40 protein-coding genes and 1 pseudogene are annotated in these 42,320 nt (G+C 67.3%); 21 read left to right on the top strand and 20 right to left on the bottom strand.

All coding sequences use genetic code 11. The features are described 5' to 3' along the window. Positions 1-1,166, top strand: a 1,166-nt coding sequence (locus L0H79_RS03375; RefSeq protein WP_301483135.1) for a Glu/Leu/Phe/Val dehydrogenase dimerization domain-containing protein, incomplete at its 5' end; no start/stop codon positions are given. Between the two features lie 62 nt (positions 1,167-1,228). Here L0H79_RS03375 and L0H79_RS03370 read toward each other — a convergent pair. Together L0H79_RS03370 and L0H79_RS03365 are read right to left on the bottom strand one after the other, a co-directional pair. Continuing rightward, a complete protein-coding gene (locus L0H79_RS03370) occupies positions 1,229-2,398 on the bottom strand; it encodes an acyl-CoA dehydrogenase family protein (RefSeq protein WP_301483134.1) in 1,170 nt (389 codons plus the stop codon). Positions 2,399-2,459: 61 nt separating this feature from the next. Continuing rightward, positions 2,460-3,251: a TIGR03084 family metal-binding protein gene (locus tag L0H79_RS03365; RefSeq protein ID WP_301483133.1), complete on the bottom strand. Its 792-nt coding sequence runs from the start codon at positions 3,249-3,251 to the stop codon at positions 2,460-2,462. A gap of 137 nt (positions 3,252-3,388) precedes the next feature. Here L0H79_RS03365 and L0H79_RS03360 point away from each other — a divergent pair, with 137 nt between their 5' ends. The 5 genes from L0H79_RS03360 to L0H79_RS22140 all read left to right on the top strand — a co-directional run bounded on the left by L0H79_RS03360 (position 3,389) and on the right by L0H79_RS22140 (position 7,607). Then, complete coding sequence (locus tag L0H79_RS03360; RefSeq protein ID WP_301483132.1) at positions 3,389-4,948, top strand: long-chain fatty acid--CoA ligase; 1,560 nt, start codon at positions 3,389-3,391, stop codon at positions 4,946-4,948. 125 nt (positions 4,949-5,073) lie between these two features. Then, on the top strand, positions 5,074-5,400 hold the full coding sequence (locus L0H79_RS03355; RefSeq protein WP_301483136.1) for a YciI family protein: 327 nt from the start codon (positions 5,074-5,076) through the stop codon (positions 5,398-5,400). Further along, complete coding sequence (locus L0H79_RS03350) at positions 5,397-6,776, top strand: RNA polymerase sigma factor (protein ID WP_301483131.1); 1,380 nt, start codon at positions 5,397-5,399, stop codon at positions 6,774-6,776. Before L0H79_RS03355 ends, L0H79_RS03350 begins: the two co-directional genes overlap by 4 nt. Positions 6,777-6,870: 94 nt before the next feature. Further along, positions 6,871-7,164, top strand: coding sequence for a nucleotidyltransferase family protein (locus L0H79_RS03345; RefSeq protein WP_301483130.1), 294 nt, complete (start codon positions 6,871-6,873; stop codon positions 7,162-7,164). Beyond that, a complete protein-coding gene (locus L0H79_RS22140; protein ID WP_367652426.1) occupies positions 7,161-7,607 on the top strand; it encodes a DUF86 domain-containing protein in 447 nt (148 codons plus the stop codon). Before L0H79_RS03345 ends, L0H79_RS22140 begins: the two co-directional genes overlap by 4 nt. A gap of 199 nt (positions 7,608-7,806) precedes the next feature. Here the strand turns inward: L0H79_RS22140 and L0H79_RS03340 are convergent, their stop codons facing one another. The 7 genes from L0H79_RS03340 to L0H79_RS03310 all read right to left on the bottom strand — a co-directional run bounded on the left by L0H79_RS03340 (position 7,807) and on the right by L0H79_RS03310 (position 15,485). After that, complete coding sequence (locus L0H79_RS03340) at positions 7,807-8,136, bottom strand: DUF5615 family PIN-like protein (protein ID WP_301483129.1); 330 nt, start codon at positions 8,134-8,136, stop codon at positions 7,807-7,809. A gap of 5 nt (positions 8,137-8,141) precedes the next feature. Next, the gene (locus L0H79_RS03335) at positions 8,142-8,366 is read right to left on the bottom strand and encodes a DUF433 domain-containing protein (RefSeq protein WP_301483128.1); all 225 of its coding nucleotides are present in this window, start codon (positions 8,364-8,366) and stop codon (positions 8,142-8,144) included. A gap of 234 nt (positions 8,367-8,600) precedes the next feature. Next, positions 8,601-9,206: a TetR/AcrR family transcriptional regulator gene (locus L0H79_RS03330; protein WP_301483127.1), complete on the bottom strand. Its 606-nt coding sequence runs from the start codon at positions 9,204-9,206 to the stop codon at positions 8,601-8,603. 37 nt (positions 9,207-9,243) lie between these two features. Further along, a complete protein-coding gene (locus tag L0H79_RS03325) occupies positions 9,244-10,035 on the bottom strand; it encodes an enoyl-CoA hydratase family protein (RefSeq protein ID WP_301483126.1) in 792 nt (263 codons plus the stop codon). Then, positions 10,032-12,107: a biotin carboxylase N-terminal domain-containing protein gene (locus tag L0H79_RS03320; protein ID WP_301483125.1), complete on the bottom strand. Its 2,076-nt coding sequence runs from the start codon at positions 12,105-12,107 to the stop codon at positions 10,032-10,034. The genes L0H79_RS03325 and L0H79_RS03320 overlap by 4 nt, the downstream gene beginning before the upstream one ends. Positions 12,108-12,114: 7 nt before the next feature. Further along, positions 12,115-13,713: an acyl-CoA carboxylase subunit beta gene (locus L0H79_RS03315; protein ID WP_301483124.1), complete on the bottom strand. Its 1,599-nt coding sequence runs from the start codon at positions 13,711-13,713 to the stop codon at positions 12,115-12,117. After that, positions 13,710-15,485, bottom strand: a complete 1,776-nt coding sequence (locus L0H79_RS03310; protein ID WP_301483123.1) for an acyclic terpene utilization AtuA family protein — start codon at positions 15,483-15,485, stop codon at positions 13,710-13,712. The genes L0H79_RS03315 and L0H79_RS03310 overlap by 4 nt, the downstream gene beginning before the upstream one ends. A 79-nt stretch (positions 15,486-15,564) precedes the next feature. Between L0H79_RS03310 and L0H79_RS03305 the strand changes: the two genes are divergently transcribed. The 3 genes from L0H79_RS03305 to L0H79_RS03295 all read left to right on the top strand — a co-directional run bounded on the left by L0H79_RS03305 (position 15,565) and on the right by L0H79_RS03295 (position 19,287). Continuing rightward, positions 15,565-16,710: an acyl-CoA dehydrogenase family protein gene (locus L0H79_RS03305; RefSeq protein WP_301483122.1), complete on the top strand. Its 1,146-nt coding sequence runs from the start codon at positions 15,565-15,567 to the stop codon at positions 16,708-16,710. Positions 16,711-16,742: 32 nt separating this feature from the next. Then, positions 16,743-17,585 carry an NAD(P)-dependent oxidoreductase gene (locus L0H79_RS03300; RefSeq protein WP_301483121.1) on the top strand — a complete coding sequence of 281 codons (843 nt, stop codon included), beginning with the start codon at positions 16,743-16,745 and terminating at the stop codon, positions 17,583-17,585. 88 nt (positions 17,586-17,673) lie between these two features. Then, complete coding sequence (locus L0H79_RS03295; RefSeq protein ID WP_301483120.1) at positions 17,674-19,287, top strand: class I adenylate-forming enzyme family protein; 1,614 nt, start codon at positions 17,674-17,676, stop codon at positions 19,285-19,287. Between the two features lie 122 nt (positions 19,288-19,409). Here L0H79_RS03295 and L0H79_RS03290 read toward each other — a convergent pair whose 3' ends face one another. From L0H79_RS03290 to L0H79_RS03280, 3 genes are all read right to left on the bottom strand, one after another. Next, positions 19,410-20,774, bottom strand: a complete 1,365-nt coding sequence (locus tag L0H79_RS03290; RefSeq protein ID WP_301483119.1) for an NAD-dependent succinate-semialdehyde dehydrogenase — start codon at positions 20,772-20,774, stop codon at positions 19,410-19,412. A 3-nt stretch (positions 20,775-20,777) separates the two neighbouring features. Continuing rightward, positions 20,778-21,074 (bottom strand): DUF2249 domain-containing protein, encoded by a 297-nt coding sequence (locus L0H79_RS03285; RefSeq protein WP_301483118.1) that lies wholly within the window; start codon positions 21,072-21,074, stop codon positions 20,778-20,780. A 73-nt stretch (positions 21,075-21,147) separates the two neighbouring features. After that, a complete protein-coding gene (locus L0H79_RS03280) occupies positions 21,148-21,594 on the bottom strand; it encodes an Lrp/AsnC family transcriptional regulator (protein WP_301483117.1) in 447 nt (148 codons plus the stop codon). 122 nt (positions 21,595-21,716) lie between these two features. Here L0H79_RS03280 and L0H79_RS03275 point away from each other — a divergent pair, with 122 nt between their 5' ends. After that, complete coding sequence (locus L0H79_RS03275; protein WP_301483116.1) at positions 21,717-23,111, top strand: tryptophanase; 1,395 nt, start codon at positions 21,717-21,719, stop codon at positions 23,109-23,111. A gap of 110 nt (positions 23,112-23,221) precedes the next feature. On the opposite strand, the gene L0H79_RS03270 is transcribed toward L0H79_RS03275, so the two are convergent. Together L0H79_RS03270 and L0H79_RS03265 are read right to left on the bottom strand one after the other, a co-directional pair. Further along, complete coding sequence (locus L0H79_RS03270; RefSeq protein WP_301483115.1) at positions 23,222-23,458, bottom strand: DUF2249 domain-containing protein; 237 nt, start codon at positions 23,456-23,458, stop codon at positions 23,222-23,224. Between the two features lie 2 nt (positions 23,459-23,460). After that, positions 23,461-23,715 carry a hypothetical protein gene (locus tag L0H79_RS03265; protein ID WP_301483114.1) on the bottom strand — a complete coding sequence of 85 codons (255 nt, stop codon included), beginning with the start codon at positions 23,713-23,715 and terminating at the stop codon, positions 23,461-23,463. 112 nt (positions 23,716-23,827) lie between these two features. Between L0H79_RS03265 and L0H79_RS03260 the strand changes: the two genes are divergently transcribed. Beyond that, on the top strand, positions 23,828-25,240 hold the full coding sequence (locus L0H79_RS03260) for an NAD(P)/FAD-dependent oxidoreductase (RefSeq protein WP_301483113.1): 1,413 nt from the start codon (positions 23,828-23,830) through the stop codon (positions 25,238-25,240). Between the two features lie 62 nt (positions 25,241-25,302). Here the strand turns inward: L0H79_RS03260 and L0H79_RS03255 are convergent, their stop codons facing one another. Continuing rightward, positions 25,303-25,950, bottom strand: coding sequence for a TetR/AcrR family transcriptional regulator (locus L0H79_RS03255; RefSeq protein WP_301483112.1), 648 nt, complete (start codon positions 25,948-25,950; stop codon positions 25,303-25,305). A gap of 54 nt (positions 25,951-26,004) precedes the next feature. Here L0H79_RS03255 and L0H79_RS03250 point away from each other — a divergent pair, with 54 nt between their 5' ends. Beyond that, positions 26,005-26,754, top strand: coding sequence for a hypothetical protein (locus L0H79_RS03250; RefSeq protein WP_301483111.1), 750 nt, complete (start codon positions 26,005-26,007; stop codon positions 26,752-26,754). Between the two features lie 112 nt (positions 26,755-26,866). On the opposite strand, the gene L0H79_RS03245 is transcribed toward L0H79_RS03250, so the two are convergent. Next, a complete protein-coding gene (locus L0H79_RS03245; RefSeq protein WP_301483110.1) occupies positions 26,867-27,385 on the bottom strand; it encodes a MarR family winged helix-turn-helix transcriptional regulator in 519 nt (172 codons plus the stop codon). A gap of 531 nt (positions 27,386-27,916) precedes the next feature. Continuing rightward, positions 27,917-28,090 (bottom strand): hypothetical protein, encoded by a 174-nt coding sequence (locus L0H79_RS03240; protein WP_301483109.1) that lies wholly within the window; start codon positions 28,088-28,090, stop codon positions 27,917-27,919. A 134-nt stretch (positions 28,091-28,224) separates the two neighbouring features. Between L0H79_RS03240 and L0H79_RS03235 the strand changes: the two genes are divergently transcribed. Continuing rightward, on the top strand, positions 28,225-28,500 hold the full coding sequence (locus L0H79_RS03235) for a hypothetical protein (protein ID WP_301483108.1): 276 nt from the start codon (positions 28,225-28,227) through the stop codon (positions 28,498-28,500). A 213-nt stretch (positions 28,501-28,713) separates the two neighbouring features. Here the strand turns inward: L0H79_RS03235 and L0H79_RS03230 are convergent, their stop codons facing one another. Next, positions 28,714-29,352, bottom strand: a complete 639-nt coding sequence (locus L0H79_RS03230; protein WP_301483107.1) for an acetyltransferase — start codon at positions 29,350-29,352, stop codon at positions 28,714-28,716. 271 nt (positions 29,353-29,623) lie between these two features. On the opposite strand from L0H79_RS03230, the gene L0H79_RS03225 reads away from it, so the two are divergent. From L0H79_RS03225 to L0H79_RS03195, 8 genes and pseudogenes are all read left to right on the top strand, one after another. Next, on the top strand, positions 29,624-31,420 hold the full coding sequence (locus L0H79_RS03225) for a nucleoside-diphosphate sugar epimerase/dehydratase (protein WP_301483106.1): 1,797 nt from the start codon (positions 29,624-29,626) through the stop codon (positions 31,418-31,420). Then, a complete protein-coding gene (locus L0H79_RS03220; RefSeq protein WP_301483105.1) occupies positions 31,417-32,376 on the top strand; it encodes a hypothetical protein in 960 nt (319 codons plus the stop codon). Before L0H79_RS03225 ends, L0H79_RS03220 begins: the two co-directional genes overlap by 4 nt. Next, a pseudogene (locus tag L0H79_RS22135) lies at positions 32,369-32,932 on the top strand (NAD-dependent epimerase/dehydratase family protein); the annotation flags it as partial. The gene L0H79_RS03220 and the pseudogene L0H79_RS22135, both read left to right, overlap by 8 nt. Positions 32,933-33,430: 498 nt before the next feature. Further along, positions 33,431-34,558: a glycosyltransferase gene (locus L0H79_RS03215; protein ID WP_301483104.1), complete on the top strand. Its 1,128-nt coding sequence runs from the start codon at positions 33,431-33,433 to the stop codon at positions 34,556-34,558. A 284-nt stretch (positions 34,559-34,842) separates the two neighbouring features. Then, positions 34,843-35,598 (top strand): glycosyltransferase, encoded by a 756-nt coding sequence (locus L0H79_RS03210; RefSeq protein WP_301483103.1) that lies wholly within the window; start codon positions 34,843-34,845, stop codon positions 35,596-35,598. Positions 35,599-35,669: 71 nt separating this feature from the next. Continuing rightward, positions 35,670-36,857 carry a lipopolysaccharide biosynthesis protein gene (locus L0H79_RS03205; RefSeq protein ID WP_301483102.1) on the top strand — a complete coding sequence of 396 codons (1,188 nt, stop codon included), beginning with the start codon at positions 35,670-35,672 and terminating at the stop codon, positions 36,855-36,857. A 947-nt stretch (positions 36,858-37,804) separates the two neighbouring features. Continuing rightward, positions 37,805-38,254, top strand: a complete 450-nt coding sequence (locus L0H79_RS03200) for a hypothetical protein (protein WP_301483101.1) — start codon at positions 37,805-37,807, stop codon at positions 38,252-38,254. Positions 38,255-38,324: 70 nt separating this feature from the next. Then, complete coding sequence (locus L0H79_RS03195) at positions 38,325-38,915, top strand: methyltransferase domain-containing protein (RefSeq protein WP_301483100.1); 591 nt, start codon at positions 38,325-38,327, stop codon at positions 38,913-38,915. Positions 38,916-39,012: 97 nt separating this feature from the next. Here L0H79_RS03195 and L0H79_RS03190 read toward each other — a convergent pair whose 3' ends face one another. Continuing rightward, positions 39,013-40,281, bottom strand: a complete 1,269-nt coding sequence (locus tag L0H79_RS03190) for a nucleotide sugar dehydrogenase (RefSeq protein WP_301483099.1) — start codon at positions 40,279-40,281, stop codon at positions 39,013-39,015. Further along, positions 40,278-41,204, bottom strand: coding sequence for an NAD-dependent epimerase/dehydratase family protein (locus L0H79_RS03185; RefSeq protein ID WP_301483098.1), 927 nt, complete (start codon positions 41,202-41,204; stop codon positions 40,278-40,280). Before L0H79_RS03185 ends, L0H79_RS03190 begins: the two co-directional genes overlap by 4 nt. Positions 41,205-42,320 lie beyond the last annotated feature (1,116 nt).

The following is a 42,320-nucleotide window of genomic DNA, read 5'->3' as shown; positions in this document are numbered from 1 at the left end:
TGCTCGAGATCACCTGGACCGACCCGGTCACGGGACGAAAGGGCTTTGTCGTGATCGACACCCTCGTGCGTGGCCTGGCCAGCGGAGGGCTGCGGCTGCGGGAGGGCTGCACCCTCGAGGAGGTGCGCGGGCTGGCCCGAGGGATGACTCGCAAGGAGTCCATCGTCTACGACCCCGCCGACAAGTACGTCCCACTCGGAGGCGGCAAGGGCGGGATCGACGTGGACCCCGCCGACCCGGAGGCCACGAACGTGCTGCGGAGGTTCCTCGCTGCAGTGCTGCCCGTGGTGCGGGCCCAGTGGAACACCGGTGAGGACTTCGGGCTGCGCCAGGAGACGATCGAGCAGGTCGCCGCCGAGCTCGGCCTGCCCTCGACCGTCGAGGCCGTCTTCGCGACGATCCCCGACGCGTCCGGGTCCCGGGCGGCGCTCGCCGCGGCCTTCGGGACGATGGTCGGTGGCATCAGCCTGGGCGACCTCGTCGGGGGCTATGGCGTCGCACAGGCAGGACTTGCCGCGGCCGCACGGCTCGGCAAGACGCCCGGGGAGACGACGGCGGTGGTCCAGGGGTTCGGCTCCATCGGCGGGGCGGCGGCTCGCTACCTCGCCGAGGCGGGCGTTCGGGTCGTGGCCGTGGCGGACCGGGAAGGCCTGATCCGCAACGACGCCGGTCTCGACATCGAGGCGCTGCTGGCCGCTCGGGACGGTCTCGGCGTCATCGACCGCGCTGCCCTGCGCGACTCCGACACGGTCGGCGACCGCGACGAGTGGCTCACCGTGCCGTGCGACCTGCTCGTGCCCGCGGCGATGTCCTATGTCATCGAGGAGGGCGACGTCCCCAGGATCAACGCCGGTGCCGTCATCGAGGGCGCCAACATGCCGACCCTCCCTGCGGCCGAGGCTGCGCTCACCCAGCGCGGGATCCCCGTCGTGCCGGACTTCCTCGCCAATGTCATGACCAACGCCTGGTGGTGGTGGATCGTCTTCCAGGACATCGAGCCCAATGCCGAGTCGTCCTTCGCCAAGATCCGCACCGTCATGCAGCGGCTCGTCGACACCCTCACTGCCGACGCCGAGCAGTCCGGTCGCACCCTTCGCGAGGCGGCCCTCGACCTCGTCGACCGCAACTCGGAGGTCCTTGCCGAGCGGGCTGGCGTCACAGCGTGATCCCCGTGCGGAGGTGATCATCGCGGCGGCAGGTGGTCATGTGCCTGGGTGCTGCCGCACGGTCAGGTCGTGAGGCCGAGCCGCCGCCCGGCGAGCTGGTAGAGGATCTCGATGGTGCCGCCCCCGATGCCGATGATGCGCATGTCGCGGTACTGCCGCTCGACCTCGCTCTCGGTCATGTAGCCCATGCCCCCGAAGAGCTGGACGGCCTCGTGCGCCACCCACTGCCCGGTCTCGGCTGCGGTGTTCTTCGCGAAGCACACCTGTGGGACGAGGGCGGCGACCGGTTCGCCGTCCTCGAAGCGGTCCACGACAGCCCGGGTGTACGTGCGGGCCACGTCGATCCGTCCGGCCATCCGGGCCAGGGTGCCCTGTACGCCCTGCCGGGCAATCAGCGGCTCCCCGAAGGTCTCCCGCTGCCGGCACCACCGGGCGGTGAGGTCGAGGCAGCGCTGCGCCTGTGAGTATGCCTGGGCGGCAAGGCTGATCCGCTCGGAGAGGAACGCCGTGCCGATCAGGGCGAAGCCGGCGTTCTCGGGACCGACGAGGTGGCTCGCCGGGACCCGTACGTCGGTGAACGACAGCTCTGCCGTGTCGGACGAGCGCCACCCCATCTTGTCGAGCTTGCGCGACACCTCGAAGCCGGGCATCCCACGCTCGATCACGATGAGGGAGATCCCCCTCGCGCCGGGCAGCTCCGGGCCGCCGGTGCGCGCTGCCGTCGTCACGAAGTCGGCGCGGCACCCCGAGGTGATGAACGTCTTGGCCCCGTTGACGACGTAGTGAGCGCCATCGCGGCGTGCCGTCGTGCGCAGTCCACCGACGTCGGACCCGGCGCCCGGCTCGGTGATCGCCAGCGACCCGATGGCCTCGCCGGCCAATGCCGGGCGGACCCATCGGTCGATCTGGGCCCGGTCACCGGCTGCGACGATGTGGGGGCAGGCGATGCCGGAGGTGAAGAGCGAGGCGTTGACACCAGCCGCACCGCCGGTCTCATGAAACGCCTCGATGACCGTCACGACCTCGCGCAGGCCGGCGCCACCGCCCCCGGCCTGCTCCGGGAAGCCGACGCCGAGCAGCCCCAGCGCGCCGGCCTTGCGGGACAGGTCGCGAGGCAGTTCGCCGATGCGTTCCCAGTCGTCCTGGTTGGGGAGTACCTCGCGCCGGACGAACTGGGTCGTCGTCGCGCGCAACGCCTGCAGCTCCGTTGTCTCCCAGTGCCGATGGCTCATGACTCGTCACACGTCCTTCCGTCGCGGCGGGTCGCGCCGGCCCCTTGCATGTTGTCGATGCTCACGCTCGGTTCCTTGCCCGAACAGCCTTCTTGGGTTCCCCCGCGAAGACCTGTGCGAACGTGAGCCAGCGCGTAGCCTCGCCCTGCGTGAACAGGTCGGTGTCGGGGGCCTCGCGGCGCTGCGCGACGACCAGACAGAACTCCTCGGCGCTGCCGCGCACCCGGTCCGGAGCATCCTGCGGCCCCCACGTCCACGCCTCACCACCTGGGCCGGTGAGCTCGACCCGGAACGGCCCAGCGGGCGGCTCGAGGCCGTTGATCCGGTACCCGAAGTCGCGAGTGCGCACGCCGAGGTGGCAGATGTCGCGGAGCCGGTCGGTCGGAGCCCGACGGACTCCCAGGGCGTCGGCGACGTCCTGGCCGTGGGCCCACGCCTCCATCAGCCGGGCCGTCGCCATCGAGCGAGGGCTCATCGGAGGCCCGAACCACGGCACCGGCGTGCTCGGGTCGGCCGCGCGGAGCGCCGAAGCCAGCGCCTCACGTCCGGCTCGCCACCGAGCCAGCACAGCGGCATACGGGGGTATGGCGCCGGCCGCCGCCCCCCGGTCCACGTAGCCGATCGGGTCTGCCGCGGTTGCCTGGACGGCGGCTGCGAACGCCTCGGTATCGACCAGCGCGAGGAGTGCCACCTCGTCCGTCCACGCCAGGTGCGCGACCTGGTGCGCGACCGTCCACCCCACTGCGGGTGTGTCACGGCCCCAGTCCTCGGCCGGGAGCCCGGCCACGAGACGATCAAGATCCGCGCACTCGTCGAGGAACGACTGCACGGTCGCAGCCACAGCATCGCTCATGACATGGCAGCGTGGCACAGAAGCAGCAAAACAAGCAAGTCTGCTTGTTTTCTGATGGGTTGGCGTCTGCGGCCCTGCCAAGGGTTACCGTCCTTCCAAGGGGTTCAGGGCGTGGCCACCGACCATTGGGAGACGACATGGACCACGGATACGGCAACTGGGTGACGGTCCAATCCGTCCGCAACGGGGATCGGGCGGCCCTGATCGACGCGACGAGCGGGGCGGTGACGACATACCGGGACCTCGACGCCAGCACCAACCGGCTCGCGGATGCCCTGAGCCGCAAGGGGGTCCGCCGCGGTGACCGGGTCGCGATGCTGACGCTGAACAGCCCGCAGATGATGGAGATCTATCTCGCGGCTGCCAAGCTCGGAGCGATCGGGGTGCCGGTGAACTTCCGGCTCTCGCCACGCGAGGTCGCCTACGTGCTCGGTGACTCCGGTGCCATCGTCCTCTTCTCGTCGAGCAACCTCGCCGCGACGGTCGAGGCAGCCCTGACCGAGAGCCCCTCGGTGCGCCACCACATCGCCATCCCGACCGCGGCCGAGCGGGCCGCCGGCGACGGTGGCGACTACGAGGCCCTCCTTGCCACCGGCTCCCCGGAGCGAGTCGTGCGCGACGTCGCCGAGACGGACGTCTGCGTGATCATGTACACCTCGGGCACGACCGGCCTGCCCAAGGGCGCGATGCTGACCCACCGCAACTTCTTCTACAACGCGATCAACTGCTTCGGGTTCGGCTCGGGGATCGGGCGCGACGACGTCACGGTCTCGGCTGCGCCGCTCTTCCACATCGGTGCGCTCGGGGTGCACACCCTGCCGTTCCTCTACATCGGTGCGTGCACCGTCATCACCGAGACCTTCACCCCCGGCGGCTGGCTCGAGGCGGCCGAGAAGTACCGGATCACCAAGGCGTTCAACGTCCCGGCCATGTGGGCGGCCATCGCGCAGGCACTGCCCGGCAGCGGGCGTGACCTGTCATCGCTCACCTTCGCCGTGGCCGGTGGTGCTCCCTGCCCGATCCCGGTCATCCGGGCGCTGCAGGGCCAGGGTATGGCGTTCACCGAAGGCTTCGGTCTGACGGAGACCTCCCCGATCGCGGCGTGTCTCGCTCCGGAGGACGTGCTCGAGCATGCCGGCTCGATCGGTCGCCCGGTCAACCACAACGAGTTCCGGATCCTCGACGAGGAGGACCACGACGTCCCGGTCGGAGCGGTCGGCGAGCTGTGCATCCAGGGCCCGAACGTGTTCGTCGGCTACTGGGACCGCCCCGGCGAGACCGCGCAGGCGCTGCGCGGTGGCTGGTTCCACACCGGCGACATGGCCCGCGTCGACGACGATGGCTTCTACACCCTCGTCGACCGCAAGAAGGACATGGTCATCACCGGCGGCGAGAACGTCTATCCCATCGAGGTGGAGAAGGTCCTCTACGAGCACCCCGACGTCACCGAGGTCGCCGTCATCGGCGTCCCGGACGAGCAGTGGGGCGAGCACGTGACCGCGGTCGTCGTCGTCAGGTCCGAGTCCACGTTGACGCCCGAAGGGCTGCGGGAGTGGACCCGGGAGCGGGTCGCTCATTTCAAGGCGCCTCGGGAGGTCCACTTCATCGACGAGCTGCCGCGCACCGCCACCGGCAAGATCCTCAAGCGCCGGCTGCGCGAGACCTTCAGTGGGACATCCAGCCAGGTCACGCGCTGAACCACAACACGGTGCACGGTCCCGAGGATCGTGCCCGGCGCGTTGTCGGATCGGGGCCGAACCGTTCGTGGATGGGGTAGGAGGCGCCCACGAGGGGCGTGTCCTGAGCTGAGGAGATGACCGAGATGCAGTACCTGGTTTCCGTGATCGACGACACGGCCGGCTCCGCCACATCGGACGAGGCCGCGGCGATCGACGTGTTCAACGAGCGGCTGCAGTCCGAGGGTCACTGGGTCTTCGCGGGCGGCCTCGGGTCGCCCAGCACGGCCACGGTGATCGACAACCGCGGTGATGGTGAGGCGGTGCTCACCGACGGGCCGTTCGTCGAGTCGAAGGAGCACCTTGCCGGCTTCTGGATCATCGAGGCGGCCGACCTCGACGTGGCGCTGCGGCTCGCTGCCGAGGGGTCGGGGGCGTGCAACCGCAAGGTCGAGGTGCGCCCGTTCCTGTGAGCAGGCAGAGCATCCTCGACGTCAGGGAGGCGATCAACGAGGCCCACCAGGTGGAGTGGGCGCGGCTGGTCGCCGCCCTGGCCAAGCGGTTCGGTGACCTCGACGTCGCCGAGGAAGCGGCGGCCGAGGCGTTCGCGACTGCGGCGGCGCGGTGGCCGGTGGACGGCATACCGCCCAACCCCGGTGCCTGGCTGACGACCACCGCGGGCCGCAAGGCCATCGACCGGATCCGGCGCGAGCACAGACGAGACGACAAGGAGCGGGAGGCCCAGCTCTTGTCCGGCAACAACCCACCGGAGCCCCTCGGCGTCATCGACGACGACCGGCTTCGGCTCGTCTTCACCTGCGCCCACCCGGCGCTCGCGACGGAGGCACGGGTGGCTCTCACGCTGCGCATGGTCGCCGGGCTGACCGTGCCCGAGATCGCTCGGGCGTTCCTGGTGCGGGAGACCGCCATGGCGCAGCGGATCACCCGCGCGAAGGCCAAGATCAAGGCGGCGCGCATCCCATATCGGGTGCCGGCCGCCGAGGATCTGCCCACCCGTGTCTCCGGCGTGCTGGCCGTCCTCTTCCTCGTCTTCAACGAGGGCTACCTGGCCACCGGCCTCGGCACCGGTCCCGTCCGTCCCGACCTGACCGGCGAGGCGATCCGGCTCACTCGCCTGGTCCGTGCCCTCCTGCCGCAGGACGGCGAGGTGGCCGGACTGCTTGCGCTGATGCTGCTCACCGAGGCCCGCCGTGTCGCCCGGGTCTCGGCGACTGGCGAGCTGGTCCCTCTCGGCGAGCAGGACCGGGGGGCCTGGGACCCGGCTCTGGTCAGCGAGGGTCATCGGTTGGTGCGTCAGCGCCTGTCCTCGGGAGTACCTCCGGGCCGCTACCAGATCCTGGCCGCGATCAACGCCGTGCACACCTCCGCCCGCGATGCTGGCGACACCGACTGGTCGCAGGTCGTCGCCCTCTACGACCAGCTGGTCCGCCTGGATCCGTCGCCGGTCGTCGCCCTCAACCGGGCCGTCGCTCTGGCCGAGCTCGACGGCCCGGACGTCGCAATGGCCCTGGTGGACGGTCTCGAGGACCAGCTGGCCGGCTATCACGCTTTCCACGCGGCCCGAGCGGACCTGCTGCGCCGGGTGGGCCGCAGTCAGGAGTCGCGCCGGGCCTACGACAGGGCGATCGAGCTGGCGGGCAACACCGCCGAGGTGGCCTACCTGACCCGTCGCCGCGACCAGATGGTTCTCGATCCGCAGACCCCAGAGGCCGACAACCACGAGTACCGCGGCAGAGGTGATAGCCGCGGCGACCAGAGCGAGCATAGGCCCGGGACGAACAGCACTGCGTCCAGCTCCGCGTCCGGCGCGCCGAGACCACAGGTATGACGCTCGCGCACGTGCGGGGGGCCGGGCCCGATTCCGGGTCCTGGGCTCGGCCCGATCCGATCCAGCCGCATCACGCCTCCGATACGATCGGTCGGTGGTCGCCGTGGAAGCTGACCTGCCCCGTTTGCGCGAGGTGTGCGAGCGCTATGGCGTCGCCTCCTTGGAGGTGTTCGGCTCGGTCGCGCGTGGCGAGAATGGACCCGACAGTGACCTTGACCTGCTCTACGTCCTGAGGCCGGGGGTGCGCCTCGGCTTCACGCTGTTCGACCTCGAAGACGAGCTGTCCGCCCTCTTCGGCCGCCCGGTCGATCTGGTCGCGCGCAACTCGATCAACAGGTACATCCGGGAGCGAGTGCTCTCCGATGCCAAGACTCTCTATGCGGCGTGAGCTTCTCCTGCTGCGTGAGAAGCGTCGACGCAGGCGCGCCGATCCGTGATCTCGTCGGCAGTCGAAGTGCCGAGCGGGTTGAAGCCGACGGCATCCGACGTCCGGCCCTCCTGTGGCACTTCACCGACGTCCTCGGTGAAGCCGCGAGCCAAGTGCCCTCGCAGGTGCAGGAGTCCCATCCTGAGATTGCTTGGCGCGCGGCCGCGCGCCTGCGCAATCGAATCGTCCACGGCTACTGGGACATGATGTCGAGACGCTGGTCACCGCGGGGACCGACGATGTACCGCGTAGGTTCGCGCAGCTTGAGGGAGTCATCGCCTCGCTCCAGGCATTCGACGAGGCTGACGAGTCCGGCTCCCCAGGCTGAGAACTCGATCGGCGTGGACAGCCCCGGTCGTACTTGTCGCCGCTACTGGGAGGAATCGGCACGGGGCACGGGCTGAGGAATGGTCGGCCAGACGCCGGCGACGAGACGGTCAAGAAGTGGACGCCGTGGTGGTCGAAGCCGCTGCGGGTTCTCCGCGATCTCCGCGATCCGCACCGCCATGCGGCGTTGGGGGTGGACCTTCACGCGGCGGTATGACGCTGGCACGGGACGCGCGGCGGCGGGGCGAAGCGGTTGTTCGCGGGCGCTCGGTTGGCTCAACGTAGTTCGATGAGCCGATTGCCCGCCTCGATCAGCGAAACGACATCATCGATCAGCGGCTCGAACCAAGCCAGCAGCGCGGTGCGTCGCGTGTTGCCGACACGCACCCACACGACCGTGGGAGCGTCACCGCCGAGGGCTGCCATGTTGCCGAAATCCTCGTCCTTGGTCACGATGGCCGCTCCATGTTCGAGGGCATAGCGCCACAAGTCCCGATCGGGTGACTCACCCAATCCGATGGCATTGACATGCTCGGCGACGTGGGCTCGGTCGTTCAGTAGCCGCGCAAGTGCTGGCGGCAGTTGGGCGTCGATCAGGAAGCGCACCGCGTCTACGAAGCGATCACGACAGCGTGGTCGGCCTGGGCTGCCGCGTATGCGAGACAAGCCTTGATGTCGTCCGCAGAGAGGTAGGGGTAGTCCTCCAGGATCTCCCCCTCACTGGCGCCGGAAGCGAGCAGGGAGAGGACATCGGCGACACGCATCCGAGTGCCACGGACAGCAGGACGGCCGTGGACCACTTCCGGGTCTATGGTGATGCGCTCCAGCAAGGACATGGCTTCAGATTACCGAAGACGCAGGATGCACATCCTCGAACGCGGCGGTGTTCAGGGCCCCGCTCTCGACCTACGTCATAGTGGGCGGAGAGAAGCTCTCGCAGACGGCGTGCGCGGCCTGTCACGCAAATCGGCCGGATCACGTCGACGTGGCCGGGCAGGCACATCCGGGGTCGGGGGGCTCCAGCGGGAGTGCACCTGTGAGTGGAGGGGTGTTGAGCGGCATACGGGCTGCTATTCGGTCAGGCCGAGACCTTCCGAGAGTTGCTGTGCCCAGGCGCCGACGACGCGGCGGCGCCGCCGTGAGTCGTCGGTGAGGAGATCGGCCAGCGCGAGACCGCGGATCATGTCCAGCGTCGCTTGGATCAGGGTGCGGACGTGCGGATCGGTGTCGTCCACCCCGAGCAGCCTGATCGTCATGGCGTGGACGCCGCTGCCGAACTTGCGCTCCAGGGGGACGATCCGGTCGCGCAGCACCTCGTCGGCGGCTGCCGCCGTCCACACCTGCAGGGCGGCCCCGAACAGCGTTCCGACATAGACCTCGATGATCGTGTGCAGCACGTGGGCGACCCGCTCGGTACCGGTGAGATCGGGAACGGTGACCGTCCTGACGAGCTCTGAGCGCTTCTCGAACATGAAGTCCAGGGCCGCGACGATGAGGTCCTCGCGGGTCGGGAAGTGGTGCTGCAGCGCGCCGCGGCTCGTGCCCGCGTCAGCGGCGATGACCGCGACCGACGAGGCCTCCCACCCGCGGGAGGCGAGCGACTGCACGGTGGCTTCGAGGATCCGTTGCCGAGTGAGGCGGCTGCGGTCCTGTTTCGGCTCCGTCACGGTGCTCATGAGCGCTGTTCGTGGGTAGGTGCGGCCGGAGGCGGACTCAGCTCGTCCAGCGTGGCGGGCGCCGTTCGAGGAAGGCCGCCATCCCCTCGCGGGCCTCTTCGCTCGCGAAGAGCCTTGAGGACTGGTCGGCGAGCCGGTCGCGGTCGGCCGCGAACGCCTCGAGCAGGTGGTGGTTGAGCAGTGCCTTGGACTCCCGCAGGCCCTGCGGGGAGCAGGCGGCGAAGGACGCGACGAACCCGACGACGGAGGCCTCGACCTCGTCCGAGCTGTCGACGGCCCGAGAGACGAGCCCGATCTGAGCCGCGCGGGCTGCGTCGAACTTGTCGCCGGTCAGGAAGAACTCCGCGGCAGCCCGGCTCGTCAAGCGGGGTACCACCGTCAGGGAGATGACCGAGGGGGCCAGCCCGAGCCGGGACTCGGTCAGGGCGAACGTCGACCTGGGGCCGGCGACGACGACGTCGCAGGCCGACACGAGTCCCATGCCGCCGGCGCGGACATGCCCGTCGATGCGTCCGATGACCGGCTTGCCCAGGGCGACGATCGCCTGGAGCAGGTCGATGAGCTGGTCGGCGCGGGCTCGAGCCGGGTCGCCGGCCGGTCCGCTCGACGCCTCGGTGAGGTCGGCCCCGGCGCAGAAGGTGCCTCCCGTGTGGGTGAGGATGACGGTGCGCACGGAGCCGTCGGACTCGGCCGCCGTGAGCGCGTCGCGCAGGTCTCGGACGAGCTGGTCCGACAGGGCGTTTCGGTTGTGCGGCGAGTCGAGGGCGATCCGGGCGACACCCCCTGAGGTCTCGACTGCGACGCGCGGGCCGGTGGGCTTGTCGCTCATGGTGTGGTGTCCTCCATCGTCTCGTCCTGGTCGGTCTCGGTCGGTGCGTCATCGACCACCGCGAGGGTAGTGGCCTGGTCCACCTGCTGGCCGAGGACGACGTGGACGTGGTTCACGACACCGGCGGTCGTCGCCGTGACGGCATGCTCCATCTTCATCGCCTCGAGCCACAGCAGCGGTTGGCCGGGCTCGACGTGGCTGCCCTGGACCACCGCTACCCGCACGATCGTGCCCGGCATCGGGGCCACCAGCGCGCCGGCCTGCACCTGGGTCGACGGGTCGACGAAACGGGGCACGGCATGCAGGGTGATGCTCCCCTCGGCGCCGTCGACCACGACGGACGTCACGTCGCCGGAGGTGAAACGAGCGACTGTGTACTGTCGCCGCACCCCGTCGAGATCGAGGACGACCCGGTCCGGCGCGGCCGCGAGGAGCCCGATGGTGCCGACCCCGTCTGGCAGGCGCTCGAGCTCGAGCCCCCGGCGGATGATGCGGTAGGCGACGGGGAGCTCGTCTGCCCGGATCGTGTAGCTGCGCCGTTGGAAGCCTCCCGGCACGTTGCGGAACCCGCTCGGGATCCCTTGCAGGACGGGCGAGTTCGCGCGTTGGGCGGAAGCATCGGCAAGCGCCGCGACGAGAGCACCCAGGGCGGGGTCGAGTCCGATGCTGCTTGCCAGCTCTGCCGGGTCGTGCTGCGTGTAGAACCGGGTGTCCGCCGTGCCGGACAGGTAGTCCGGGTGCAGCAGGCTCGCGACGAGCAGGTCGCGGTTGGTGGTCAGGCCGTGGATGCGCGCTCGGCGCAGGGCGGACGCGAGCTCACGGGCCGCCTCGTGGCGGGTCGGTGCCCGGGAGATGACCTTGGCGAGCATGGGGTCGTAGCTGACTCCGACGACGGTGCCTTCGCGCACGCCGGCGTCCAGGCGGATGCCGTGGTGCTCGGGGATCGCGAACTGCGTCGTGACGCCGGGGACATCGAGCACGTGCACGGTGCCGCTCTGGGGCTGCCAGTCGCGGGCGGGGTCCTCGGCGTAGAGGCGCGCCTCGATCGAGTGACCGGTCATCGTCGGCTCGTCGCCCTGCAGGGCCAGCCCGGCGGCCACGTCGAGCTGGAGGCCGACGAGGTCGAGCCCGGTGACGCTCTCGGTGACGGGGTGCTCGACCTGCAGCCTCGTGTTCATCTCGAGGAACCAGAAGCGGCCGGTGTCGTCCGCGAGGAACTCGACCGTGCCGGCGCTGCGGTAGTCGACGGCCGTCGCTGCATTGCGTGCCGCGGCGAGGAGGCGCTCGCGCATGTCTGCGCCGACGTGCTCGACCAGCGGTGAGGGCGCCTCCTCGATGACCTTCTGGTGACGCCGCTGGAGCGAGCACTCGCGTTCGCCGAGGGCCCATACGGTGCCGTGGGCGTCGGCCATGACCTGTACTTCGACATGGTGCCCCGACTCGAGGTAGCGCTCGCAGAAGACCGTCGGGTCACCGAAGGCGCTCGCCGCCTCACGAGCGGCGCTCGCGACCGCATCGAGCACTTCGGCCGGCGTCCGGACGATGCGCATCCCGCGCCCACCGCCGCCGGCCGATGCCTTGACGAGGACGGGCAGGTCAGCCTCGGTGATGTCGTCCGGATCGAGGCGGTCGAGCACCGGGACGCCGGCATCGGCCATGAGCTGCTTCGACTCGACCTTCGAGCCCATGAGCCGGATCGCCTTGGGGTCAGGTCCGATCCACGTGAGCCCCGCCTCCTGCACGGCAGCCGCGAAGTCGGCGTTCTCGGAGAGGAAGCCGTAGCCCGGGTGGATCGCATCGGCGCCGGCACGCAAGGCGGCCGCGATGACAAGGTCGCCGCGCAGGTAGGTCTCGGCAGGAGCCGTGCCTGGCAGCTGGACGCTCGCATCGGCCTCGGTGACATGGGGGCTGTCGGCGTCGGCGTCGGAGTAGACGGCGACGGTAGCGATCCCGCGGCGGCGGCAGGTGGCGAAGACGCGCCGAGCGATCTCGCCGCGGTTGGCGACCAGGACACTCGTGATCGGTCGGCCGGCGACCGAGCCCGCGCTCGTGGTGGCGTTCGTGGTCGTCATCAGTGCCTCACATCCGGAAGACGCCGAACGAGGTCGTGCCCTCGATCGGCGCGTTGTGGATCGCAGACAGGGCGATACCGAGGACGGACCGCGTGTCGCGTGGGTCGATGATGCCGTCGTCGTAGACGAGACCGGACAGCACGAGCGGCAGGGCCTCGGCGGTGATCTGCTGTTCGATGGCGGCCCGGACGGCGAGCGCGCCTTCCTCGTCGAACGGCTTGCCTTGGGCGAGGGCCGAGACGCGCGAGACGTTGAAGGTGACGTCGGCGAGCTGTTGTGCTCCCATCACCGAGCTGCGGGCGCTCGGCCAGGTGAAGACGAACCTCGGCTCGTAGGCACGCCCGCACATGCCGTAGTGCCCGGCGCCGTACGAGTTGCCGAGCAGGACCGAGATGTGCGGGACGGTCGAGTTGGACACGGCGTTGATCATCATCGCGCCGTGCTTGATGATGCCGCCCTGCTCGTACTCCTTGCCGACCATGTATCCGGTCGTGTTGTGCAGGAACAGCAGCGGTGTGTCGCTCTGGTTGGCCAGTTGGATGAACTGCGCTGCCTTCTGGGCCTCCTCGCTGAAGAGGACGCCGCGAGCGTTGGCGAGGATGCCGAGCGGATAGCCGAGCAGCTGCGCCCACCCGGTGACCAGCGAGCTGCCGTAGAGCGGCTTGAACTCGTCGAAGTCCGAGTCGTCGACGATCCGGGCGATGACCTCACGCGGGTCGAACGGGTTCTTCAGGTCGGGGGGCACGATGCCGAGCAGGTCGTCGACGGCGTACCTCGGCGGCCTCGGGGCGGCCGTCACGGGATCGAGCGCCTTGCGTCGGTTCAGCCGAGCGACGACGCGCCGCCCGATCCGGATCGCGTCCTGCTCGTCGAGGGCGTAGTAGTCGGCGAGTCCCGAGACCCGCGCGTGCATCGCCGCCCCACCGAGCGACTCGTCGTCGGACTCCTCGCCGGTCGCCGCCTTGACGAGTGGGGGCCCACCGAGGAACACCTTCGAGCGCTCCTCGATCATGACGACGTGGTCGCTCATCCCCGGTAGGTAGGCCCCGCCCGCGGTCGAGTTGCCGAAGACGAGCGCGATCGTCGGGATGCCGGCCGCGGACAGCCGCGTGAGGTTGCGGAAGATCGCGCCGCCCGGGATGAAGATCTCCTTCTGCGTGGGCAGGTCGGCGCCGCCCGACTCGACGAGGCTGATGACCGGCAGCCGGTTCTGCCGGGCGATGTCGTGCATCCGCAGCGTCTTCTTGACCGACGACGGGTTGCTCGCACCGCCCTTGACCGTCGGGTCGTTCGCGATGACCATGCACTCGACGTCCTCGATCACCCCGATCCCCGCGACGACGCTGCCACCCACCGTGAACCGACTACCGTACCCGGCGAACGGCGCGAGTTCGAGGAACGGCGCGTCCCGGTCGAGGAGCAGCTCGACCCGTTCGCGGGCGGTGAGCTTGCCGCGGCTGCGGTGTCGCGCGACCGCTCGTTCGCCGCCGCCGGCGATGGCCAGGGCGAGCTGCGCGTCGATCTCGGCCAGCTGGGCCGTCATCGCCTCGGCGTTGGCTCGGGAGTCCTCGCTCGTCGGGTCGATGGTGCTGCGCAGGATCGTCATGCGTGCTCGACCTCCTCGGTCGTGGGCAGCAGTCGGGTCGGCAGGTCGACGTGGCGCGCCCTCAGCCACTCGCCGAGTGCCTTGGCCTGCGGGTCGAAGCGAGCGGCATACGCGACCCCTTCGCCGAGCAGGCCTTCGATGACGAAGTTGAGCGCGCGAAGCCGCGGGAGCCGGGTGCGCGTGACCGTCAGGTCGCGCGTCTCCGGAAGGAGCGCGTGGAGCCGCTCGACCGTGAGGAAGCCATCCAGCCAAGCGAACTCGTCGTCCGAGCGCACCCACACGCCGACGTTCGCGTTGCCGCCCTTGTCCCCGGACCGGGCGCCGACGATCGTCCCGAGAGGGGCAGTGACAACCGGTTCGTATGCCGCTGAGCCCGCTTCGCCCGGCGCGCGAGCTTCCGGCGCGGCTGGGTCGTCGGCGAGGGGCTCGAGCTGCCTTGTCGTCGAAGGCGGCTCGATGATTCGGCGCTCACCGCTGGGCAGGGTCACGGTGTGCACGGGCACATCCTGAGGCACGTAGGCGGGCCGGTAGACGCCGTATGCGGAGCCGCCACCCGGTGGGCTGGTCAGGAAGCACCCGGGGTAGGTCGCCAGGACGATCTCGACAGCAGCGCCTGAGAAGGCGCGCCCGACGTTGCGCTCGTCCGGGTCTCGAGCCACGACGGTGAGCGTCGCTGCGGCGCGAGCCTGGGTGTCGGGGTCGTCGTGGTCGGTGCGGGCGAGGGTCCAGGTCAGCTCGGTGGGGCGGACCGGCAGTGCCGTCTCGACCTGTCGCCGGGCGAGGTCGGCCTTGGCGTCGATGTCGAGCCCGGTCAGCACGAACGTCATCTCGTTCCGGTAGCCGCCGATGCTCGTGCACGAGACCTTGACGTCCGGGGGCGGTACCTCGCCGTGGACGCCGGTGACGAGGACGCGGTCCGGGCCCTCCTGCGCGAGCGTGATCGAGTCGAGTCGGAGCACGGCGTCGGGCCCCGCGTAGCGGGCGTCCTGCACCTCGTAGAGCAGCTGGGACAGGACCGTGTCGAGGGTCACCGCGCCACCCGTGCCGGGGTGCTTCGTGACGACGCACGAGCCGTCACGGTGGATCTCCGCGACCGGGAACCCGGGCCTGGTCAGGTCGGGGATCTCGCGGAAGAAGGCGAGGTTGCCACCGGTCGCCTGGGTGCCGCACTCGATGACGTGACCTGCCGCCATGGCCCCCGCTATGGCGTCGAACTCCGTTCGGCCCCAGCCGAAGTGGGCGATCGCCGGGCCGACCACCACCGACGCGTCGGTGACCCGTCCGGTGACGACGACCTCGGCACCGGCCCGGCAGGCGGCGGCGATGCCGAACCCGCCGAGATAGGCGTTCGCGGCAAGAGGCGTGCCCAGGCCGAGCTCGGCCGCCCGGTCGGTCAGGTCGTCACCGTCGACGACGGCGACCGAGACGTCGAGCCCCAGACGGGCGGCGAGGTCATGGACAGCGGCGGCGCAGCCGTGTGGGGCCAGGCCGCCGGCGTTGACGACGATGCGCACGCCCTTGTCCTTGGCGAGCCCGAGGCAGTCCTCGAGCTGGCGCAGGAAGGTTCGGGCATAGCCGAGCCCGGGATCCCTGGCCCGGTCGCGGCCGAGGATGAGCATGGTCAGCTCGGCGAGGTAGTCGCCGGTGAGGACGTCGAGCGGGCCGCCCTCGAGCATCTCGCGCATCGCCGAGAGCCGGTCGCCGTAGAAGCCCGAGCAGTTTCCGATGCGCAGGACCTCGGCCGAGTCCGGCGATGCGCTCGTGTCGCTCATGACACCGCAGCGTGGCACACCGAACCCAAAACAAGCAAGCCTGCTTGTTTCTTGGTGACTTCCCGTCTACCGTCTGTCCATGCGCCTCACCGAAGACCACGACGACTTCCGCAAGAGTGTCCGGCACTTCGTCGACACCGTGGTCAACCCGTGCGCCGACGACTGGGAGCGCGACGGAGCCTTCCCCGCCCACGACGTCTTCCCGAAGGCGGCCGAGGTCGGGCTGCTCGGCATCGAGTACGACCCCGCCTACGGCGGGCTGGGGGCGGACCACTCCTACCAGATGGTCGCGTGTGAGGAGCTCGGCCGGATGGCCTCGGCCGGGGTGAGCATGGCCATCGGGGTGCAGTCGATGATGGCGACACCATCGCTCGCCGAGCTCGGCACGCACGAGCAGAAGGTCGCATTCCTCGCCCCGGCCATCGCCGGGGAGGCTGTTGCGGCGATCGCGGTGACCGAGCCGGACACCGGTTCGGACGTCGCGCGCCTGCGTACCCGTGCTCGACGTGACGGAGGTGACTGGGTGGTCTCCGGACGCAAGATGTTCATCACCAACGGTGCCCAGGCCGACTGGGTCTGTCTGCTCGCACGGACCTCCGACGAGGGCGGCTACCGCGGCATCTCGCAGATCGTCGTCCCGACCACGACGCCGGGGTTCACGGTCAGCCGGACCCTCGACAAGCTGGGCAACCATGCCTCCGACACGGCCGAGATCGTGCTCGAGGATGTGCGGGTCCCGGTGGCGAACACGATCGGAGAGGTCGGTCGCGGCTTCCAGCAGCAGATGCAGCAGTTCGTCATCGAGCGGATGTCGGCCGCCTACACCACCGTCGGTCAGTGCGACCGGGCACTCGAGCAGACCCGACGGTTCGTGGCGGAGCGGAGCGTCTTCGGCACCCCCCTCGCGTCGAAGCAGTATGTCGCCTTCCGCCTCGCCGAGCTGCAGGCCAAGGTCGACCTGCTGCGCAGCCACAACCGCGAGACGTGCGAGGCCCGGATGGCCCGCGAGGACATCACCCGGATGGCTTCGGTCGCCAAGCTCACCGCCGGCCGCCTCGTCCGTGAGGTCGCCGACACGTGCCTGCAGTTCCATGGCGGTATGGGCTACGTCGAGGAGACATGGACCTCGCGGTTCTACCGGGACGCACGACTCGCGTCGATCGGCGGCGGAGCCGACGAGGTCATGCTCCAGGTTCTCGCCCGGCTCGACGGGCTGCCCGCGTGACGCGTCGCACGACAACACGCAAGGATGAGCTCATGACCGAAGAACAGAGCGCCCAACGCACACTCGCAAACCGCACCATCATCATGTCCGGCGGCAGCCGCGGCATCGGGCTGGCCATCGCACTGCGCGCCGCCCGGGATGGCGCCAACGTCGCCCTGCTCGCCAAGACCGACCAGCCCGACCCACGTCTCGAGGGCACCATCCACACGGCAGCCGCAGAGATCGAAGAGGCAGGTGGGCACGCGCTTCCCATCGTCGGAGACGTGCGCGACGACGCCTCCGTGGCCGACGCCATGGCCCGGACCGTCGAGAGGTTCGGCGGGATCGACATCGTCGTCAACAACGCCAGCGCCATCGACCTGTCACCCACGTCCAGCCTGTCGATGAAGAAGTACGACCTGATGCAGGACATCAACTGCCGTGGGTCGTTCCTGCTGGCCAAGACCGCACTCCCGCATCTCGAGCAGTCTGACGCCGCCCACGTGCTCACCATGTCGCCGCCGCTCAACCTCAACCCGAAGTGGGCCGGCGGGCACCTCGGCTACACGATCGCGAAGTACGGCATGAGCCTGGTCACTCTCGGGCTCGCCGAAGAGCTGCGGGAGGCGGGGATCGCGGCCAACAGCCTCTGGCCCCGCACCCTCATCGCGACCGCGGCGGTCCAGAACCTGCTTGGCGGCGACACGGCCATACAGGCCAGCCGCAGCCCCGAGATCGTGGCGGACGCGGCATACGTCATCCTCACCCGCGACCCACGCGAGTGCACCGGCAACTTCTTCATCGACGACGAGGTGCTGCGCGAGGCCGGCATGACCGACCTGTCGGTCTACGGCGGCACGGACGACCAGCTGCAGAAGGACATCTTCCTCGACTGACAGCCGAAGCTCGGGGGCCTCACGGCCCTGGCGGGCTGGGGCCCCCGAGCTCACGCTGGTACCGATCGAACACCGTGAAGGACCACCAATGATGCAGCCGGACCTCTCCCTGGTCGACCCGCTCGACCATCACCTTGCCACGCGCGTGAACGTCGGGGACACCCTGACCCGCACCGCAGCCCTCTTCCCCGAGCGGAGGGCGGTGATCGACGGGACACGCGAGGTGACCTTCCGTGAGCTTGCCCAGACCGCAGACCGCCTCGGGCATGCCCTGCTCGGGCTCGGGCTCGGGCCGGGCACCCCGGTCGCGCTCCTGATGACCAACTCGTGGCGGATGCTCGCGACGTACTACGCCTGCGCCCGGGCGGGACTCGTCTGCCTGCCGCTCAACGTCATGCTCACGGCAGAGGACCTCACGTGGATCGTCGGGGACGCCGAGGCGCCGATCCTCGTTGTTGACCCGGCACTGCGCCAAAAGGCCGAGGGCATCGTCACCGGCGCGGCGTCCATCGCCACCGTAGTAGTCGCCGAGGACGAACCGGCGCCGGTCGCAGACCGACGCACGATCGGCTGGGACGGCCTCGTCGCCACAGGGATGGAGGGACCGCTCGACGCCATGGTCGACGAGCGCGGCGCGGTCCAGTGCCTCTACACGTCCGGCACGACGTCACGGCCCAAGGGCGTGCTGACGAGCCACGTGTCGGTGACCATCGGCCTGCTGAGCAACGCGATCGTGACGCGGCAGCGGTGGGGGTCGGAGCCGCCGGTCATGCTCGTGGTCCTGCCGCTCTTCCACGTGACCGCCCTGAACACACTCGCCATGCCGGTCATCATGATGGGCGGCACCGTCGTGCTACCCGGCGCGGGCTTCGATCCGGCCGCCGTGCTCGATGCGCTGAGCGCACACCACGCGACCCACGTCATGATGCTGCCGATGATGCACGCGGCGTGCGCCGCGGAGCAGGCTCGCACCCCACGAGACCTCACCTCGGTCGAGTGCGCCATCTATGCGATGGCGCCGATGCCGGAGAACCTGCTGGCCAAGGTCGACGAGATGTACCCCAACGCGGCCGTCATCCTCGGCTCCGGGCAGACCGAGGTGGTCCCGGCGACCGTGATGCAGTGGCCAGAGCACCGGCACACGGCTGCGGCCTCTTGGGGTCCGCAGGTGCCCAGCGTGCTGACCCGGACGATGAGCCGGCCCGACGGCGACCTGCTCGGCCAGGGGGAGACCGGCGAGATCGTCTACCGGGCTCCGAACGTCTGCCTCGGCTACTGGAACAACGCGGCGGCGAACCAGGAAGCCTTCGCGAACGGCTGGTTCCACTCCGGCGACATCGGGCACGTGGACAGCGAGGGCGTCGTCTGGTTCACCGACCGGCTCAAGGACATCATCAAGTCCGGCGGCGAGAACGTCTCCTCGGTGGCCGTCGAGGCGACGGTGCTGGCCGCGCCGGGCGTCGCTGAGTGCAGCGTCGTCGGAGTGCCGGACGAACGCTGGGGAGAGGCAGTGTGCGCCGTCGTCGTGCCGGACGGCACGGTCCCGGTCGGCGAGCTGCCCGACCGTGTCATCGAGTACGCGAGGTCGCGCCTCGGCGGCTTCCAGGTGCCCGAGGTCGTCCGGCTCGTCGACGCGCTGCCCAAGACCGCGACCGGCAAGATCCAGAAGTTCGAGGTCCGGGCTCAGGCCCGTGACCGCTGACCGATTTGGGTGTCGGGCTGGGACGTGACAGTCCTTTGGGTCGGCCTTCGATCGCGACGGGCGGGCGATGTGTCCGCCCGTCGCGAGTCCCGCTCCTCCATCGGCCGGAACGGGGGTCGGAACTACGGCCCGACCCGGATGAGCTTCTTGTTGACGAACTCGTCGGCGGCCAGCAGCCCCATCTCGCGCGAGGTGCCGCTGCGCTTGACGCCGCCGAAGGGGAGCCCGGGCTCGTCGGCCTGCACGATGTTGACGTACACCATCCCGGCATCGATCTTGTCGGCGATGCGAGCGGCCTGGTCCGCGTCGGTGGTGTAGACGTACGAGCCGAGCCCGAACGGTGTGTCGTTCGCGAGCGCGACGGCCTCGTCCTCGCCGGACACCTTGTAGACGACGCCGACCGGGCCGAAGAACTCCTCGCGGTAGGCATCCATGTCCTTGGTGACACCGGTCAGGACGGTGCTCTCGAAGAAGGCGCCGTCACGCTTGCCGCCGGCGACCATCGTGGCGCCCTGGGTGACTGCCCGCTGCACCTGGTCGTCCAGCCGCTCGGCCGCAGCCAGTGACGACAGCGGTCCGAGCACGGTGTCCTGGGCCATCGGGTCCCCGGTGCGCGCCGCGGTCATGGCCGCAGTGAACTTCTCCAGGAACCCGTCGTACAGGTCCTCGGTCACGATGAAGCGCTTGGCAGCGTTGCAGGCCTGACCGGTGTTGTCCAGGCGTGCGTTCACGGCGGCTTCGACAGCGCCGTCGAGGTCGTTCGTGGACAGCAGGATGAACGGGTCGGACCCCCCGAGCTCGAGCGCCACCTTCTTGAGGTTGCGTCCGGCGATCTCGGCGACGGCGGCACCGGCACGCTCCGAGCCGGTGACCGACACACCCTGGATGCGGGGGTCGGCCACGACCGTCGCTGCCTGCTCGTTCGTCAGGCGCAACCCGACATACGCGCCGTCGGGGAGCCCGGCATCCCGGTAGATCTGCTCGATGGCCGCGGCCGACTCGGGGCACTGCGGTGCGTGCTTGAGCAGGATGGTGTTGCCGATGACGAGGTTCGGTGCGGCGAAGCGGGCCACCTGGTAGTACGGGTAGTTCCACGGCATGATGCCCAACAGCACGCCCAACGGTGAGCGGCGGATGACCGCGGTGCCCTCACCGAGGATGTCGACCGGCTGGTCGCCGGTGATCTTCTCGGCATGGTCTGCGTAGTACTCGGTGATGTCCGCCGCGAAGTCGACCTCGCCTTCCGCCGCGGACAGCGGTTTGCCCATCTCCCGCACGATGATCGCGGCGAGCTCGTCCCGTCGCTCACGGTGCAGCTGGGCGATCCGACGGACGACCGCGGCTCGTTCGGCGACCGGCACCTCGCGCCAGGTCCGATAGGCGGAATCCGCCGCAGCGACGGCGTCCTGCACCTCGGCGTCCGTGTTCGTTGGGTAACTGGCCAGGGTCTCGCCAGTAGCGGGGTTGACGACAACGTAGTCGGTCACTTTTCAGCCTCCATTCGACGTGGCCGCAGTCTTGCCGATCCCATCCGGGAGCGCAATCCTGGCCGTGGGGGACTGGGTCCGGCCGACTTCGACCCGCCACAGCTCCGGGCCCTGCTCGATCGGGGCCCAGCTGACCTGGCCCGGCCGCTCGGCGTTGAGCATGTACTTCAGCGGCGTCGGGTCGTGGTCGGCGACGAGGATGAACTGGCTGCCCTCGGTCAGTCCGTCGAAGGCCGCGTTCGTCAGGTCGGCGCAGCTGGCGCGGCCACCCTCTCTCGTGTCGACGACTGGCGTGCTCATGCTTCCTCCAGAGTGGGTCATCAATAAACACGGAAGCCTCCGTGTTAAAAAGAGCCTACCCTTCTGTCCGCCGTCACGGCTCGACCGTCGGTTGCGTCACCGGGCTCCACGGCAGCAGGTCGGCCAGGACCATGCTGCTGCTCGGCCGCCCGTATCGGGCGAGCCGGTCGATGAGCTCCTGGAATGCGTCCATCGAGGCAGCCGCGACGACGAGCACCGAGCAGCCCTGTCCCGTCACGCGATAGAGCTCACGCACCTCCGGCCACGTCGCCACGTCCGGGTCGCGCAGCAGACAGGTCGGCCCGTAGCAGTCCATGACGACGACGGCACGTACCGGTCGGCCGGTCCGCTCGAGGTCGACGTGTGCGTGGTAACCGGTGATGACCCCGGCATCCTCGAGCCGGCGCACCCGATCCGCGACGGCCGGCGCAGACAGGCGTACTCGCCTCGACAGCTCGTTGAAGGAGAGGCGCCCGTCGGCCTGCAGCTCGGTAAGGATGCGCCAGTCAACTCGGTCCACGACTTCCCACCTTTCGGCCCCAAGGTCAGCATCCTGAACTCATCATGATCGCAAGGTCATAACGAGGAAACGGCACGCATGACCCATTCCGAGGTGTGCGGCATCCGGACGAGAGTGGTCACATGCCTGAGAACTTCGCCGACGCGCCCTTCCGCACCATCATCGAGCCCTTCCGGATCCACTCCGTCGAACCACTGCGCATGACGAGCGCAGCCGAGCGACGCAAGCATCTGCGCGACGCGTCGTACAACCTCTTCCAGCTGCGCGCCGAGCACGTCCTCATCGACCTGCTCACCGACTCGGGGACCGGCGCGATGAGCCGCGACCAGTGGGCCGCGATCCAGCGCGGCGACGAGTCGTATGCCGGCTCGCCATCATGGTTCGTCTTCGTCGACGCGGTGCGCGAGCTGTTCCCCTACGAGCACGTCATCCCCGTCCACCAGGGCCGGGCCGCCGAGCGGATCCTCTTCTCCGCGTTGGGTGGCCCCGGCAAGGTCGTGCCGAGCAACACGCACTTCGACACCACCCGCGCCAACGTCGAGGCCACCGGAGCCAGAGCCGTCGACCTCGTCATCGCCGAGGGCCACGACCCCGTCTCGGAGCACCCCTTCAAGGGCAATGTCGACCTCGACGCCCTCGAGGCGCTGCTCGCCGAGCACGCGGGCGACGTGCCGTGCGTCATGGTGACGATCACCAACAACAGCGGCGGCGGGCAGCCGGTCTCGCTCGAGAACCTCCGCGGCGTGCGCAAGATCTGCGATGCCTACGGCAAGCCCCTCTTCCTCGACGCGTGCCGCTTCGCCGAGAACGCCTGGTTCATCCGGGAACGCGAGGCAGGACAAGGGGATCGCGACGTCGCCGACATCGTCCGCGAGATCGCCTCGCTCGCCGACGGCATGACGATGAGCGCCAAGAAGGACCCGATGGGCAACATCGGCGGGTGGCTCGCGATGAACGACCACGAGCTCGCCCAGACGTGCCGCACCCAGCTCATCCTCACCGAGGGCTTCCCCACCTACGGTGGGCTGGCGGGCCGCGACCTCGAGGCGCTCGCCCAAGGGCTCAAGGAGGTCGTCCAGCACGACTACCTGCGCTACCGGATCCGCTCGACCGCCTACCTCGGCGACGCGCTGCACGAGCGGGGCATCCCGGTGCTGCGACCGATCGGCGGGCACGCGGTCTACCTCGACGCCCGCCGGCTCGCGCCGCACCTCGAGCCGCTCCAGTACCCAGGCCAGTCGGTTGCCGTCGCGCTCTACGAGGTCGGCGGAATCCGCTCGTGCGAGATCGGATCGGTCATGTTCGGGCGCCAACCGGACGGCTCCGAGGCGCCCGCCGCGATGGAGCTCGTACGGCTCGCGATCCCGCGCCGCACCTACACGCAGAGCCACATGGACTACGTCATCGAGGTCTGCGAGCGCGTCGCGACCGAGGCCGCCTCCCTTCCCGGCTACCGGATCACGAGCGAGCCGCCCGCGCTGCGTCACTTCACAGCCGACTTCGCGCCGATCGCCTGACCGCCGAAGAACGCCCGGCGTCACGAAGACCGAAAGGGTATGCCGCTGAGTCGGCTCAGCGGCATACCCTTCGAGTTGCGTTGTGGTGCAGTGAGACTGACGTGCGCGGCTCAGGCCGCAGGGCGTCCGATCCGCACTCGCCACACCTCGGGGCCCTGCTCGAGGTAGTCCCAGGTGAACTGGTCCTTGTACTCGGCGTCGAACTGGTAGAAGAGCGGCTTCGGGTCGTGGTCGTTGACCAGCTCGAAGCCCGCGCCGGGCGTCAGGTCGTGGTAGGTGCCGAGGATGAGGTCGTGACGGCGGGCCGGCGGCTCGCTGCGGACATCGAGCTCGGGGTCTGCACTCATGGTTACTCCTTGGGTGTCGGTGCTTCGGTCGGGTGGGCGCCGGGCTCCGCGGGGAGCCGGGCCAGGAAGTGCATGGCACCGTTGATCCGTTCCGCCTCGCGGGGGCTCGCCTCGCGCAGGGCCCACCAGGCCTTGGCGGCCAGACGACTTGCCGCGTCGGGCCGTCCGGCCTGGCCGAGGGCTCGCAGCGTCTTGACGAGCACGTCGGTCGTGCCGGCGAGGGCCTCCTCGACGGAGAGGTCTGCGGGGCTTCTCATGCGTCTCCTGTCCTGCAATTAACACGGCAGATGCCGTGTTAAACACGAGAGAGCCTACCTCAGTGCCGCGCCGCGGCTACACATCAGCCCAACGCCGTGCAAGGGTGGCGAGGTGAGCACGGCAGTGGTGGTGGGCAGCGGCCCGAACGGTCTGGCGGCCGCCCTGACGCTCGCCGCGGAGGGGCTCGACGTCACCGTCCTCGAGTCGGCAGACCGGATCGGGGGAGGGGCCCGCAGCGGCGAGCTCACACTGCCGGGCCTCATTCACGACGAGTGCTCCGGCTTCCACCCGCTCGCGGTGGACACCCCGTTCTCGCGGCGCTTCGACCTGGCCGCGCATGGGTTGCGTTGGCGCTGGGCCGAGTTCGAGTACACGCACCCGCTCGACGGGGGCCGGGGTGCGGTGGCCGGCCGGTCCGTGGCCGACACGGTGGCCGGGCTCGGTCCGGACGGCCGCTCGTGGGAGCGGGTCTTCGGCGGCCTCGCGCCACGCTTCGCCGACATCGCCGAGGACTTCCTGCGCCCGCTCCTGCACGTGCCGCGACACCCCGTGAAGCTGGCACGCTTCGGCGCGGCAGCACTCCCGCCGGCGGCGACGCTGGCCCGGATCTGGTCGACGGACGAGGCCCGAGCCCTCTTCGCCGGGGTCGCCGCGCACGCACTCCGACCCTTCACTGCGGCGTTGTCCTCGGCGATCGGCGTCGCTCTCGGGGCGGCCGCGCACCGATACGGCTGGCCCGTCGCAGAGGGCGGGTCGGCGGCGATCACCCGCGCCATGCTCGGCCTGCTGGGCGAGCACGGTGGGCATGTCGAGACCGGGGTGAGGGTCGGCTCGTTGGAGCAGCTCGGTGCGCCGGACGTCATCCTGCTCGACACGTCTCCCGAGGCAGCGGTCCGGATCGTCGGCGATCGCATGCCACCTCGGGTGGCCAGTTCGCTCCGGCGCTATCGCCACGGCCCGGGGGTGTCCAAGGTCGACTTCGCCGTCGAGGGCGGAGTGCCGTGGACCCACGAACCGTCCCGCCGGGCCGGGACGGTCCATGTCGGCGGGAAGCTCGAGGAGGTCTCGCTCGCCGAGCGTGAGGTGAACCGGGGTCGGATGCCCGAGCGGCCCTTCGTCCTCGTCGGGCAACAGTATGTCGCCGACCCGAGCCGGTCGCGCGGTGACGTGCACCCTGTTTACACGTATGCCCACGTACCGCATGGCTGGGCCGGCGATGCGACTCTCGCCGTCGAGGCGCAGATCGAGCGGTTCGCGCCCGGGTTCCGCGACCGCGTACTCGCCCGACACGTCCGGTCCGCCGGCGCGCTTGAGACGGACAACCCGAACTACCTCGGCGGCGACATCGTCGGCGGGGCCAACGACGCGCTCCAGCTCGTCTTCCGCCCGAGGATCACCCTGACGCCATACTCGCTCGGCGTGCCGGGTGTCTACCTCTGTTCTGCGGCGACGCCGCCCGGTGCCGGCGCTCACGGCATGTGTGGCTGGAACGCCGCCCGAGCAGCCCTGCGTACGCTGCGCTGACCGGTGCCGACGCGCGGAGCGGACGCCTGCTGTACCCGCCCAGCCCACCTTCCGGGTGGGCGTCATTGCGCGTACTTCCGGCGACCTGCGCGCCGACCCAGCAGCAACTGGCTCAGCGAGTCGACGAGCCAGTCCTCGACCTCGTCGTAGGACCAGCCTTCCCGAAGCACGAGCTGGTCGATGGTCTCGGAGGAGGCGAGGGTGCTCAGGATGGCGCCGGCTTGCTCCACCGACAGCCCCGCGCGAAGTGCCTTCATCTCGAGAAGGCGCCGCGCGATCTCGTGCTCTCCGTCGCGATGGTAGGCATCGCCTGCTGCAGCGACCGGGGCGAGCTCAGGCTCGGTGTGGGCGGCGGACCGTACCGCGCGCATGATGTCGCCGCAGCGCTCGTTGAGCTCACGGACGAGGTGCATGTTGAGCCGGAGCAGCTCCGGTGCGCTCGTCGCCTGGCGCTGCCTGGCATCGTTCTGCGCGACCCCGCCCTCGTCGTTGACGAACTCCACCAGACGGCGGGCGAGCTCGGCCTTGGTGCCCACGCTGGCATAGAGCGTCGGCACGGACACTCCTGCGTGGCGAGCGATCTGGGTCACCGGGGTTGCCGCGTAGCCCTGCTCGGCGAACAGCTTCCGGGCGGCTTCGAGGATCGCGCGGCGCGTCTGCTGCGCCTGGCGCTCCCGGTGAGGGGACCGGTATCCCCTTGACTCCTTCACAAGGCAAGCCTATCTTCATTGGTTATAAGTCGATTCAACCGAAGGAGGGGACTTATGGACAACAACCTATCCGCTCAGACCTCGGGTGGGCCGGTGGAGGGCGTGGCGCTGGATGAGGCTGTGCACGCGGTCGTGGCCTCGTCTGCAGCGGACCGATGGCAGGGCTTTCCCGGGGCGCGGATCACCGGGGTCTGCGCTGTGGTGGCGCCGCCGCTGGCCGTCGCAGCCTCGGCCCTCGGCATCGCGTCCTATCACGCAGCGGGCCAAGACTTCGTCGCCGGCATGGTGGCCCATCCGACGACCTTCGGTCTCGCCATCCAGGTCTCCTTGGCCAGCCTGATCCTCCTGCTGATCGCCGTCGCCGGCGTCGCAGGGGCTGTCGCCGCTATCCGGCCCGGGCTGGGCCGCACCGCAGGGCTGCTCACCGTCATCGGTCTCTGCGGCCCGATCTCCTTCCAGTCGATCTACTGGGCGGCATCGCAGTTGACCGACACGGGCGCGCATCGCGCTGCCGCCGCAGTGCTCATCGACGAGTCACAGGTCATCCCACGGACGGTCATGAACGTCTCCGGACCAGCACTGGTCGTGGGCTTCGTGCTGCTCGCCGTCGCCACGGCGAGGTCGGGGCTGCTCAGCCCCGGCCGCGCGGTCCTGCTCGGAATGGCCGCGTTGATGCCCTTCGGCTTCATCTCCGGCCACCTGCTGATCAGCGTGATCGCCTTCGCCGGGCTGGCCGCCGCCCTCGTCCCGCTCGGCTGGCCCCTCCTGGTGGGCCACTCGGCTCGGGCGGAACTCGAGCGATAGTCCGGAGCACTGCACTCTCGATCGGCAGATGTGCACCCTCGATCGTGAGACGTGCACTGTCAATCGTGAGAAGTGCACTCTCGGTCGGCAGTCAGGTACGGTCAGGCGGCCGTCAGAAGTCGCCGGCACTCTGGCGCATCCGGCCGAGGACCTCGACGAGTTCCCGGACGTCCTGCTCGTCCAGTCCGGGCTGGACGAACACCTCGGAGTTGAGGGCCGCCGTCGCCTTCGCGGCGACCGCCCGCCCGGATGGGGTCAGGGTGACGATGAGCGCGCGGCGGTCGTCGGGGTGCGCCGTGCGGGCCACGAGGCCAGCAGCCTCGAGCCGGTCGACCGCGTTCGTCACGCTCGTCGGGTGGACCTGTAGTCGTGAGGCGATCAGCTTCATCGGCAGCGACCCGCGCTGGCTGAAGAGCAGCAGCATGAGCACCTCGTAGCGGGCGAACGTCACACCGAGGGGCTTGAGGGTCGCCTCGACCCGGCTCAGGGCGATCTGGTGGGCCCGCATCAGCGAGGTGATGGCCGCCATACCGGGCGCGGCGGGCCCCCAGCCGTGCTCGACCCACTGCTGACGCGCAGCGGCGATCGGATCGGCGGAGAGGGCAGGCCTGCCCAACGTCTCAGCGGTCATGGCGCCATCGTAGGTCGGATTTGTAATGACGTCCATTAGTCGGAAGCCCTACTACTTGTTCCTAGGTGCCATTGAAGGGACAGTTCGCGTCAGGCGAACTGCGCCGTCGAGCCGGTGCCCGCGGGTCAGGACTCTCCGGTCAGTCGCCCTGCTTTCCTTCGCGCCCTGGACCATGTCCGCCACCCGCCGCCGAGGAGCGTGAGCAACAACAACCCACTCCAGATGATCCCGGCCGTGGGGTAACCCGTGTGGGCAGCTCCGGCTTCGGGGTCGGCGGGGTCTTGTGCGTCGTCGTACATGTTGGGCGACACGTTGATTGGGCGGGGGCCGCGGGGTGACGTCGGCACGGTCATCCGTGACCACCGCGCTCTTGACCGTGTCCTCCGACACGTTGGCCGGTTGGCCGCGGTGACGGGGCCCCGCCCGGGCCGACCACGGGACCGGGCCGCACCGCCCGCCGCAGGTGCGGCCGTAAAGGTGGACGACCGTGGTGAACCAGCAACTGCGGTGGTCGGTGGCACGCCTGTGCTGCTACCCGGCGAGGTGAAGGCTGAACACGACCACGAGCAGGACGGCCAGCATGCCGACGAGAGCCGCGAACGCGGCGGCGCCCAAAGTGTGCTCGACCCTGCGCTCCGACTCGTCGAGGGCGCCCTCGATCTGCCGCATCTCGCCGCGGAGCACCTCGATCGGGTGCGTGGTCATGCGCTGGCTCGCGCAATGGGCGACGGGCAGGGAGCCGACCGCTCTCGCTGACTGTCCGCGGCTGCAATGGCGAGCCGCTCGATCCGATCCTGCACAGCCAGCAACCGCATCTGGAGGATGCGTGTGTTCAAACGGTGCGCCTGCACACGGAAGTCGAGGCCGACGGCAGCAACCCACGCGAGCAGTCCGGCGCCGATGAGCAGGCGCACGAGCGACGAGCCCGCACTGTCCGGCCGGTCGATGATCACCGCCGTCGCGGCAAAGACCCCAACGGCCAGGACGGTGACGCAGCGGGCGACAGCCCGGATGGTGTGCAGCCGATCGATTCGTCGCCGACGCAGGTGTATGGCAAGCACGACCGAATGGACCGCAGCCGGATGGTCAAGCATCAAATCGATTCCCCTGAGTGATCTGACATGGATGTGGGATGTCCCGGCAGGACATCCCACATGCGAGGTTAACAAGGCCGGAGCTGTCGATGCGAGCCGATGGATTGTGACAAATATCCCGTTGGTCCGCTGCGGAAAGCTCGGCCTCGCGGCGGCACACCTCCGCATCTCCGCATGTGTCGCTTGCACGACAACAACCTTTCGGTATGGCGCGGGGCCAACGCGGGGCCCCGGTCATCTCTCACGCGCAGGTACCCCGGCAACCGTCGTTCCAGACGGGACATCGCGAACGACGACGGCGCCCGCGCCGACGGTCGACCCGGCCCCGATACTCCGTTCTTGGATCACGGTTGAATTGGTGCCGATGGTGACGCCGGCGTCGATGGCGACATTGCCTGAGATGGTCGCCCCTGGATAGATGCTCACGAAGTCCGCTACGACGCTGTCGTGCCCAATGACGACGTTTGAGCTCACATGGACATGCTGCCCCAGGCGGATGCTCGTCGTAAGTACCGCTCCCGGCGCGAGGATGCTTCCGTCACCGATGGTGATGTCGGCGCCTACATGGGCGCGGGGATGGACGAGAGCCGGCCCAGGCCGTGAGCCGCGCAGCAAGGCTCGCTGCGCTACCGTCCGACGCATTGCGGGATCTCCGATGCCGACGTAGTGCACCACGTCCGGCAGGTTGGCGAGTTCATCGAGCGGGCCGAGGTGATGAGCATCCACGCGATCAAGGCAGGCTTCGGATGGTGATCCGTCGTCGAGGAAGCCGATGAACTCCAGCTCTGTTGATGGGGCACTGTCTCGGAGCCAGCCCAAGAGTTCCCGGCCATGCCCGCTGGCCCCGATGATGACTGCACGAAGGGGGGTCATGGTCGCACAGTAGGCCCGGATTTGGGCTCGATGCGCAAGATGACCGATTTGTCGCTACGCTGCGCTTAGCCCACGGGATCGGTCTCAACCACGTGTCGCGCCGTGTTGCTTCCAGGGCTGGTGATTCTGGTTGCAACTTCTGCAGTGCGTGGGACATATGTGGGATCCGCACCAACGATCAACACCCTGCTCATCGAACGTACTCACCGGCCGATGACACAACCACTTCGGGAGATGACGCGTGACACCGGCACGGCAGCGCAGGGCGCGCATGTTCCGTACGCTCTGGGCCATCATCGACGCGGTGATCTGGGTCGGCGCGACCTACGTCGCGATGTGGATGCGCCTCGACTTCGCGATCGACCCGAGCTTCGCTCGTGGCACCACCCTGTTTGCCGCGGTCGCTGTCATCGGACAACTCGTCATCGGATTCGTCGTCGGGCCCTATGCCGTCGGGCACATCCGAGGGTCGTTCGAGGAGGTCGTCGACCTCGGCATCACCGTTGGGCTCGTCGGCCTCGGGCTCTTCGCCTGGGCGCTGCTGGCCGACCCGGTCATAGTGCCCCGGGGCGTCCCCATCACCGGTGCCGCGATCGCGATCCTGGCGATGTTTGCGGCCCGTTTCGTCCTGCGCACCATCCGGGCCCATTTGGCGGTCGGTCGCGAGGCCCAGCGTCGGGTCATCGTCTTTGGTGCCGGCGAGGCCGGTCGTCGCCTGCTCCGCAGCATGGCCTACGACCAGTCCTGCGGCTACGTGCCGGTCGCTCTACTCGATGACGACAGGGCCAAGTCGCGATTGCGGATGGAGGGCCTCAAGGTCCGTGGCGGCCGCTCCGACATCGCGGCGGTGGCCGGGAAGTACGAGGCGGACACGCTCGTCCTGGCCCTGCCCAACGCCGAGGCCGGGCTACTGCGTGATCTCGCCGAGCGCGCCGCCGCGGCTGGCCTCGACGTCCTCAGTCTGCCGCCGCTCAGAGAGATCATCGGCGGACGCCCGACGCCCAACGATCTGCGCAACCTCGATGTCACTGACCTCCTGGGTCGTCGCCCGATCCAGCTGGACCCCACCGTGATCGCCGAGCAGATCTCTGGCCGGACCATCCTCGTCACCGGTGCGGGCGGCTCGATCGGCTCCGAGTTGTGCCGCCAGATCACCCGCTTCGGCCCGGGAAAGCTGTACCTTCTCGACCGGGACGAGTCGGGCCTGCAGGCCACGCAGATAGGCATGATCGGCAATGGTTTGCTCGACACGGACGAGGTCGTCCTGTGCGACATCCGCGACCCGGAGGCGCTCAAGACCGTGTTTGAGGCCACCCGGCCCGACGTGGTCTTCCATGCGGCCGCGCTCAAGCACCTGCCCCTACTAGAGGCATACCCGCTTGAGGCGTGGAAGAGCAACGTCCTCGGCACGCTCAATGTGCTGACCGCGGCCGCCGCCGTCGGCGTCGGCACCTTCGTGAACGTCTCGACCGACAAGGCCGCCAACCCTACCTGCGTGCTCGGCTACAGTAAGCGCGTCGCGGAGCGGTTGACCGCCGACTTCTCGCACCGAGAGAAGGGCCGCTACGTCTCGGTCCGCTTCGGCAATGTCCTCGGCTCACGTGGTTCGGTCGTGCACGCCTTCACAGCCCAGATCGAGCAGGGCGGGCCGGTGACCGTCACGCACCCGGACGTGGAGCGCTACTTCATGCTCATCCCCGAGGCCTGTCAGCTCGTCCTCGAGGCCGGCGCAATCGGAAACGACGGAGAGGTCATGGTCCTGGAGATGGGTGAACAGGTGAGGATCGTCGACGTCGCCAACACCCTTATCCGGATGAGCGGCCGCACGGACATCGACATCATCTTCAGCGGCCTGCGACCGGGCGAAAAGCTCGGCGAGGACCTCTTCTCCGAACACGAGGGACGCCGCAAGACCGCGCACCCCTTGGTCGACAGCGTCGATGTTCCAAGACTCGGAGTCAACGAAGTGTGGACCATCCGCTTCGACGCGCACGGCTGCGCCGCTCAATGGATGCGCGAGACGGCGATGGTCGGTCAACGCGCTGTCGCGGAGACTCAGAGCGCGTGAATACTCCTTGGCTGGCGCTGGTGATCAGCAGCACCGCTGCCACGCTGTGCGCCGCACCTTTTGTCCGGGCCCTCATGCTCCACGTGGGGGTTGTGGACGTTCCGAACCACCGATCCTCGCACCTTCAGCCCACTCCTCGCGGAGGCGGCATCGCATGCGCACTCGGGGTGCTGTCAGGAACTGCCACTGGCGCCCTCGGTGGGTGGCAAGTTCCGTATGCTGCAATCGCGGGTGCCGTCCTGCTCGCCTTCGTAGGGTTTGCCGACGATTGTCGGACCATCGATCCCTTGCCTCGCCTGCTCGCGCAGGTCATCATTGGCGGGCTCGTGGGTTGGACGATCGACGACGCTTGGTTGGGCATCACCGCCTTGGTCCTCTTCCCTACGGTCATCAACGCAATCAACTTCATGGATGGAATCAACGGAATCACCGGCATGACTATGTCGGTGTGGGGTGCGACCATGGCCTACCTCGGCGATCGAAATGCAGCACAAAGCCTGACGCTTATCGGTCTGGTTACGATCGGGAGCTCGGTCGCGTTCTTGCCGTTCAACGCAATCAAAGCGAAGATGTTCTTAGGAGACGTTGGCAGCTATCTCTATGGGACACTATGTGCGGCTGGCATCTTAATCGGGATCTTGGAGCGCGTGGCCCTGCCTCTGCTATTGGCGCCGCTCGCTCTGTATTTCGTCGATGTCTTCCTAACACTCGTACGGCGTCTTTTCGCTGGTGAGTCGCTCACGATGGCGCACCGGGAACATGTCTATCAGCAATTAACTGCTCGAGGACTGACCCACCTGCATGTAGCTGCCATCGTAGGCCTCTCGTCCGCGCTTATTAGCATGGCCTGGCTCCTTTTATCCTCGCCAGCGGCGGTCCTGTTGACTGCGACAGTTGTTGTCGCCTACGTACTCCTGCCCACCGCTCGCGCCAAGTTCCAGCCAGAAGATGGGTGAATTGTCGACACTGCCCGCCGTCGCTGTCAGCCGTCAGGATCGGAGAAAACGAATGAAAGTTGCCGTCATCGGTTCTACCGGTTTCATTGGGGCCGCAGTTTGTAATGAGTTGTCGTCCCACGGCCATGAGATCACGCCCGTTCGAGCGCCGCGAATATCCGCGATTGAGTACCTGCCTATGGACCACGACACCGTCGTTGCGGAACTGTGCAAAGTGCTGAAGGGCCACCCTACGGTCATAAACTGTGCAGGCGTACCCGATGCATCTTCACAGGACAAGGCGCGTCTTTGCGGTGGGAACACAATCCTCCCCGGCCTCGTGGCGCGTGCCGTTGCGCGTTTGGGGGAGAATGCTCGCCTCGTCCATGTGAGCAGCGCAGTCGTCCAAGGGCGGCGAGCGTCCTTGGACGCCTCGGCTGAGACTGACCCCTTCTCGGCGTATGCCGCATCAAAGATAGCTGGTGAGCGATTGGTGATGAGGGAATTGCCTAGGAACGCGGTCATCTATCGGCCACCAGCCGTGCACGGTTCGGATCGGAAGATCACCCGAGTGCTATCACGCGTTGCTTCTTCACCCTTTCGTTCAATCGCGGGGCCCAGCGCGCGACCATCTCCCCAGGCATTGATTCACAACGTGGCGAGCGCCATTGTGTATTTGGCGGTCTGCTCTCAGCAGCCACCGCCGGTTACCATCCATCCGTGGGAGGGCCTCACGACGGCATCTTTGATGGAATCGCTCGGTGGTTGTCCCCCGCATGTTATCCCGTATCCTGTCGCCCGTTTTGCCGTCGCGTCCCTGAATCGGGCCGGGAGGCTCGTACCGCGCTTGGCTCCAACTGCGCGACGGGTCGAGATGATGTGGTTCGGACAAGGGCAGAAGGAGAGCTGGCTCACTGTTGCCGGATGGCGGCCACCGGTCGGTCATGAAGGATGGACGGCGCTCTGTGGCTCGGCCGGACAGACAGCCCAATCCGCAGGCGAGACAACGGATGTCCTGCGCCCTACGTGCCGACGCGCTGACCGTCACGCAGCACTTGTTGCCACAACCGTTCCGATGACACTCCGGCACTTCTACGGCGAACTCGTCGGCATGTTGCGGCACGAAGGCTATGAGGTCACTTTGGTGTCGTCGTCGGGAAGTCATCTCGACGCCGCCATGGCGGAGACCGGGGCGCAATCGCGCATCATCGAGATGTCTCGGCAGGTCACGCCCCTCAAGGACATGATCGCTTTGTTGCACTGGCACCGAGTTGTTCGTTTGGTCTGGCCTTCGATCGTTGTTGCAGGCACGCCCAAATGCGCTCTGATGGCAATGACGGCGTCCGCAGTTTGGCGCGTCCCGCGACGCGTCTACCTGTGCGGTGGGCTACGGCTTGAGGGGTCCTCCGGGCTTCTGCGCCTCGTCTTGGTGTGGATGGAACGTTTCGCCATGGCTGCGGCCACAGAGGTTATGGTCAACTCGTCGACCCTCAAGGAGGAGGTCATCGCCAGACGCCTTGTATCGCCCGGAAAGTTGCGTCAGACCGTTCCGGGTAGCACGCACGGAGTCAACGCGCAGCGCTTCGCGCCCCGACAGCCAGACCTGGCGCTTCAAGCGCGATACGGCATCGACCCGGATGTGCCAGTCTTGGGCTTCGTCGGTCGACTAACGCACGATAAAGGCATTGACACTCTGCTGGAAGCGGCATCCTCCCTGCTCCTATCGGGCGTGCCTTTCCATCTCCTAGTGGTCGGGCCACAGGACGAGCAGGACTCCCAGGAGTACGTATCACGTTTGCAGTCGTCGGGGATCGCAGTGAGCTTGGTTGGACCGGTTGAGGACGTCCGTCCGTATTACGCGCTGCTGTCCGTGCTTGTTCTCCCTTCCTTGCGCGAAGGCTTCCCGAACGTCGTGCTTGAGGCAGCCGCAATGGGTGTTCCGACGATTACGACGACGGCCACCGGGTGTCGTGACTCAGTAGTTGACGGACGGACCGGCGTGCTAGTCCCGCCCTCCGATGCGAACGCGCTCGCCGCAGCGCTGGCCGAGGCCCTCGCAGATGCGGACAGACTGCGCGCCATGGGTGCACAGGCACGGGAGTGGGTATCAAGTGAGTTCAACCCTCAGAGGATTGTCGGAGGCTGGTTCTACGCACCGCTGTCAAGGAGCAGCCCATCTGCTGCAGTAGGGGGCGTGCGGTGACCGTTCATGCCTTCTCCTCTTACTCACCGGTGGCCGGCAGCACGCGTGTCCGCCTATATGACTGGTTTAGACATTTGGGCGTGAGCGCCATCGGGCACACCTACATCGGGCAGAGGGATGTCCGAGGAAGCACCCTTGCCCGACATCTGCCGAAGGTCGTCCAGGCCGAGTTGCGCCTCAGACGGGCGGACCTGAGTGGGGCTACAGCCATCGTGTCCCGTGAGGTCAGCCCCCTAAGCTCCGGTTCCCTTGAGCAGCGCGTCCTCCGCGCAGGAGCACACTCGGTGTACGATTTCGATGACGCCCTTTTCGCCGACATGACCAGCACGCGCAGGCTTCTGGGCCAGGAACGCAAGTGCGAGAAGTCCGCGTCCGCCGCAGACGTCGTTATTGCCGGCAATGATTATCTTGCAGAATGGGCAGAGCAGTTCTCAGCGAACGTAGTAATGATTCCGTCCTGTGTTGAGCCCAGCGACTACAAGGCGAAGGACTCATGGACCATCGAAGGGCCGCCAACGTTGGTCTGGCTAGGTTCCCCGTCCACAGAGCAATTCATAGCAGGGATCGCCGATGCGCTGTGGACGGTTCATGCGGCCACTGGCGCGCGACTTCTGCTCATCAGTGGTCAGCTTGAGAATCCGGAACTGGGCGCACTCGAGCACATGATCGACCGAGTGCCATGGACGCCGTCTGTGTTCGCGCCCGCACTGCATCGAGCCGACGTGGCCGTCGGGCCCCTCAGCGACACCGCCTTCACTCGGGGCAAGTGCGCGTACAAACTTCTTCAGTACGCAGCGAGTGCGCTCCCTATGGTAGCGTCCCCGGTCGGAGCGAACGCGCTGGCACTGCAGCGATTCGACGGTATTGCGGCCGCAAGTCCGAGTGAGTGGGTCGAGGCGTTGATCGGAATCATTGAGGATGAGCCGGCACGACGTCGGGAGCGCGGAAAAGCGGCGTTGAATGCTGTCGCCCAGCACTACTCGTTCTCGGTTTGGTCGACTTTATGGCGCTCGGCAACTGGGGTAGGGACCTCGAGCTAGTGTCTGTACACGCAAATGCTTCCAGGACGCTGCGAAGTCGTGAGGGATCCGTCATCGTCGCGATGGCGTTCATGGCTGCAAGCGCGATCCTCTTCGCGGTGCTTACTTCCCGATGGCTGGGTCCCTCCGATCGCGGCATCATCGTCGTAACGACGACGACCAGCTCGCTTTTGATGCTTCTAGGGTCGCTTGGCGTGGGCACAGGCGGACGCGTGCTTCTCGCCCGCACGCCAAGCCTTTCAATTCGTCTCTACCTTGCATTGGCAGCAAGGCTGTCAGCATTCCACAGTTCAACAGCCTGCGTACTTGGGTTGGGAATTCTATGGCTCACTAAGAGTCTTGATGACCCGGCAATAGGTGCTCTCTTTGTGCCCTATGCCGTCCTCGTGCTCTTCTCCTACTTGCTGCGCGAGTGTCATCACGGCTTGGGCCTGCACACCGTGGCAGTGAGAGGCGAGATTGTAACAACGTCTACGCAGACCGCGGTCGTGCTAGCCGCAGCAACTTTGGATGCGCTGAATCTCCGGATCGTTCTGGGCGGGATGGTCCTCGGCCAGTTGGTGCAGGTGTTCATGCATCTGCGGACTCTAAAACGTGAATTCAGAGTGCGTGATGCAACCAGTTCCGTTCAGATCGCCGAAGAGACTGGGGGCTCGGTGGTCCGATTCAGTCGACATGCGGTGCCGGTTATTTTTGGACAGGCATTCGTGATTCGGGGCGATCGTCTCATCCTTGGGTTCATGTCGTCACCTGCTGCTGTAGGCATATATGGCGTCGCGGCGACCTTCACAGAGCTCCTCTGGCTCGTCTCTAATGGCGTTGGGCAGGTCGCTTTCAAGCGCTCCACGGAGACGGGACAAGGCCGGTCGAGTGATCGGCATCGTCGCACCGCCCTCGTGGTTACCGCTCTGGGCAGCGGACTATTGTGCGCTGCGGCGCCCTGGCTGGTGCCGTTCCTCCTCGGCGACGCATTTCGAGGCTCTATCTCTATGATCTTCGTTCTGGGCGTCGCCGCACTTCCCATGGCTAGTTATCAAATCGATGTCGCTGTGCTAAATGGCCTGGGTTGCATGAAGCGGGCGGGAGTCATCACGGGATCGGGTTCAGTAGCGCTCGGCGGCCTTTGCGCCGTCCTCGTACCGTTGGCGGGTGCGATGGGCGCGGCATGTGCGAGTCTCGTTGCCTACTCGCTGCTCGCAATCCTCGCCCGCATGGAAATCAAACGAACAAGCATGGATGAGGAGGCTAAACGCGCGTGATTTTGGGTCCCTTCAAGTCTTACGGCCATCCGAGGAGGGATGAAGGTCGATCGGGTTGGTGGGCGCCTTCAGTGTCGTCGATCCCCGCGCTTCTCTGCCTCAGTTACGTCCTATGGCGCCCGGTCTCGAATGGGCAAATCCTCTACCCGGTCCTTGCCGTCTTGGCATGCATCTCGGTGATCTCGTTGGCGGCGCAAGGGTTTCGCATCCCCGGCCCACTCTTGCTGGCAGGTGGCCTGCTCCTGATTGTGATCATCCTTGGGGTGCTGATCGGTGTCGTCAAAGATAGTCCTGGCGTGGACCATCAAGCGACCGTCTGGCTAGGCGGTGCGGCAATCTGGGCTCCATGGGCACTCAGCATGCGTGTCCTAGACATCCGCCGAGTTCTGACAGGCATCACGCTTGTAACGATCGCATTTGGGACGATCATTGTCCTCTACATCGCAGGAGAGCTCGGGCTGCTGCCCGTCACTCTACCCGACTCGCTACTAGCATCACAGGATGCGGGGTTCAACGAGGTAGCGGGGTCCACGGCCATCCGGTTCTATGGCCTATCGACGTTCACGATCACGGCTCCGTTGTGCGCAGCGGGCTCGATCGTGCGGGCTGACTCATACTTGCCCTCGCGAGGTCTGCTAGTGACGGCAGCCGTGATTGCAGTCGTTGCCGGTCTCGTGTCCGGCCGCCGCGGTATCGCCGTCGTCACAGTGCTGTCCCCCCTGCTGGCTCTAGTATTCCAGCGGTGGCTTACTCCTCGCACGACGGCTTTCAGGCTGCCCATTTGGATCCCCCTTGCTCTCCCCGTCCTGCTGCCTCTTTTCCTCGTCGCCGCTGACTCAGACCCTGCACGTCAGGGGCTCTCAGCGATTAGGGATGCGGCATTTGTGTTCTTGGGCGTAGGACATTCATCGACCGACGCCATATCGGATACCGCTCGAAGAGACCAGATGGGCGAGTTGGTGAGCGCTTGGTCGGACAGCCCTATTTTGGGTCATGGCCTTGGGGCGGTACTTCGGAGCGGATTCACGCGCAGTGACGACCGGCCCTGGATGTTCGAGTTGCAATACCACCAGTTGTTGTTCTCGACTGGTCTCGTCGGCATCCTGCTGACCGCCGCCGCTCTTGTAGTGCTTGCTGTCGCGATGCGTCGGGCCGCAGCCCTGTTTCCCGAGCACCGCAGCGTGATTGTAACGACGGGCGTGGCTTCAACGGCTTTGCTATTGGCGAACGCGTCGAACCCGTACCTCCAAGCAGTGGGACACCAGTGGGGCGCTGCGATCGGCGCAGCGGTGATCGGGGCTCTGCTCAAGAGCAAATCTCGCCATTCGGTTGAAGAGCCCGAGCGTTCGTCTCAGTTCCGTTCGAGGAGCACGTCACGCCGGGTAGTTGGCGGGTAGCCGTCGGGTAGCCGGGGGCAGCGAGAACGCTGAGTGAGCGTAATGACGAAGGTGGCGCTACTCTTACGTCATGAGGGATATGAGTGTCCTAGAGCATCGCCCGCTTCGCTTGGAACTGGGTTGTGCCAATAGGAAGCGACGCGCCGACGCGGTCGGGATCGACTTGCTCGACTTGCCTGATGTCGATGTCGTTGGTGACGCGCTCGAAGTGCTCAGGATGATCCCCGATTCCTGTGTCGAGTCGATCTATAGCGAGCACTTCCTCGAGCACGTCACCGATCCCGAGGCACTCGTGCGCGAGGCGGCCCGGGTCCTCGTGCCCGGTGGGGAGTTCCGCGCGATCATTCCACATTTCTCCAACCCAGGATTTTACTCGGACCCGACGCATCGCTCATATTTCGGGCTCTATACCTTCGGCTACTGGACGCGGAGGACGCCGTTCAGGCGCAAGGTGCCTACCTATGCGGAACCAGCACCGCTCGTCGTTTACGGCGCGACATTCCACTTCAAGGCCTCGCGGCCCTTCTACGTGCGTCATGGAATCGTGAAGGTGCTCTCCGCGTGGGTCAATATCTCGAATTGGACGAAGGAGTTCTATGAGGCGCATATGTGCTGGATGATGCCTGCCTACGAGGTGGAGTTCGTGCTCCGTCGCGACTGAGCGAGTAGCGACGCTTGGCGCCACCTGTTCACCTGTTCACGAGTAGTCGCCCGCGCCGTATCGGTCTCGCGAATGACGATCCCTGATGCTGTTTCGGCTACAGGCGGTCTACGGTGCCATTTGGCGCCAGCACGCCCTGGGTGTCGAGCACGGCAGCGCCTGACGACGTGATCGCGTCGAGATCGTACTCCGCATGCGGTTGGAGAAGGACGACGACGTCTGCCTCTACCATCGCCGCGTCCAGATCGGTAACTCCTCGGAAGTCCCGGTCCATGCCGTGTGGGCGCCAGTCTGTCACGAATGGATCGTGGTAGGCGATGTCTGCGCCCCAAGAGAGCAGCCGAACGGCGAGCGGGTCGGCGGGGCTTTGACGGCAGTCGGCGATGTTGGGCTTGTAGGTGACGCCGAGAAGGAGGATCTTGGAACCCTTGACGGCTTTACCCGCCTCGTTAAGTATTGAACGGATTCGGGACGCCACATAGTCCGGGGCGGCGTGGTTGATTTCCTCGGCAAGTTCGACCATGCGGAATGCATAGCCTAGTTTCGCCTTGACCCGATGCGAGAGGTACGAGGGGTCTACGGGGATGCAGTGACCGCCAACCCCGGGCCCGGGGCGGAAGGCCATAAAACCGAACGGCTTTGTCTCGGCACAGTCGATCGCATTCCAGAGGTCGATATCGAGTTCTTGCGAGAAGCGGAGCATCTCGTTTACTAGGGCAATATTGACATGTCGGAACGTGTTCTCAAGGAGCTTGGCCATCTCGGCCTCCTTGGCGCCTTTGGCCTCGACAACGGTGTCGATGAACTGAGCGTAGAAGTCCCGAGCACGAGTCGTGCACTCAGAGGTCAAGCCACCGACAACCTTCGGCGTGTTCCTGACTCCGTATACCCGATCCCCTGGGTTAATGCGCTCCGGGGAGAACGCGATGAAGACATCCTCGCCCACCCCGAACTGATCGCCGACCACGATCGGGGCGAACACCTCTTCGGTAGTGCCGGGGTAGGTCGTCGATTCCAGAATGACCAGGGTATCCGGACTGAGATTGGCGCAGATGGCTTTGGCGGCGTCCTCCACCGGGCCGAGGTCGGGACCGCCGTCCTCGCTAAGGGGCGTTGGGACGCAAACGACGACGACATTGGCGGACGCGATGCAGGCAAGATCGGTCGTTGCCTCGTAGCCAGCGTCTAGGCCAGCTTTGAGGTCCGTATCGGTTACGTCGTCAATATGCGAAGAACCGGAGTTCAACGCATTGACAGTCGCTGCATTCGTGTCTAGGCCGTAGACCTTTATGCCGACTTCTGCAGCGCGCAAGGCCATGGGTAGGCCGACGTATCCCTGACCAAGAACCACCAATGTCTGGGTCATGCCATCTCCTTGAACCATGCGACGGTCTCCGCGAGGCCCTGTTCGAGCGACACAGGCTTGATCATCGGGAAGAGCGAGCGCAGCCTCGTGTTGTCCGCTTGGGAGTGCTTGACATCGCCGGCCCTGGGCTCGCGGTGTACCACGGTCGCTTGTTGGCCTGTGATGTCCTCAATTTTGCTGACAAGTTCGAGGAGTGTCGTGTTGCTGCCGAAGGCGAGGTTGACGGGTTCAGGATGGGTGACCCGCCGCTCAGCCGCGTCTAGAAGCACCCGACACACGGTGCCAACGTAGGTGAAGTCGCGTGAGTTCGTGCCGTCCCCGTTGATGGGAACGGGCTCGTTCTCCATCACTGCGTGGACGAAGACGGGAATCACAGCGGCGTAGACGTGGTCAGCCAACTGTCGCGGCCCGTATACGTTGAAGAATCGGAACGCGAGCGTGTTCATGCCGTAGGACTGCTGGTAAGCGAGTGTGTACTGCTCCGTGGCCAACTTGGTCACCGCATAGGGGCTCATCGGGCGGACCCACTCGCGCTCGCTCTTGGGGAGCGCGGGGTTGAGGCCGTACACTGAGCTTGACGAAGCGCAGGAGACATGCCTGACTCCTGCGGCTCGGGCTCCCTCAAGCAACGTCAGCGTGCCCGTCGCATTGGCCACATGGGTGGCCATGGGGTCAAGAATGCTCCGTGGCACGCTCCCTAGGGCGCCGAGATGGACGACCGAGTCGGCTCCCTCGCAAGCTTTGGCCACGGCGTGCGCGTCGACGATCGAGCCTTGGACGAACATGACATCGATGCCTTCGACGTTTTCGCGGTGGCCGGTCGAGAGGTCATCGAGAACGACGACCTCATGGCCGGCCTCGAGAGCCAAACGGGACAGGCTGGAGCCGATGAATCCGGCGCCACCAGTGATGAGCAAGCGCATGCGTTCTTTCTGAGCGGTGGTTGGTGTCCGCGCCAGTTACATTGATACGGGCGTGGCTCCCTGGGCGCCTATGCCTGGAACGACTCCGAGTTTCTCAGGGCTCCGCCGTGAGCGCGAATCGGGATCGTTAGGGCACTGCTACTAGGGCACGCATGGTGTGATCAAGAACACTCGAAGTGCGTGCGGCTGGGAGGCTAAGGGTTGTGGTGGCGGAGTCGGGGGATCGACAAAGTCGGCTGGGATGCTAACCTAGCTGTTGCGTGTGTGACTGAAGTGGCGCGTGTCGCTGCTGGGGCGGCTTGGGGGCTTACCCGACCATGGGAGTTCTCACACACGCCTTCGTTTCGTTGGGAGCCCCACGCCGCCATGTGATATCCCCGCATCGCCGAGTGGTCTGCCGGGTGGGCGCGTCGTTCGATGTCCGAGGTGTTCGCCCAGGTGCCCGACCGACGCAAGCCGCGTGGGGTCCGGCACGCGCTGGCGAGACCGTGCTGACCCTGGCTTGGTGCGCCGTACCGTACTGGCCAGTGTCTTGGGAATCCTAGGTTCATGTGACGCACCTGATCGCCCTGCGTTCCGCCTGCGCGGGAGCGCCCAACCGGGCGCGCGAGGACACCCGTGCCGAAGCCACTCGATGCCTCGACTGCGCGACTTGTCCCGATCCATGAAAATTGGATGAATCAGTCCGATTTGGTGACTTAGGGTAGGTATGCGCCATATCCTCGAGCAAGGCCTCGCCATGGAAGCAGGAATGACACGGCGGGGCTTGGGGGTGGGGGCACAGACAGGCCCGGATCTTGGGGGAGATAACGACGGGCCTGTCTGTGCAAGCCCCGGTGACCGGATTCGCCGCCGCGAGGTGGGGATGCGGCGGGAGACTAATCAGCCGGAAGACTCGACGCCTCCCCGCCCGGGACCCGTGCCAGTCTACACGTCGTATGTCCTGTTTGCAGAGGTTACCTATGGTATGTCCCATGTTCAAGGTTCAACCACAGATCGGGCTCGGTGAGTGCGAGTGCGACGTTTGGTTCGCGTCGATGTCCGCTCGACTCAGTTGACGACGGACATGGTCCAGCGCGGCGTGACTCCTCGTGCTGCCCCCATCAGTTCCCGGCC

Origin of the sequence: Intrasporangium sp. (genome assembly GCF_030452765.1) — a bacterium.
In the GTDB taxonomy this organism is placed as follows: domain Bacteria; phylum Actinomycetota; class Actinomycetes; order Actinomycetales; family Dermatophilaceae; genus Intrasporangium_A.
The sequence above is the reverse complement of the archived record's forward strand: the minus strand, read 5'-3'. Positions and strand labels throughout refer to the sequence as shown.

What these genes read in the sequence shown, in the direction of transcription:
- L0H79_RS03320 (WP_301483125.1), bottom strand. Translation starts at nt 12,107, where the DNA reads ATGACGACCACGAACGCCACCACGAGCGCGGGCTCGGTCGCCGGCCGA.
- L0H79_RS03330 (WP_301483127.1), bottom strand. Translation starts at nt 9,206, where the DNA reads ATGAGCACCGTGACGGAGCCGAAACAGGACCGCAGCCGCCTCACTCGG.
- L0H79_RS03360 (WP_301483132.1), top strand. Translation starts at nt 3,389, where the DNA reads ATGGACCACGGATACGGCAACTGGGTGACGGTCCAATCCGTCCGCAAC.
- L0H79_RS03315 (WP_301483124.1), bottom strand. Translation starts at nt 13,713, where the DNA reads ATGACGATCCTGCGCAGCACCATCGACCCGACGAGCGAGGACTCCCGA.
- L0H79_RS03355 (WP_301483136.1), top strand. Translation starts at nt 5,074, where the DNA reads ATGCAGTACCTGGTTTCCGTGATCGACGACACGGCCGGCTCCGCCACA.
- L0H79_RS03200 (WP_301483101.1), top strand. Translation starts at nt 37,805, where the DNA reads ATGGGCGAGTTGGTGAGCGCTTGGTCGGACAGCCCTATTTTGGGTCAT.
- L0H79_RS03335 (WP_301483128.1), bottom strand. Translation starts at nt 8,366, where the DNA reads ATGTCCTTGCTGGAGCGCATCACCATAGACCCGGAAGTGGTCCACGGC.
- L0H79_RS03195 (WP_301483100.1), top strand. Translation starts at nt 38,325, where the DNA reads ATGAGGGATATGAGTGTCCTAGAGCATCGCCCGCTTCGCTTGGAACTG.
- L0H79_RS03310 (WP_301483123.1), bottom strand. Translation starts at nt 15,485, where the DNA reads ATGAGCGACACGAGCGCATCGCCGGACTCGGCCGAGGTCCTGCGCATC.
- L0H79_RS03240 (WP_301483109.1), bottom strand. Translation starts at nt 28,090, where the DNA reads ATGACCACGCACCCGATCGAGGTGCTCCGCGGCGAGATGCGGCAGATC.
- L0H79_RS03225 (WP_301483106.1), top strand. Translation starts at nt 29,624, where the DNA reads ATGTTCCGTACGCTCTGGGCCATCATCGACGCGGTGATCTGGGTCGGC.
- L0H79_RS03275 (WP_301483116.1), top strand. Translation starts at nt 21,717, where the DNA reads ATGCCTGAGAACTTCGCCGACGCGCCCTTCCGCACCATCATCGAGCCC.
- L0H79_RS03185 (WP_301483098.1), bottom strand. Translation starts at nt 41,204, where the DNA reads ATGCGCTTGCTCATCACTGGTGGCGCCGGATTCATCGGCTCCAGCCTG.
- L0H79_RS03245 (WP_301483110.1), bottom strand. Translation starts at nt 27,385, where the DNA reads ATGACCGCTGAGACGTTGGGCAGGCCTGCCCTCTCCGCCGATCCGATC.
- L0H79_RS03270 (WP_301483115.1), bottom strand. Translation starts at nt 23,458, where the DNA reads ATGAGTGCAGACCCCGAGCTCGATGTCCGCAGCGAGCCGCCGGCCCGC.
- L0H79_RS03365 (WP_301483133.1), bottom strand. Translation starts at nt 3,251, where the DNA reads ATGAGCGATGCTGTGGCTGCGACCGTGCAGTCGTTCCTCGACGAGTGC.
- L0H79_RS03250 (WP_301483111.1), top strand. Translation starts at nt 26,005, where the DNA reads ATGGACAACAACCTATCCGCTCAGACCTCGGGTGGGCCGGTGGAGGGC.
- L0H79_RS03205 (WP_301483102.1), top strand. Translation starts at nt 35,670, where the DNA reads ATGGCTGCAAGCGCGATCCTCTTCGCGGTGCTTACTTCCCGATGGCTG.
- L0H79_RS03190 (WP_301483099.1), bottom strand. Translation starts at nt 40,281, where the DNA reads ATGACCCAGACATTGGTGGTTCTTGGTCAGGGATACGTCGGCCTACCC.
- L0H79_RS03325 (WP_301483126.1), bottom strand. Translation starts at nt 10,035, where the DNA reads ATGAGCGACAAGCCCACCGGCCCGCGCGTCGCAGTCGAGACCTCAGGG.
- L0H79_RS03370 (WP_301483134.1), bottom strand. Translation starts at nt 2,398, where the DNA reads ATGAGCCATCGGCACTGGGAGACAACGGAGCTGCAGGCGTTGCGCGCG.
- L0H79_RS03305 (WP_301483122.1), top strand. Translation starts at nt 15,565, where the DNA reads ATGCGCCTCACCGAAGACCACGACGACTTCCGCAAGAGTGTCCGGCAC.
- L0H79_RS03230 (WP_301483107.1), bottom strand. Translation starts at nt 29,352, where the DNA reads ATGACCCCCCTTCGTGCAGTCATCATCGGGGCCAGCGGGCATGGCCGG.
- L0H79_RS03215 (WP_301483104.1), top strand. Translation starts at nt 33,431, where the DNA reads ATGACACTCCGGCACTTCTACGGCGAACTCGTCGGCATGTTGCGGCAC.
- L0H79_RS03265 (WP_301483114.1), bottom strand. Translation starts at nt 23,715, where the DNA reads ATGAGAAGCCCCGCAGACCTCTCCGTCGAGGAGGCCCTCGCCGGCACG.
- L0H79_RS03285 (WP_301483118.1), bottom strand. Translation starts at nt 21,074, where the DNA reads ATGAGCACGCCAGTCGTCGACACGAGAGAGGGTGGCCGCGCCAGCTGC.
- L0H79_RS03300 (WP_301483121.1), top strand. Translation starts at nt 16,743, where the DNA reads ATGACCGAAGAACAGAGCGCCCAACGCACACTCGCAAACCGCACCATC.
- L0H79_RS03295 (WP_301483120.1), top strand. Translation starts at nt 17,674, where the DNA reads ATGATGCAGCCGGACCTCTCCCTGGTCGACCCGCTCGACCATCACCTT.